General features: G+C 65.2%; 54 protein-coding genes and 1 pseudogene (2 of these 55 only partly in view). 23 read left to right on the top strand and 32 right to left on the bottom strand.

Annotated elements, in window-relative coordinates; genetic code table 11:
- The 10 genes and pseudogenes from SJY40_RS03880 to SJY40_RS03835 all read right to left on the bottom strand — a co-directional run.
- On the bottom strand, nt 1–484 hold the 5' portion of the coding sequence (locus SJY40_RS03880) for an SDR family oxidoreductase (RefSeq protein WP_378942972.1). It extends 245 nt beyond the left edge of the window; 484 of the gene's 729 nt are visible here — the first part of the coding sequence; it begins with the start codon at nt 482–484; its stop codon lies off the left edge, out of view.
- 45 nt (nt 485–529) lie between these two features.
- Nucleotides 530–1,255, bottom strand: a complete 726-nt coding sequence (locus SJY40_RS03875) for an SDR family oxidoreductase (RefSeq protein ID WP_378942967.1) — start codon at nt 1,253–1,255, stop codon at nt 530–532.
- An 8-nt stretch (nt 1,256–1,263) separates the two neighbouring features.
- The gene (locus tag SJY40_RS03870; protein ID WP_378942964.1) at nt 1,264–2,862 is read right to left on the bottom strand and encodes an FGGY-family carbohydrate kinase; all 1,599 of its coding nucleotides are present in this window, start codon (nt 2,860–2,862) and stop codon (nt 1,264–1,266) included.
- Nucleotide 2,863: 1 nt separating this feature from the next.
- Nucleotides 2,864–3,835: an ABC transporter permease gene (locus tag SJY40_RS03865; protein ID WP_378942962.1), complete on the bottom strand. Its 972-nt coding sequence runs from the start codon at nt 3,833–3,835 to the stop codon at nt 2,864–2,866.
- Entirely contained in the window at nt 3,825–5,327 is a 1,503-nt protein-coding gene (locus SJY40_RS03860; RefSeq protein WP_378942960.1) for a sugar ABC transporter ATP-binding protein, read from the bottom strand. Before SJY40_RS03860 ends, SJY40_RS03865 begins: the two co-directional genes overlap by 11 nt.
- Nucleotides 5,328–5,387: 60 nt before the next feature.
- On the bottom strand, nt 5,388–5,948 hold the full coding sequence (locus SJY40_RS03855) for a substrate-binding domain-containing protein (RefSeq protein ID WP_378942957.1): 561 nt from the start codon (nt 5,946–5,948) through the stop codon (nt 5,388–5,390).
- A 52-nt stretch (nt 5,949–6,000) separates the two neighbouring features.
- Nucleotides 6,001–6,171: pseudogene (locus tag SJY40_RS03850) on the bottom strand (substrate-binding domain-containing protein); the annotation flags it as partial.
- Nucleotides 6,172–6,399: 228 nt separating this feature from the next.
- Complete coding sequence (locus SJY40_RS03845; protein WP_378942955.1) at nt 6,400–7,284, bottom strand: helix-turn-helix domain-containing protein; 885 nt, start codon at nt 7,282–7,284, stop codon at nt 6,400–6,402.
- Between the two features lie 466 nt (nt 7,285–7,750).
- Nucleotides 7,751–8,716, bottom strand: a complete 966-nt coding sequence (locus tag SJY40_RS03840; protein ID WP_378942952.1) for an MBL fold metallo-hydrolase — start codon at nt 8,714–8,716, stop codon at nt 7,751–7,753.
- 349 nt (nt 8,717–9,065) lie between these two features.
- The gene (locus SJY40_RS03835; RefSeq protein WP_378942950.1) at nt 9,066–9,512 is read right to left on the bottom strand and encodes a MarR family winged helix-turn-helix transcriptional regulator; all 447 of its coding nucleotides are present in this window, start codon (nt 9,510–9,512) and stop codon (nt 9,066–9,068) included.
- 78 nt (nt 9,513–9,590) lie between these two features.
- Here SJY40_RS03835 and hmgA point away from each other — a divergent pair, with 78 nt between their 5' ends.
- Together hmgA and fahA are read left to right on the top strand one after the other, a co-directional pair.
- Nucleotides 9,591–10,937: a homogentisate 1,2-dioxygenase gene (hmgA, locus tag SJY40_RS03830; protein ID WP_378942948.1), complete on the top strand. Its 1,347-nt coding sequence runs from the start codon at nt 9,591–9,593 to the stop codon at nt 10,935–10,937.
- A complete protein-coding gene (fahA, locus tag SJY40_RS03825) occupies nt 10,937–12,178 on the top strand; it encodes a fumarylacetoacetase (RefSeq protein ID WP_378942946.1) in 1,242 nt (413 codons plus the stop codon). Before hmgA ends, fahA begins: the two co-directional genes overlap by 1 nt.
- A gap of 3 nt (nt 12,179–12,181) precedes the next feature.
- On the opposite strand, the gene SJY40_RS03820 is transcribed toward fahA, so the two are convergent.
- Nucleotides 12,182–12,664: an Lrp/AsnC family transcriptional regulator gene (locus SJY40_RS03820; protein WP_378942944.1), complete on the bottom strand. Its 483-nt coding sequence runs from the start codon at nt 12,662–12,664 to the stop codon at nt 12,182–12,184.
- Between the two features lie 169 nt (nt 12,665–12,833).
- Here SJY40_RS03820 and hppD point away from each other — a divergent pair, with 169 nt between their 5' ends.
- Together hppD and SJY40_RS03810 are read left to right on the top strand one after the other, a co-directional pair.
- Nucleotides 12,834–13,946 carry a 4-hydroxyphenylpyruvate dioxygenase gene (gene hppD, locus SJY40_RS03815; protein WP_378942942.1) on the top strand — a complete coding sequence of 371 codons (1,113 nt, stop codon included), beginning with the start codon at nt 12,834–12,836 and terminating at the stop codon, nt 13,944–13,946.
- The gene (locus tag SJY40_RS03810; RefSeq protein WP_378942940.1) at nt 13,943–14,302 is read left to right on the top strand and encodes a Rieske (2Fe-2S) protein; all 360 of its coding nucleotides are present in this window, start codon (nt 13,943–13,945) and stop codon (nt 14,300–14,302) included. The genes hppD and SJY40_RS03810 overlap by 4 nt, the downstream gene beginning before the upstream one ends.
- A 405-nt stretch (nt 14,303–14,707) precedes the next feature.
- On the opposite strand, the gene SJY40_RS03805 is transcribed toward SJY40_RS03810, so the two are convergent.
- Nucleotides 14,708–15,334: an outer membrane protein gene (locus tag SJY40_RS03805; protein WP_378942937.1), complete on the bottom strand. Its 627-nt coding sequence runs from the start codon at nt 15,332–15,334 to the stop codon at nt 14,708–14,710.
- A gap of 143 nt (nt 15,335–15,477) precedes the next feature.
- Here SJY40_RS03805 and SJY40_RS03800 point away from each other — a divergent pair, with 143 nt between their 5' ends.
- The 7 genes from SJY40_RS03800 to SJY40_RS03770 all read left to right on the top strand — a co-directional run bounded on the left by SJY40_RS03800 (nt 15,478) and on the right by SJY40_RS03770 (nt 22,537).
- Nucleotides 15,478–15,843, top strand: a complete 366-nt coding sequence (locus tag SJY40_RS03800; protein ID WP_378942935.1) for a hypothetical protein — start codon at nt 15,478–15,480, stop codon at nt 15,841–15,843.
- Nucleotides 15,752–16,162 (top strand): HAD-IA family hydrolase, encoded by a 411-nt coding sequence (locus SJY40_RS03795; RefSeq protein WP_378942933.1) that lies wholly within the window; start codon nt 15,752–15,754, stop codon nt 16,160–16,162. Before SJY40_RS03800 ends, SJY40_RS03795 begins: the two co-directional genes overlap by 92 nt.
- Nucleotides 16,163–16,252: 90 nt before the next feature.
- Nucleotides 16,253–18,403: an FAD-dependent oxidoreductase gene (locus SJY40_RS03790; protein WP_378942930.1), complete on the top strand. Its 2,151-nt coding sequence runs from the start codon at nt 16,253–16,255 to the stop codon at nt 18,401–18,403.
- Nucleotides 18,400–19,023 (top strand): CDP-alcohol phosphatidyltransferase family protein, encoded by a 624-nt coding sequence (locus SJY40_RS03785; protein ID WP_378942928.1) that lies wholly within the window; start codon nt 18,400–18,402, stop codon nt 19,021–19,023. Before SJY40_RS03790 ends, SJY40_RS03785 begins: the two co-directional genes overlap by 4 nt.
- Entirely contained in the window at nt 19,023–20,213 is a 1,191-nt protein-coding gene (locus SJY40_RS03780; RefSeq protein WP_378942926.1) for an ABC transporter substrate-binding protein, read from the top strand. Before SJY40_RS03785 ends, SJY40_RS03780 begins: the two co-directional genes overlap by 1 nt.
- Nucleotides 20,210–21,907: an ABC transporter permease gene (locus tag SJY40_RS03775; protein ID WP_378942923.1), complete on the top strand. Its 1,698-nt coding sequence runs from the start codon at nt 20,210–20,212 to the stop codon at nt 21,905–21,907. Before SJY40_RS03780 ends, SJY40_RS03775 begins: the two co-directional genes overlap by 4 nt.
- Nucleotides 21,908–21,910: 3 nt before the next feature.
- The gene (locus tag SJY40_RS03770) at nt 21,911–22,537 is read left to right on the top strand and encodes an ATP-binding cassette domain-containing protein (protein ID WP_378942921.1); all 627 of its coding nucleotides are present in this window, start codon (nt 21,911–21,913) and stop codon (nt 22,535–22,537) included.
- Here the strand turns inward: SJY40_RS03770 and pobA are convergent.
- On the bottom strand, nt 22,534–23,703 hold the full coding sequence (gene pobA, locus SJY40_RS03765) for a 4-hydroxybenzoate 3-monooxygenase (RefSeq protein WP_378942919.1): 1,170 nt from the start codon (nt 23,701–23,703) through the stop codon (nt 22,534–22,536). The two genes, SJY40_RS03770 and pobA, sit on opposite strands and share 4 nt — an antisense overlap.
- 95 nt (nt 23,704–23,798) lie before the next feature.
- Here pobA and SJY40_RS03760 point away from each other — a divergent pair, with 95 nt between their 5' ends.
- A complete protein-coding gene (locus SJY40_RS03760) occupies nt 23,799–24,644 on the top strand; it encodes a helix-turn-helix domain-containing protein (protein ID WP_378942916.1) in 846 nt (281 codons plus the stop codon).
- Here SJY40_RS03760 and SJY40_RS03755 read toward each other — a convergent pair.
- Genes SJY40_RS03755 through pcaD form a run of 8 tightly spaced genes read right to left on the bottom strand, consistent with a single transcriptional unit; the run spans nt 24,633 to nt 30,635 of the window.
- Nucleotides 24,633–25,958: a lyase family protein gene (locus SJY40_RS03755; RefSeq protein ID WP_378942914.1), complete on the bottom strand. Its 1,326-nt coding sequence runs from the start codon at nt 25,956–25,958 to the stop codon at nt 24,633–24,635. The two genes, SJY40_RS03760 and SJY40_RS03755, sit on opposite strands and share 12 nt — an antisense overlap.
- Nucleotides 25,955–26,596 (bottom strand): 3-oxoacid CoA-transferase subunit B, encoded by a 642-nt coding sequence (locus tag SJY40_RS03750; protein WP_378942911.1) that lies wholly within the window; start codon nt 26,594–26,596, stop codon nt 25,955–25,957. The genes SJY40_RS03755 and SJY40_RS03750 overlap by 4 nt, the downstream gene beginning before the upstream one ends.
- Nucleotides 26,596–27,300, bottom strand: coding sequence for a CoA transferase subunit A (locus SJY40_RS03745; protein WP_378942909.1), 705 nt, complete (start codon nt 27,298–27,300; stop codon nt 26,596–26,598). The genes SJY40_RS03750 and SJY40_RS03745 overlap by 1 nt, the downstream gene beginning before the upstream one ends.
- The gene (locus SJY40_RS03740) at nt 27,297–28,142 is read right to left on the bottom strand and encodes a 3-keto-5-aminohexanoate cleavage protein (protein WP_378942906.1); all 846 of its coding nucleotides are present in this window, start codon (nt 28,140–28,142) and stop codon (nt 27,297–27,299) included. Before SJY40_RS03740 ends, SJY40_RS03745 begins: the two co-directional genes overlap by 4 nt.
- Nucleotides 28,135–28,746 carry a protocatechuate 3,4-dioxygenase subunit alpha gene (gene pcaG / locus SJY40_RS03735; protein ID WP_378942904.1) on the bottom strand — a complete coding sequence of 204 codons (612 nt, stop codon included), beginning with the start codon at nt 28,744–28,746 and terminating at the stop codon, nt 28,135–28,137. The genes SJY40_RS03740 and pcaG overlap by 8 nt, the downstream gene beginning before the upstream one ends.
- Nucleotide 28,747: 1 nt before the next feature.
- Nucleotides 28,748–29,467, bottom strand: coding sequence for a protocatechuate 3,4-dioxygenase subunit beta (gene pcaH / locus SJY40_RS03730; protein ID WP_378942902.1), 720 nt, complete (start codon nt 29,465–29,467; stop codon nt 28,748–28,750).
- Nucleotides 29,464–29,856 carry a 4-carboxymuconolactone decarboxylase gene (pcaC, locus tag SJY40_RS03725; RefSeq protein WP_378942900.1) on the bottom strand — a complete coding sequence of 131 codons (393 nt, stop codon included), beginning with the start codon at nt 29,854–29,856 and terminating at the stop codon, nt 29,464–29,466. The genes pcaH and pcaC overlap by 4 nt, the downstream gene beginning before the upstream one ends.
- Complete coding sequence (gene pcaD / locus SJY40_RS03720; RefSeq protein WP_378942897.1) at nt 29,853–30,635, bottom strand: 3-oxoadipate enol-lactonase; 783 nt, start codon at nt 30,633–30,635, stop codon at nt 29,853–29,855. Before pcaD ends, pcaC begins: the two co-directional genes overlap by 4 nt.
- Before the next feature lie 77 nt (nt 30,636–30,712).
- Between pcaD and SJY40_RS03715 the strand changes: the two genes are divergently transcribed.
- The 4 genes from SJY40_RS03715 to SJY40_RS03700 all read left to right on the top strand — a co-directional run bounded on the left by SJY40_RS03715 (nt 30,713) and on the right by SJY40_RS03700 (nt 34,797).
- Nucleotides 30,713–31,624, top strand: coding sequence for a LysR substrate-binding domain-containing protein (locus SJY40_RS03715; protein ID WP_378942895.1), 912 nt, complete (start codon nt 30,713–30,715; stop codon nt 31,622–31,624).
- A 164-nt stretch (nt 31,625–31,788) separates the two neighbouring features.
- Complete coding sequence (locus SJY40_RS03710) at nt 31,789–32,946, top strand: alpha/beta hydrolase family protein (RefSeq protein ID WP_378942893.1); 1,158 nt, start codon at nt 31,789–31,791, stop codon at nt 32,944–32,946.
- A gap of 99 nt (nt 32,947–33,045) precedes the next feature.
- Nucleotides 33,046–34,026 (top strand): fumarylacetoacetate hydrolase family protein, encoded by a 981-nt coding sequence (locus SJY40_RS03705; protein WP_378942891.1) that lies wholly within the window; start codon nt 33,046–33,048, stop codon nt 34,024–34,026.
- A 3-nt stretch (nt 34,027–34,029) separates the two neighbouring features.
- Nucleotides 34,030–34,797: a cyclase family protein gene (locus SJY40_RS03700; protein WP_378942889.1), complete on the top strand. Its 768-nt coding sequence runs from the start codon at nt 34,030–34,032 to the stop codon at nt 34,795–34,797.
- A gap of 3 nt (nt 34,798–34,800) precedes the next feature.
- Here SJY40_RS03700 and SJY40_RS03695 read toward each other — a convergent pair whose 3' ends face one another.
- From SJY40_RS03695 to SJY40_RS03680, 4 genes are read right to left on the bottom strand one after another with little or no spacing between them, the layout of a single operon-like run.
- The gene (locus SJY40_RS03695; RefSeq protein WP_378942886.1) at nt 34,801–35,931 is read right to left on the bottom strand and encodes a glycosyltransferase; all 1,131 of its coding nucleotides are present in this window, start codon (nt 35,929–35,931) and stop codon (nt 34,801–34,803) included.
- Nucleotides 35,932–35,933: 2 nt separating this feature from the next.
- Nucleotides 35,934–36,902 (bottom strand): glycosyltransferase family 2 protein, encoded by a 969-nt coding sequence (locus SJY40_RS03690; RefSeq protein WP_378942884.1) that lies wholly within the window; start codon nt 36,900–36,902, stop codon nt 35,934–35,936.
- Nucleotides 36,903–36,906: 4 nt separating this feature from the next.
- Nucleotides 36,907–38,046: a glycosyltransferase gene (locus SJY40_RS03685; RefSeq protein WP_378942882.1), complete on the bottom strand. Its 1,140-nt coding sequence runs from the start codon at nt 38,044–38,046 to the stop codon at nt 36,907–36,909.
- Complete coding sequence (locus tag SJY40_RS03680; protein WP_378942880.1) at nt 38,039–40,081, bottom strand: HAD-IIB family hydrolase; 2,043 nt, start codon at nt 40,079–40,081, stop codon at nt 38,039–38,041. The genes SJY40_RS03685 and SJY40_RS03680 overlap by 8 nt, the downstream gene beginning before the upstream one ends.
- Nucleotides 40,082–40,274: 193 nt before the next feature.
- On the opposite strand from SJY40_RS03680, the gene SJY40_RS03675 reads away from it, so the two are divergent.
- A complete protein-coding gene (locus SJY40_RS03675; protein ID WP_378942877.1) occupies nt 40,275–41,066 on the top strand; it encodes a sulfotransferase family protein in 792 nt (263 codons plus the stop codon).
- On the opposite strand, the gene SJY40_RS03670 is transcribed toward SJY40_RS03675, so the two are convergent.
- Entirely contained in the window at nt 41,039–41,824 is a 786-nt protein-coding gene (locus tag SJY40_RS03670; RefSeq protein WP_378942875.1) for an IclR family transcriptional regulator, read from the bottom strand. The genes SJY40_RS03675 and SJY40_RS03670 overlap by 28 nt on opposite strands.
- 221 nt (nt 41,825–42,045) lie before the next feature.
- Between SJY40_RS03670 and SJY40_RS03665 the strand changes: the two genes are divergently transcribed.
- From SJY40_RS03665 to SJY40_RS03645, 5 genes are read left to right on the top strand one after another with little or no spacing between them, the layout of a single operon-like run.
- Nucleotides 42,046–42,963, top strand: a complete 918-nt coding sequence (locus tag SJY40_RS03665; RefSeq protein ID WP_378942873.1) for an ABC transporter permease — start codon at nt 42,046–42,048, stop codon at nt 42,961–42,963.
- Nucleotides 42,964–42,965: 2 nt separating this feature from the next.
- Nucleotides 42,966–43,871 (top strand): ABC transporter permease, encoded by a 906-nt coding sequence (locus SJY40_RS03660; protein WP_378942870.1) that lies wholly within the window; start codon nt 42,966–42,968, stop codon nt 43,869–43,871.
- A 3-nt stretch (nt 43,872–43,874) separates the two neighbouring features.
- Entirely contained in the window at nt 43,875–44,888 is a 1,014-nt protein-coding gene (locus tag SJY40_RS03655; RefSeq protein WP_378942868.1) for an ABC transporter ATP-binding protein, read from the top strand.
- Complete coding sequence (locus SJY40_RS03650) at nt 44,885–45,859, top strand: ABC transporter ATP-binding protein (protein WP_378942865.1); 975 nt, start codon at nt 44,885–44,887, stop codon at nt 45,857–45,859. The genes SJY40_RS03655 and SJY40_RS03650 overlap by 4 nt, the downstream gene beginning before the upstream one ends.
- 23 nt (nt 45,860–45,882) lie before the next feature.
- On the top strand, nt 45,883–47,274 hold the full coding sequence (locus SJY40_RS03645; RefSeq protein WP_378942863.1) for a M20 family metallopeptidase: 1,392 nt from the start codon (nt 45,883–45,885) through the stop codon (nt 47,272–47,274).
- A gap of 14 nt (nt 47,275–47,288) precedes the next feature.
- On the opposite strand, the gene SJY40_RS03640 is transcribed toward SJY40_RS03645, so the two are convergent.
- The 5 genes from SJY40_RS03640 to SJY40_RS03620 form a co-directional block, all read right to left on the bottom strand.
- Entirely contained in the window at nt 47,289–49,919 is a 2,631-nt protein-coding gene (locus tag SJY40_RS03640) for a chromosome segregation protein SMC (RefSeq protein ID WP_378942860.1), read from the bottom strand.
- Nucleotides 49,916–51,028, bottom strand: coding sequence for an exonuclease SbcCD subunit D (locus tag SJY40_RS03635; RefSeq protein WP_378942858.1), 1,113 nt, complete (start codon nt 51,026–51,028; stop codon nt 49,916–49,918). The genes SJY40_RS03640 and SJY40_RS03635 overlap by 4 nt, the downstream gene beginning before the upstream one ends.
- A gap of 145 nt (nt 51,029–51,173) precedes the next feature.
- The gene (locus tag SJY40_RS03630) at nt 51,174–52,478 is read right to left on the bottom strand and encodes a TRAP transporter large permease (RefSeq protein ID WP_378942855.1); all 1,305 of its coding nucleotides are present in this window, start codon (nt 52,476–52,478) and stop codon (nt 51,174–51,176) included.
- A gap of 57 nt (nt 52,479–52,535) precedes the next feature.
- On the bottom strand, nt 52,536–53,123 hold the full coding sequence (locus SJY40_RS03625) for a TRAP transporter small permease subunit (protein WP_378942853.1): 588 nt from the start codon (nt 53,121–53,123) through the stop codon (nt 52,536–52,538).
- Between the two features lie 4 nt (nt 53,124–53,127).
- The gene (locus tag SJY40_RS03620; RefSeq protein WP_378942851.1) at nt 53,128–54,114 is read right to left on the bottom strand and encodes a TRAP transporter substrate-binding protein; all 987 of its coding nucleotides are present in this window, start codon (nt 54,112–54,114) and stop codon (nt 53,128–53,130) included.
- A gap of 227 nt (nt 54,115–54,341) precedes the next feature.
- On the opposite strand from SJY40_RS03620, the gene SJY40_RS03615 reads away from it, so the two are divergent.
- Nucleotides 54,342–55,274 (top strand): LysR substrate-binding domain-containing protein, encoded by a 933-nt coding sequence (locus SJY40_RS03615; RefSeq protein WP_378942849.1) that lies wholly within the window; start codon nt 54,342–54,344, stop codon nt 55,272–55,274.
- A gap of 42 nt (nt 55,275–55,316) precedes the next feature.
- Here the strand turns inward: SJY40_RS03615 and SJY40_RS03610 are convergent, their stop codons facing one another.
- On the bottom strand, nt 55,317–55,352 hold the 3' end of the coding sequence (locus SJY40_RS03610) for a 4-carboxy-4-hydroxy-2-oxoadipate aldolase/oxaloacetate decarboxylase (protein WP_378942847.1). The gene runs 639 nt beyond the window's last position; the window shows 36 of its 675 coding nt (coding positions 640–675); its start codon lies off the right edge, out of view; its stop codon occupies nt 55,317–55,319.

Raw genomic sequence — 55,352 nt, 5'->3', positions numbered from 1 at the left:
AGTTGATCGCCCATTTGGAGGCCGCATAGACCGGCTCGACGTCCACCGCCGTATAGCCGGCGACCGAACATGTGACGAAGATGTCGCCGGTTCCACGCTTGATCATATGCGGTGCCACGGCCTGCACGTTCTTCATCACGGCGTTGACGTTCAGGGTCAGCATCCGGTCGATGGCCCCGGGGTTGGTATCGCCCAGATCACCACCGATATAGCTGCCGGCGTTGCACAGCATGATGTCCAGATGGCCGACCTTATCAAGGATTTCAGGCACCATCGCGTTGCAGCTGTCGCTGTCCAGCAGATCGGTCACCTGCGCAATGGCCTTGGGGCCCAGTTCGGCCACCAGTTCGGCCAGCGCGTCCCTGTTGCGGTCCACCATCACCACGCTGGCGCCCGCTTTCAGCAGCGCGCGCGTCGTGGCCAGCCCGATCCCCGAAGCCGCACCCGTGATCGCGGCGATCTTGCCGTTCAGTTCTTCCGACATCTCTATCTCCTTTTTGATAGGTCTTTGTTCGATATGTCCTGCGGATCAGACGGCCAGAAAGCCGCCGTCCACGGGCAGCATCGCGCCGGTGATCATGGACGCGTCATCCGACAGCATCAGCGCGATGGCGCGGGCGACGTCTTCGGCCTGTGCAAAGCGTCCGCTTGGGTGGCGTGCCATCATCGGGCCGCTTTTGTCGGGATCGCTCCAGGCGGCAGCGGCCAGTTCGGTCATGGTGACGGTGGGGGCCAGGGCTGCCACGCGGATGCCATGGGGACCCAACTCGCGGGCCATGACGCGGGTCGCCCCCTCCAGCCCCGCCTTCGAGGCCGCATAGCACAAGTGATCGGCAAACCCGCGATGCCCGGCGATGCTGGTGACGTTCACGATGGCCCCGCCCTTGCCCTCGGCCACGCGGCGGCGGGCGAATTCCTGCGCGCAGATCAGCGCGCTGCGTAGGTTGATGTCCATCACGGTGTCATAGCCCGCGTCGGACATCTGCAGCAGGCTTTCCAGCACATTGGTGCCGGCGCAATTGACCAGATAATCGCAGGACCCGGCCTGTGCCATGGCGTCCCGCGCGGCCTTGGGGTCCGACAGGTCGGCGGCGATGCCGCGCCCGCCGGTCAGGGCGCAAAGGCTGTCCAGATCGGCCTGCGTGCGGCTGATGGCCACGACATGCGCGCCGCGTTCGGCCATGGTCAGCGCAGTGGCGCGACCGATGCCCTTGCCCGCGCCGGTGATGATGACGGATCTGTCCTGGAATTGCATGGGGGGCCTCATGGGGTCGGGGGCGTGTCGGCGCGGATCTGCCGCGCGACCGCCTGAAGTTGCAGGAATGCGCGATAGCGGCTGTCATGCAGGCGGCGGACGTCGTCCCCTGCGGGCTGACAACTGCCCTGCACGCGGGTCATCGCAGACATGGCGGCGGGGATGTCGGCATGCGCACCGGCAGCCACCGCGCCAAGGATGGCCGAACCCAGCAACACCGGCTCCGGACAGGCGGTGACATCCACCGGCAGGCCGGTCGCATCGGCCAGCAGCTGCCGGATCAACGGATGGCGTCCCGCGCCGCCGCTGATGGCAATACGCGACACGCCCGCGCCATGTTCGGCCTGGGTGTCGATGATCTGGCGCAGGCCATAGCCCAGTCCGCAGATCCCCGCGACGTAAAGCGCCACCAGCGAGGGGACATCGACCTCCATCCCCTGCCCCATGACGACGGCGCGGGCATGGGGATCGGCAAAGGGCGCGCGGTTGCCAAGAAATTCAGGCACGACATGCAGATGGCGCGCCTGCATCACGGCATCACCCGCCGCGCCCGCCTGATCGGCCAGCCATTCGGGCAGCAATTTTCCGGCATCCTGCGCGGCGCGTGTCGCCTGCGCATGGGCCGGGTGCAGGGTCACAAGATGGTCGATGGCGGCGCCCGCGACGGATTGGCCGCCCTCGTTCAGCCAGGCACCGGGCACCATGGCCGAGAAATAGGGCCCCCAGACCCCCGGCACGAAGGCCGGTTCCCGCGTCGTCGTCATCGTGCAGGACGACGTGCCGAAGACATAGCCAAGCGATGCGGTCGGATCGCCCGCGCCGACCGTGCCGATCCCGCCCGCATGGGCATCGATCAGACCGGCCGCGACCGCGATCCCGGCGGGCAGACCCATCGCCCGCGCGGCGTCGGGCGACAGGCCGCTGCCAAGGGCGGTCCCTGCCTCGACCACCTGCGTGCCGATGCGGGCAAAGCCTTCGTCGGCCAGTTCGCCCAGGCCGATGGCGCGGAAGTAATCGCCGTCCCACCGCCCCTCATGCGCCAGATAGGTCCATTTGCAGGTCACCGTGCAGACCGACCGCGCGGTGCTGCCCGTGGCCTTCCATGTCAGGAAATCCGTCAGGTCGAAGAAATGGCGCGCGGCGGCAAAGACTTGCGGGCGGTTTTCCCGCAGCCATAGCAGCTTCGGCGTCTCCATTTCGGGCGAGATGCGGCCGCCGACATATTTCAGCACCTCATGATTGCCGGCGTTGATGCGGGCGGCCTGATCGACGGCGCGGTGATCCATCCAGACGATGATGTCGCGTTCGGGGTGTTCGGGGTCGCCGACGGGCAAGGGTTCGTCGCCCTGCACCACCAGCGAACAGGTGGCGTCAAAGCCGATCCCCGCGACGCTGGCCGGATCGATGCCCGCCCGCGCAACGGCCTGCTGGGTGGCCTGGCAGACCGCATCCCAGACCTGTGCACTGGATTGCTCCGCGATATCCCCCGATGGGCGGTGCATCTGCACCGTGCGGCTGGCGTGGGCCAGCAGGCTGCCCGCCGCGTCGAAGACCCCTGCCCGCGCCGATCCGGTGCCCACGTCGATGCCGATGAAATGCGTGGTCATGTCAGCGCCACTCCCGCCCGATATAGATGGCAAGCAGGATGATCAGGCCCTTGATGACGTCCTGCATATAGGGGTTGATCCCCATCAGGTTCAGCCCGTTGTTCAGCACGCCCAGTAGGATCGCCCCGATCAGCGTCCCAAGGATCAACCCGCGTCCGCCCGCAATGGCCGTGCCACCCAGAACGACGGCGGCGATTGCGTCCAGTTCAAAACCGACACCGGCGTTTGGCTGGCCGCTCATCAAACGGCCAGTCAGGACGATGGCGGCCAGCGAGGCCGTCAGTCCGGAAATGGCAAAGACCGCCAGCTTGACGCGGCCCGTGCGGACACCCGACAGGCGGGCCGCGGTTTCATTGCCGCCGATGGCATAGACGTGGCGACCGAAGGGCGTGCGCTGCAGCAGCACCCATGCCAACGCATAGATGACCAGCATGATGATGACCGGCACCGGAACGACGCCGATGCGCCCGATGCCGAACCATGACACCCATGAGGGCAAACCGCTGATGGGATAGCCGCCCGAATAGATCAGCCCCAGCCCACGGGCGATGCCCATCATCGCCAGCGTGACGATGATTGCGGGCATCCGCCCCCATGCGACCAGCGCGCCATTGACCAGCCCCAGCCCCAGCCCGACCAGCAGCGCCGCGATCAGCCCCACCCCTCCGGGCAGGCCCATGTTGACCATCAGACCTGCGGCAATGGTGCCCGCCAGCGCCATGACCGCGCCCACCGACAGATCGATGCCGCCGGTCAGGATGACGAAGGTCATGCCCACGGCCAGGATGCCCACGACCGAAACCTGCCGCAGCACGTTCAGGATATTGGCCAGCGTAAAGAAGTTGTCGCTGGCAAAGCCCATCAGGGTGGATACGACGATCAGGCCCACCAAGGGCAGTGCCAGCGGGGAATGCAGCAGCCATTCAAGGGCCTTGCCCCTGCGTGACGTGGCGATTTCGGCGTCATGCGACATGGTCGACCTTTCCGGTTGTGGCATGGGTCATGATCCGCTCCGAGGTGATGGCGTCCCCTTCGACGGTCGCGACAATCCCGCCCTGGCGGAAGACGCAGACGCGGTCGGACATGCCGATCACCTCGGGCAGTTCGGATGAGATCATGATGATGGCATAGCCTTGCGCGGTGAAATCGCGCATCAGTTGATAGATTTCGGCCTTGGCACCGACATCGATGCCGCGGGTGGGTTCGTCGAAGATCAGAACGCGCATGTTGTGGTTCAGCCAGCGGGCGATCACCACCTTCTGCTGGTTGCCGCCCGACAGCGTGTCAACGCGTGCATGCGGCCCCTGCGCCTTGACGCGGACCTGCTGCATCGCGGTGCGGGTGCAATCACGTTCCTTGCGGAAGTCGATGAACCAATGGCCCTGCGCGTATTTCCCGTAATTGTTCAGCGAGATGTTCTGCAGGATCGAGAATTCGGTGATCAGCCCCTGTTCCTTGCGGCTTTCGGGCAGAAGGCCGATGCCTTGCGCCAGACCGTCGGCGGCGTCGCGCAAGCGCGTCGGCACCCCGTCGATGGCCAGCCGGCAACTGGCCGCGCCATGTTCGCCCAGCATCGACAGCACGGTTTCTGTGCGCCCCGATCCGACCAGCCCGGCAAAGCCCAGAATTTCGCCCGCGCGCAGATCGAAGGTGCTGACGGGACCGCCACGGCGCAGCTGCAGGTGGCTGACCTGCAGAACGGTGGCGGCATCCGGGTCGGGGGTGGGCTTGGGCGGAAAGCTGTTTTCGATGCGGCGGCCGACCATCATCTCGACCAGACTGTCGGTATCGACCTGCGCGACATCGCAGTCACCGACGTATTCGCCATCGCGCAGGACGGTGATGCGGTCGCAGATCTCGAAGATCTCATCCAGGTGGTGCGAGATGAAGACCACGGCCACCCCCGCCGCCCGCAGTTCACGCATCACCTTGAACAGATGTGCGGTTTCCGACGGGGTCAGTGTGGCGGTGGGTTCGTCCAGCACCAGAATGCGGGCGTTCAGCGACAGCGCCTTGGCGATTTCCACGAATTGCTGTTCGGCCACCGACAGACGCGCGATGGGGATGTCCAGCGGGATGTCAACCTCCAGCCGCTTCAGGATCTGACGGGCGCGGTCGCGCATGGCGCGACGGTCCAGCAGGCCCATCCCGCCGCGGATCTCTCGTGCCAGAAACATGTTCTCGACGGCGGTCAGATAGGGGATCAGGCTGAATTCCTGAAAGACGATGCCGATGCCCGCCTGAATGGCATCGTCATAGGTGGGAAAGCTGCGTTCCTGCCCGTCGATCAGGATCGTGCCGCTGCTGGGCTGGATAATGCCGCTGACGATCTTCATCAGCGTCGATTTCCCGGCCCCGTTTTCGCCCAGCAGGGCGTGAACCTCGCCCGCGCGGACGTGCAGATCGACGCCGTGCAGGACCTCGATCCGACCAAAGCTTTTGCGTATTCCGCGCAGTTCCAGCATGACGTCTCCGGTGGTTGGGACCGCGCCCGGAATGGGGCGCGGTCGGTTGCAAGGGTTGACCTACCAGCTGAAGTCGGCGGCGTTTTCGGCATCGACCGTGCGCACGTCGATCGGCACTTCGGTGGGAACCACGCGGGCACCCCAGTGCTGCGCCAGCGCCATGCCCAGCCCCACGCGGATCTGGTCGCGGGGGAATTGCGCCGTCGTCTGGATGAAGGCGGTGCCGTCGGCGATGGCCTTGACCGCTTCGGGGGCACCATCGACCGAAGTCAGCTTGATGTCGCGCCCCGACCCCTGGATCGCGGCCAGCGCACCCATCGCGCCGCCATCGTTGACCGAAAAGATACCGGCCAGATCGGCATGCGACTGGATCATGTTTTCGACCACGCCCAAGGCGACCGATCGGTCCTGACGGCCATTCTGGGTATCGACCAGCGTGATGCCCTCATGTTCGTCCAGCGCTGCCTTGCAGCCCTCGACCCGTTCCAGGATCGGAACGACGGGAATGCCGTCCAGAATGGCGACCTCGCCCTGCCCGCCAAGCGCTTCGGCCAGATAGCTGCAGGACTGATAGCCGGCGTCGCGGTTCTTGGATCCGACAAATGTGTTGAACCGGACCATTGGCATTGGCATCGACCGCGACCACGATCACGCCCTGGTCCTTGGCCATGCGCACGGCCAATTCCACGCCCGCGCTGTCCGTCGGGTTCAGCAGCAGGATGTCGATGCCCTGCTGCAGCATGTCCTCGACGTCCGAGATCTGCTTGGCGACGTCATGACCCGCATCGGTCACCACGACCTCGGCGCCGATGTCGGCGGCAGCTTCGTTTAGCGTTTCTTGCATGCTGACGAAATAGGGGTTGTTCATTTCCTGAAAGGTCATGCCGATCTTCAACGGCGCGTCCTGCGCCGACGCCGCATGGGCGCCCGCGATGGCCAGTGCCGCGATCGAGGCGGTCTTCAGCAGATGTTTCATGTCTTCCTCCCGTTGGTTAGGTTTTTGACAGATCTTCCCCGTTCGCTGCGGACGCTAGGGCCGGCGGCGGTCGGGTGGACTGCGGATGGATTCCCGTCAGCCGGCCATGCGGACCGTCTGGTTGGCCGCGAAGGTCGCCCGAAACTCCGAGGGCGACATCTTCTTCAGCTTCAGGAAATGGCGGTTGAAGTTGGACAGGTTGGAAAACCCGACCTCGTAACAGATGTCGGCGATACGGGCCTGCGGGTCCGACAACAGCATGTGGCAGGCCAGATCGATCCGCATCTGGTTGCGGTACCGCACCAGCGTCGTGCCGGTATGGGTCTTGAACGACCGCGAAAACCCGCTGAGCGTCTGCCCCGTCAGATTGGCCAGCGTGGATTCGCTGACCTGCTCCAACAGGTTTTCCCGCAGATGGGCGATAGCGCGGTTCATGTCGGAATCCTCGGCGCGTTCGACGTCCAGAACAAAGCTGAGGCTGGCCAGCGTCTGCGTGCCCTGCGCCTGCGCCAACAGATCAAGGATCTGGAAGAACAGCCCCAGGCGACGCACACCGCGCGCCCTGATCAGGTCGTGCATCAGCGGTCCGACCGCGCGACTGGTCTGGTCGTCGAACAGGATGCCCCGGCGGCTGCGGTCCAGCAGATGGCGGACGGTCTCCATTTCCGGAAAGGCATCGCGGGCGTTTTCGACAAAGCTCTCCGGGAACTGGATGACGGCGGTGCGGCACGGAATGATATCGCCGGGCGTGATGTCGCTGATCCAGTTCTGCGGCAGGTTGGGGCCGGTCATGATCAGTTGGCCGGGGCCGAAGTTGCCAAAGTGATCGCCGATATAGAACTTCCCATGCGTGGCGACGACCAGATGGATTTCATATTCGGGATGATAGTGCCAGCGCACCGTGCGAAACGGATAGCCGTGCTTCCACGCGGCAAATGATTCACCCTTGCGGATGTGCACAAGCTCCAGATCGGGCTGCATCTTTCCTCCCCTTCCGCGCCAGCACGGCCCGCCTTGACGGTACCGCCTCCTCTGTGACGCTTGGGATATTGGTATCATGCAACGCCTGTTCGCATCCACGAGCAGGTCACATTTTTTCCGATACTTTTTTGCAGTATTGATCAGAAGATTGGGTGAGGTATGTCAGCAATTGCTGCATTGCAGCATGCAGTTGCCCTTATCTTCATCATGCCTAGACTGCGATGCCCATACTTTTCGGCGCATCCAAGCGTGTTTCGTATCAGTGGCATGGGCGTTCGATGGTCAGCCATGAAACAACAAATCACCGTCCAAAGGGCGAATGGCAGTAAGGTTCGAATAAAATTCGTCGGAGTCAGATGTTTGATCCCACAATCTGACGGTGCAGTCATTTCTTGGGAACCGAAGGATGCATCATGGGTCAGGTTTGCCCCGTCCAGATGATACGACTGGACAGGGCATCCGGATTTTACTCCTTGGTCTCTTCTTCCAGCCGGTCGGTCGCGCCATCGCGCAGACTGTCCAGCTGATCTTTCAACCCTTGCTGATCAACCAACGGGTTCGGGTCCCCCGGTTGCCGGTCCTTCAGCTTCAGGTGCTTTTCATAGAGGTTGTTCGAGAAGCCATGCGTGGACAGGTGGACCTTCACCTCTTCCCCGGCGTCCTCGACTTTCTGTTCCACCTTGTCGACGCTGTCGATATAGGCCTCGACCTGCGACGGCCCGTCGATGGCATTCAGGCCAAGCCCGCCGATGGTGATGGCGCGATAGGTCTGGTCGCCGTCCTTGACGTCATACAGATAGGAGGCCGTGCCCCAGGTATGGCCGGGGGTTTCCATGACGGTGAAGGTCTCGTCGCCCAACGTGATGTCATCGCCGTCTTCCACGACCATATCGGGTTCGATCATGTCGAAGGCGTTCGGACCCTTGTCGGTTTCGGCGGCCCCTTCGGCGGCTTCATCCCAACCGGCCTGCGTCATCACGAAACGCGCATTCGGCAACAAGGGCTTCAGTTGTGCGGCACCGCCGACGTGGTCAAAGTGGCCATGCGTCATCAGGACGTATTTGATATCGTCCAGATTGACACCCATCGCCTTGATGTTGTCGATCAGGGTGTCGGTGAACTGGCCATAAAGCGTGTCGATCAACACCACGCCATCGCTGGTATGGACCAGCCAGGCCGAGACCCAGCAGATGCCCACGTAATCGACGTTGTCAAAAGCCTTCCAAGGCTCGATCGCCTGCTGTTCGGGGTTGTTCAACCATTGGCCCAGATCCTTCGGCATCTTGCCGGTCTTGCCGAATTCCGTGAAGCGCTGCGCGATACGGGCCGAACTGCAGCCGTCCAGGGGTTGGGTCGACTGCGCCCCGGCGGCCGTTCCAGCCAAGGCCAACGCCGCAGTGGCGATCTTTCCAAACGTCGATGGTTTGATCATGCTGTTTCTCCGTTCCGTTCAATCGGGACCAGCTTGCCGGGTTCCATCAGATCGGCAGGGTCCAGCGCCGCCTTCGCGCCGCATGATCGAAAGCGGCTTGGCACCATTCAGGTTCCCCATCTTGCGCCATCCGGCCTGCGCGATCCTGTGATCGGCGCTATAACTGCCGCCATATCGGGCTTGCTCTGGCGATGACATAAGGTGATGGCAGCAGAAGTTTTTCGATGCTTTCGACAGGCCCGCCGGTGTGTCCTTTGCCGAACATCCGAGAGGTTGGCCATGGCACAGGCCGTTTGACCCGCCCACTGCGATAAGGCCATCAACACATGGCGCCATCCGGGTGATGCGATCATGGCGACGGCAGATCGCAACCCAGCTTGCGCAGGCAGGTCAGCAACACCGCGTGTTCATCCGGCGTCAGCCGCGCTGCCAGCGCCCGATCATAGTCCAGCGCGATTGCCGCCAGATCCGCGTAGGCCGCCTGCCCCGCCCGTGTCAGACATATCCGCGCACGGCGGCGGTCGTCTTGATCGGTATCGCGCGTCACGAAACGCTTGGCCTGCAGTGCCGCCACAGCACGGCTGATCTTGGTCTTGTGGACCCGCGCCATGGTCCCGATCTGCGTCGCATCCATCGGCCCGAACTGTCCCAGATGCGCCAGCACCCGCCATTCGGTGCGCAGCATCCCATAGCGGTCCTTGTAGATGCGGCCAAAGGCCTGTCCCACATCCTCGGCGGCGTGGTTCAGCAGATAGGGCAGGAAATCCTGCAGCTGGAACGGGGTGGGATCGGTCATGGCAGCCTGCAAAAAGATCATTGTTGGTTACAAATACAACCATTACCCCAATAAGGAACCCGACAACAGGAGATCGCCATGACATCGCAGGACTCCATCCGGAACGCGCTGGCCGGATCGCCCCCCGAATACATGCCGGGCTTCGGCAATGACTTCGAGACCGAGGCCCTGCCCGGCGCCCTGCCCCAAGGCATGAACAGCCCGCAGAAGGTCGCCTACGGCCTTTACGGTGAACAGCTGTCGGGCACCGCCTTCACCGCGCCGGGGCATCAGAACGAACGGACGTGGTGCTATCGCATCCGCCCCTCGGTCCGGCATCAGGGGCGGTTCTCGCGCATTGCGCTGCCTTTGTGGAAATCCGCGCCGCATGTGATCAAGGATGTCACCAGCCTTGGCCAATACCGGTGGGACCCGGTGCCCCATTCCGACGAACCGCTGACATGGCTGACGGGCATGCGCACCATGACCACGGCGGGCGATGTGAACACGCAGACCGGCATGGCGTCCCATGTCTATCTGGTGACGCAATCGATGTGGGACGCCTATTTCTATTCCGCCGATGGCGAACTGCTGGTCGTCCCGCAGGAAGGCCGCCTGCGCTTCGCCACCGAGTTGGGCGTGTTGGAGATCGGCCCGCAGGAGATCGCCATCATCCCGCGCGGCCTCGTCTATCGGGTCGAGGTTCTGGAAGGCCCCGCCCGCGGCTTCGTCTGCGAGAATTATGGCCAGAAATTCACCCTGCCCGGACGCGGCCCCATCGGCGCCAACTGCATGGCCAACCGCCGCGATTTCAAGACCCCCGTCGCGGCCTATGAGGACCGCGAGGTCCCATCCACCCTGACCGTCAAATGGTGCGGCCAGTTCCACCAATGCGACATCGCCCAAAGCCCGCTGGACGTAGTGGCGTGGCACGGGAACTATGCGCCGGTGAAATACGACCTGCGGACCTATTGCCCGGTCGGCGCGATCCTGTTCGACCACCCCGACCCCTCGATCTATACCGTTCTGACCGCCCCGAGCGGTATCGAGGGCACCGCGAACATCGACTTCGTCCTGTTCCGCGACCGCTGGAATGTGGCCGAAAACACCTTCCGCCCGCCCTGGTACCACAAGAACGTCATGTCCGAGCTGATGGGCAACATCCACGGTCAGTATGATGCCAAGCCCAAGGGCTTCGTCCCCGGCGGGATCAGCCTGCACAACTGCATGCTGCCCCACGGCCCCGACCGCGCCGCCTTCGAGGCCGCCTCGAACGCCGATCTGGCCCCCCAGAAGCTGGAGAACACCATGTCCTTCATGTTCGAAACCCGCTTCCCCCAGCACCTGACGGAATTCGCCGCCCATAGCGCCCCCCTGCAGGACGATTATGTCGAATGCTGGTACGGGCTGGACAGGAAGTTCGACGGCACCCCGGGGGTCAAGTGATGGGGCTGATGCCAAGCTGGGTCGCCAGCGCCAATCGCACGGACACGGATTTCCCGCTGAACAACCTGCCCTATGGCGTATTCTCGACAGGCGGGGCACCGCGATGCGGGGTGGCCATCGGCGACATGATCCTTGATGTCACTGCGGCGGAGACCGCCGGCCTGACGGGCACGCGGGGATTGTGTCAGAATGGCGTTTGGAACCCGCTGATGGCGGCAGGACCGACGGTCTGGGCCAACTTCCGGCAGCGCCTGATCGAACTGCTGGCCGAAGGATCGGACCATGTTGCGGCACTGACGCCGATGCTGCACCGCGCCACGGATGCGGTGATGCACCTGCCCCTGACCGTGGCCGAGTTCACGGATTTCTATGCCAGCCGCCAGCACGCCACCAATGTCGGCACGATGTTTCGCGGGGCGGAAAACGCGCTGCCGCCAAACTGGCTGCATATCCCCATTGGCTATAACGGGCGGGCCTCAACCGTGGTGGTGTCGGGGACGCCGATCCATCGCCCGAACGGGCAGACCCGTGCCAAGGATGCCGCCATGCCCGCCTTCGGCCCCAGCACGCGTCTTGATATCGAGCTGGAGATCGGCACCATCGTCGGCACCCCGTCGAAGATGGGCCAGCCCGTGACGACGGATCAGGCGCGACGGATGATCTTTGGCCATGTGCTGCTGAACGACTGGTCGGCGCGCGACATCCAGGCCTGGGAATACCAGCCGCTCGGGCCTTTTCAGGCCAAGGCCTTCGCCACCTCGATCAGCCCGTGGATCGTGACGACGGCGGCGCTGGCACCCTTTGCCACGCCCACCCCGCCGCGCGACCACGACCTGCTGCCCTATCTGGCCGAGGATGCGCCGGGCCTGTTCGACATCGACCTGTCGGTGGCGCTGTCAACAGGTGGCGCGGCGCAGACCATCAGCCGCACCAACATGCGGCACCTCTATTATTCACCGGCGCAGCAGCTGGCGCATCACGCTTCATCGGGATGCGCGATGCGGACGGGCGATCTGCTGGGGTCGGGGACGATCTCGGGCGATGGTGATGACAGCATGGGGTCACTGCTGGAGCTGACATGGGGCGGCGAACGCCCGTTGCGATTGGCCGACGGCCAGACGCGCAGCTTTTTGCAGGATCATGACGTGATCACGCTGGCCGGAAATGCGCAGGGCGATGGCTATCGCGTGGGCTTCGGCAGCTGCACGGGACAGATCCTGCCCGCGCCGGTCTTTCCCTGAAGGCTACAGATGGCCCAGATCGAAGCCGGGATCGTCCTTGACCGTGCGCAGGACGATCTCGGACCGGACCTGGGCCACATGTTCATGGGGCAGCAGATGTTCGTGGATGAAGCGTGCGAAGCGTTCCAGATCCAGCGTCCGCAGGTCCAGCACGTAATCCGCATCGCCCGAGACGGAAAAGGCCGAACGCACCTCGGGTTGCAGCGACAGGAACCGCGCGAAGCTGCGTTCGCTGTCGCCGCCATGCCGCCGCAGGTTCACCCGTACGATGGCACGCAGGCCGAACCCCAACCGGTCCCCATCCAGCCGCGCGGCATAGCCCCGGATCAGGCCGCCCTCCTCCAGCGCGGCACGCCTGCGCGAACATTGCGAGGGCGACAGATGCACCATCCCCGACAGCGCCGCATTGGTCAGGGCACCGTCCTTTTGCAGGGCGCGAAGGATCGCGATGTCGAATTCATCCAGCGTCATCATCACCTCTTTCACAAGCCGCCTCATGCGCCATGAACGGACCTGGCGCATAACATCGCGCAGATTCTGCGCTTTGACGCATGATACATGCATTCCGATCCATGCGCGATCCCCAGAACGCAAACAAAACGCAGCCGAGGGGGCGCATGATGATGCCAAGTTGAAAACATGGAAGGAGAGCCACATGGGACCGTTCCCGCATGATGCCCCCAAGGCCACCATCACCGATGAGAACCCCGCCGGCACCGACGGCTTCGAATTCGTCGAATATGCCCATCGCGATCCTGCCGTGCTGGACAAGCTGTTCCGCCAGATGGGCTTCACGCCTGTGGCCAAACACAAGACGCGCGACATCACGCTCTATCGTCAGGGCGACATCAACTATCTGCTGAACGCGGATCCGGACGGCCATGCGGCGCAATTCGTCAAGGAACACGGCCCCTGCGCCCCCGCGATGGCATGGCGCGTCGTCGATGCGCAGCATGCGCTGAAGCGCGCGGTCGAGCTGGGCGCCACCGAATACACCGGCGACGGCAAGTCCATCGATGCGCCCGCCGTCTATGGCATCGGCGGATCGCTGCTGTATTTCATTGACACTTACGGCGATCAGGGCAGCGCCTACAGCGCCGATTACGACTGGCTGGATGCGGTCGATCCACGCCCTAAGGGGTTCGGTTTCTACTACCTCGACCACCTGACCCATAACGTCATTCGCGGAAATATGGATACCTGGTATCGCTTCTATGCCGATACGTTCAACTTCAAGGAGATCCGCTTCTTCGACATCAAGGGCAAGCAGACGGGGCTGACCAGCCGCGCGCTGACCTCGCCCGATGGCAAGATCCGTATCCCGATCAACGAAAGCGCCGACGAGAACAGCCAGATCGAGGAATACCTGCGCGAATACAAGGGCGAGGGCATCCAGCACATCGCCATTGCCAGCAACGATATCTATGGAGGTACCGACAAGATCGCCGATGCCGGGATGGAGTTCATGCCCGGTCCCCCCTCCACCTACTATGAGATGAGCCGCGCCCGCGTGAAGGGCCATGAAGAACCGCTGGATCGCATGCAGAAGCGCGGTATCCTGATCGACGGCGAAGGCGTGGTCGGCGGTGGCCAGACGCGCATCCTGCTGCAGATCTTCTCGAAGACCGTGATCGGGCCGATCTTCTTCGAGTTCATCCAGCGCAAGGGCGATGACGGCTTCGGCGAGGGTAACTTCCGCGCCTTGTTCGAATCCATCGAGGAGGATCAGGTCCGCCGCGGCGTCCTGAAGGCCGAGCCCGCCGAATGATCTGGAGCAATTTATCCTCGGCCCCCGCCCCCGGCACGCCGGTGGCGGGGGTTTCGACGCTGTCGGGCGCGCAGGCGGTGACGGTCACCACCGACAGGGGTGATTTCCCCCTACTGTTGGTCGTGACGGATGATAGCATCAAGGGCTATGTCAACGCCTGCCCGCACCAGTTCCTGCCACTGGATTACCGCAGCCCGCGCCTGTTGTCGCAGGACGGAACACGGCTGATGTGCAGTGCCCATGGCGCGATGTTCGACGCCACCACCGGCCTAGGTGTCGCGGGCGAGGGGTTGGGATGCCAACTCTCCACAGTGCCGCTGCGCGAAAGCGACGGTCAGGTTTTCATCGACGGTTAGGTCATTTCGACTGCACGGCGGGTCACCATCCGGACAAATGCGATGCCGATGCGATTGAAACCGGCTTTCCAGCTGCTTGGTTACAGCGGATGGGGACCAAGCAAGTATCCATGAACTACTCAACGCACCGTTTTACGGGTTTGCATGTTTGGTAGAGCCTCCCACGCGCAATTTGCGAAAACCGCACATCTGGATGCGATAAGTTGACGTCGCGTATCTTGGTCTCGCTCAGCACTTTGCAAAGGGCATCGCGGTTGTCCTGCACCCGATACGGGACGCAGGCAACTTGCCGGTCACGAAGGCGGCCCAAAATGCATCAGACCGATTTTCTACGGACTCGCGACCGTCCCGACAGGCGATGATTAAGGCTGCAGCGCCGGACACTCATCCGACCGACCGCATTCCTCAGAACCGGAAACTTGCACCGACCCTCAGGTCTTTGCGGGACAGATCCAGCTGATCCTCGGCGCCCGGAAGCGGGTCGAACTGTGTCTGCGAATATTCGGCAAAGGTCGATATCTGCGGATTGACCCGGTGTTCCAGTCCAAGCCCCAGACTGTTGCCCCTTATGTCGCCAGATGCCTGCGCCGCCCCGCTGATATGAAGCCGCGCGACATCCTGCCCGGCCAGCGCATAGGGCATCCAGTCCCCTGCCGCATAACCGATGCGTCCGAACAGCCGGGCATTGCGCGTCAGGCTGACCTGCGGTTGCATCAGCAGTTCGGCGATGCGCGCGTCATCGGCACCCGCACTGGCCGAGCCTGCCTGATATTCCGCAGCGATCCCCAGAACCAGATTGCCGTACTGCCAGTCACGCCCGACGCGAAGTGCCGCCGCCTCGCCCGATGGCGAAAACAACTGCGCGTCGATGCCCTGTTGGTCCAGATCATCACGCAGATCGCCCTGCGCGCCTAGCTGCACCCGGTTGGTCACCAGTGCCGCGCCCAGATGGATGCCGGCCCAGTCGTCCTGCGCGGCGGCAGGCGCCGCCCCCAGCATCAGCAGAATGGCGGCCCGATAAACAGACGTCATGGCGATCCCCGTCCGATGCGTGAAAGCTGTCACCGACCAGCCTTAGGACAAAGGCGTAAACCGCGGGTTAAGACGGGGCGCGGGAAACCCGAAGGCACCGGCGCTCGTTTTCCCGTCAACAAGCGTCATGAAAGGCCCCCAAGATGTCCCAGCGACCGATCCTTGTCTTCGATGTGAACGAAACGCTGCTGGACCTGGACAGCCTTGTGCCTTTGTTCACACGGCTTTTCGACAACCCCGCCGCAATGCGCGAATGGTTCGCGCAGCTGGTGCTCTACTCTCAGACCCTGTCGCTGGCGAGGATCGAGAGCGATTTTGCCAAGCTGGCAGCCGGTGTCCTGAGGATGCAGGGCCAGATCCACAATCGCCATATCACTGACGCCGATGTCGCCCAGTTGTTCGACGGCCATCGGCAGCATGCCTGCCCACCCCGACGCGGCCCAAGCCCTGCAAACCCTTCGGAACGCGGGATTTCGGATGGTCACCCTGACGAATTCCCCCAAGGGTGACGGGCCATCCGCCTTGGAGAAGGCGGGTCTGGCATCCTTTTTCGAGGCATCCTTCAGCGTTCAGCCCAGCGGACGCTTCAAGCCCGCGCCGCAGACCTATCAGCTGGTCTGCGACGCCCTGAAGGTCGAACCGCAGGACCTGTGCCTTGTCGCCTGCCATGTCTGGGACACCATTGGCCTGCAGGCCATGGGCGGCAAGGGCGCATTGGTCACCCATGGGTCGAACGCGCCCTTGCAGGTGCCGGGGGTCCCGGTCCCTGATCTGACCGCCCCCAGTCTGACCCGCCTGTCGCAGGATATCATCGATGCCTGGGGCTAGGGTGGCATTTCACTATTTCGCATCGCGCCTGTAACGTCGGCAGGCCAAGCCGCGAAGTGCATCGAAAGCCCCCAAGGACAAGGCCCACCAATGACCCGCCCCCTGATCTTTGCACTGCTGGTGCTGATTGCCATCGCAGGCTTTCTGGCCATACCCGACAACCTGACCACGTTGGAAGGTGTCCGCGAACAATTGAATCGCGCTCAAGGGTATAGGGCAGAGAACCCGCTGCTGGTCGCGGGGGCGTTCTTCGCCATCTATGTCGCGGTGGCGGCCTTGTCGCTGCCCGTGGCGGTCTGGCTCACGCTTGGCGCGGGGGCGTTGTTCGGGTTCTGGCAGGGGCTGCTGCTGGTTTCTTTTGCCTCGACCATCGGGGCCAGCCTGTCGTTTCTGGCGGCGCGCTATCTGCTGCGGGACTGGGTCCGGGGACAGTTCCGCAACCGGCTGGACCGGATCGAGAGCGGCGTCGAACGCGACGGAGCCTTCTATCTGTTCTCGCTGCGGCTGATCCCGGTCCTGCCCTTCTTTGCGGTCAACCTGCTGATGGGTCTGACGCCGATGCCGGTGGCGACATTTGCCTGGGTCAGCCAGCTGGGAATGCTGGCGGGCACGGCTGTCTTCGTGAATGCGGGCACGCAGCTGGCGCAATTGGACAGCATCTCGGGCATCCTGTCGCCTGCGGTTCTGGCGTCATTTGCGGTGCTGGCGGCCTTTCCATGGATCGCGCGGGCTGTCATGGCCATCATCCGGCGCCGCCGCGTCTATGCCCGTTGGACGCGGCCCGCCAAGGTTGACCGCAACCTTGTGGTCATCGGCGCTGGATCGGCGGGACTGGTCACCGCCTATATCGCCGCAGCTACCAAAGCCCGCGTCACCCTGGTCGAGGCTCGTGCCATGGGCGGCGACTGTCTGAACACCGGCTGTGTGCCCTCCAAAGCGTTGATCGCCAGCGCCCATGTCGCCCACAGCATGCGGGACGCGCAGGCCTTCGGCATCGCCCCCGCACAGCCGCAGGTGGATTTCCGCGCCGTCATGGCCCGCATCCATGCCGCCATCGCCAGCATCGCCCCCCACGACAGTGTCGGACGCTATGAAGGGTTGGGCGTCGAGGTTCTGAAGGGCCGCGCCCGGATGATCGACCCGTTTACCGTCCAGATCGACCTGAACGACGGCGGCACGCAGCAGCTGACGAGCCGCGCCATCGTCATCGCCACGGGCGCCAAGCCGACCATGCCGCCCATTCCCGGGCTGGCCGATTGTGGCGCGCTGACCTCGGATACCATGTGGGACGCGCTGTCGGACCGCGATCAGATCCCTGCCCGCATTGCCATTCTGGGCGGCGGTCCGATTGGTTCGGAACTGGCGCAGGCCTTTGCGCGCCTTGGGGCCGATGTCACCCAGATCGAGGCGGGCGACCGCATCCTGCCCCGCGAAGACCCCGAAGTTTCCGAGCTGATCGCAACGGCGCTGCGCGACGACGGGGTGCAGGTCCTGACCGGACACAAGGCGACCGCCGCGGGCCGGGACGACAGCGGTCGCTGGCTGCAGGTCGAACACGACGGTCAGACCAGCCGCATCACCGTGGACGAGATCATCGTCGCCGTCGGCCGCACCCCGAACCTGACCGGTCTGGGCCTCGAGGAACTGGGCATCCCGACCGACCACACCGTTCAGACCAACGATTATCTGCAGACGCTCTATCCCAACATTCTGGCCGCAGGGGATGTGGCGGGGCCGTGGCAGTTCACCCATACCGCCAGCCATCAGGCCTATTATGCGGCAGTGAACGGGCTGTTCGGCGACATCAAGGCCAGCAAGGTCGATGCCCGCGTCATCCCTTGGGCCACCTTCACCGCCCCCGAGGTCGCCCGAGTTGGCATTTCCGAAACCGAGGCGCGCGATCAGGGGTTGGATGTCACGGTCACGCGTTTCGATCTGGACGGCTCGGATCGTGCCATTGCGGATGGCGCCACGCGCGGCTTCGTCAAGGTGCTGACCCCAAAAGGCAAGGACCGCATCCTTGGCGCGACGATCGTCGGCGCGCATGCGGGCGATCTGATGGCCGAGTTCGTGCTGGCCATGAAGCACGGGCTGGGCCTGTCGAAAATTCTGGGCACCATCCACATCTATCCCACCCTGGCCGAGGCCAATAAATCCGTCGCCGGCCAATGGCGCCGTGCCCATGTGAACCCCCGCCTGACCGCCCTTGCCGAACGCTTCCACGATTGGAGACGCGGATGATCGATGCCCTGATCCTGCCCACGCAACGCCGCGCCCTGTCGCCCCTTGCCGCTTGGCTGGACGCGCGCAACGTCCATGCCGACCAGCTGACCATCGTCGGCTTCGGCTTCGGGTTGGCCGGTTTCGCCGCCGTCGTCATGGGGTGGTGGCTGCCCGCCCTTGCGATGATCGGGCTGAACCGCCTGATGGACGGCTTGGACGGGGCCGTCGCGCGGCTGCAAGGCCCGACCGATCGCGGGGCGTTTCTGGATATCGCGCTGGACTTCATGTTCTATGCGCTGATCCCGCTTGGCTTTGCACTGAACGATCCGGCCAATGCCCTGCCTGCCGCCGTGCTGATCGCGGCCTTCGTGGGGACCGGATCGTCGTTTCTGGCCTTTGCCGCCATCGCGGCCAAACGCGGCGACAGCGCCGATGCCTTCCCCGCCAAGGGCATCTATTACCTTGGCGGCCTGACCGAGGGCTTCGAGACCATTGCCCTGTTCATCATCATCTGCCTGTGGCCCGATGCCTTTGCGCCGCTGGCCTATGTCTTTGCAACCGCCTGTGCGATCACGACCGTCCTGCGCTGGCACATGGGGTGGCAGGCATTCGCGCCCCGAACCAAGGAAACCCGCTGATGCGCCATCACCTGACCGTCACCGTTATTGCCGCCAGCGCCCTGCTGACCCTGAATACCCCCGCGCTGGCCGATTGGGACCAGACGCTGGAAAATGCACGCGGGCAGACCGTTTTCTGGAACGCATGGGGCGGGGATCAGCGCACCAATGATTTCATCGCATGGGTGGGCGAACAGACGCAGGACCGCTTTGGCGTTTCGGTGCAGCAGGTCAAGCTGACCGACACCGCCGAGGCAGTGACCCGCGTTCTGTCCGAAAAGGCCGCGGGCCGTGACACGGAGGGGTCGGTCGATCTGATCTGGATCAACGGGCCGAACTTTCTGGCGATGAAGGATCAGGGCCTGCTGGCCGATCCCTTCCTGTCCGATCTGCCCAATGCGCAATATCTGGACCTGTCACCCGACGCGCCGGCCATGGTCGATTTCACCATTCCCACCGAGGGCCGCGAAAGCCCGTGGCGTCTGGCCCGCTTTGTCTTCATCCACGACAGCGAACGCGCACCGAACCCGCCCGCGGATATGGCAGGCTTCGTCGATTGGGCGGCGGCCCATCCGGGGCGGATGACGCATCCCGCCCCCTCGAACTTCATGGGGGCGACGTTCCTGAAGCAGGCGCTGGTCGAGATGGCCCCTGACCCCGCCGCCCTGCAATCCCCCGTCATCGATGACGCATTCGCCCGCCAATCCGCACCGCTGTGGGACTGGTATGACGCGCTGCGTCCCAATATGTGGCGGCAAGGACAGGTCTTTCCCGAAAACGAATCCATCCAGCAGCAATTGCTGAACGACGCCGAGATTGACATCGCCCTGTCCTTCGACCCCGCATCTGCCGCCGCCGCCATCGAACAGGGGCTGCTGCCAGACACGGCACGGGTTTTCGTCCCCCAAGGCGGCTCGATCGGCAACGTCAGCTTCGTGGCCATCCCCTTCAACGCCGCCCATGCGGCAGGGGCGCAGGTGGTCGCGAACTTCCTGCTGGAACCGCAGTCGCAGGCCCATATGCAGGACATCACCGTCCTGGGATCGTTCTCGGTTCTGGACCCGCAGAAGCTGCCCGCCGATACATTCGCCGATCTGCCCACGGCGCCCTCCCTGCCGACACTGCAGGACCTTGGCCCCACCCTGCCCGAGCCGCACGCCAGCTGGATGACCCGACTGACCGACGAATGGGCCGCGCGATACATCAGATGACACCCCCGCGGCCCGACCGCCGGCTGGCGCGGGTCGTGCTGGCGGCGGTGCTGATGCTGATTTTGCTGCCGATCCTTGCCGGGGTCTGGCAGACCTTGCGCGCGGCTGCGGGGTGGATGCCTGCCATCGGCGCAACCGATGCCGGGCTTGACGCCTTTCGCGAACTGCTGGCCATTCCGGGGCTGGCGCGTGCCACGCTGACCAGCCTGTGGACGGGAGTGGCGACCACTGCGCTGTCGCTGGCGCTGGCGGCCGCCTGCTGCATCCGCTGGCATGACCGCGGCTGGCCGTTGCGTGTCTTGGCCCCGGTGCTGGCCGCGCCCCATGCGGCGCTGGCCATCGGTCTGGGGTTCCTGATCGCACCCTCGGGGTGGCTGGCACGTGCCGTGGCGCCCTTGGCCGGATGGGACCGCCCGCCCGATATCGCCACGGTCAACGACCCTTGGGGACTGGCGATGATCCTGGGACTGACCGCCAAAGAATTTCCCTTTCTGCTGCTGATGATGCTGGCTGCGCTGAAGCAGATCCCCCTGTCGCGCCACCTGCGCAGCGCCCGCGCCCTCGGTCTGCCTGAAACGCACATCTGGCTGACCCTGATCGCCCCGCAACTGTGGCCGCTGATCCGCCTGCCGGTGCTGGTGGTGCTGGCCTATTCGCTGTCGGTGGTGGATGTGGCGATGATCCTGGGGCCTTCGAACCCGCCGACACTGGCGGTGATGCTGACGCGCCTTTACGGCGATCCCGACCTGTCGCGCCTGTTGCCTGCCGCTGCGGGCAGCCTGCTGCAGCTGGGGCTGGTGGTGCTGGCCGGGGCTGGCTTAATGGGCCTGCAGCGCATCATCCGGCGCCACGGCCCGCATTGGGTGGCACAGGGGCATCGCCTGCCGGGGCTGGCCATCGCCACGCGGATCGCGGCCATCTGCGGCGGCGCGATTCTGGCCATCACAATGGCCGCGCTTGCGGTTCTGGCATTGTGGTCGGTGACATGGCGCTGGTCCTTTCCCGACATCCTGCCCGCCGCGCTGTCGTGGCGGTTCTGGGCACGGGCCGGACAGATCGCGGCCGGTCCCCTGACGACGACGCTGATCGTCGCGCTGATCAGCACCGCGCTGGCCCTGACCGCCGCCATCGCCTGGCTGGAGGCCGAGGATCGCCGCGCCACCCCCCGCGCCCCTTGGGCCGAGGCGCTGATCTATCTGCCGCTGCTGCTGCCGCAGATCGCTTTTCTCTATGGGCTGAACATCGCGGCACTTGGCGCAGGACTGCCGCAGGGGGTGGCGCTGGTGACATGGGGACATGCGATCTTTGTCTTCCCCTATGTGATGATCGCGCTGTCGGACCCGTGGCGGGCGCTGGACCCGCGCCTGCCCCGCGCTGCAGCGGCGCTTGGGGCTGGCCCGTGGCGCATTCTGTGGCAGGTCAAGCTGCCGGTGCTGCTGGTTCCGGTGCTGACCGCCTTTGCCATCGGCGTCGCGGTTTCGGTCGCGCAATATCTGCCGACGCTGTTTCTGGGGGCCGGTCGCGTCAGCACCCTGACGACCGAGGCGGTGACCCTGTCGTCGGGGTCGGACCGCCGGGTCACAGGCGTGGTCACCAGCCTTCAGGCGCTGCTGCCGATCCTGACCTATGGGACGGCCTTCGCACTGCCCGCCATCTTGTTCCGCAACCGCCGCGCCCTGCGCGCAGGAAGGTGACCCATGCTTGAATTGCGCCGATTGCAGATCCGCCATCGCCAGAATGAACCGCTGTTCGCGCCACTGGACCTGCGCGTGCTGCCGGGTCAGGTGGGGGTGGTCATGGGGCCGTCGGGCGTCGGAAAATCCACGCTGCTGGATGCCATCGGCGGACATCTGGCCCATGATTTCACCCTCGACGGAGAGATCCTGCTGGACGGTGCCGATCTGACGGGGTTGGGGCCACAGTCCCGCCGCATCGGCGTCATCTTTCAGGACCCGGTGCTGTTCCCGCACCTCAGCGTCGGGCAGAACCTGTCCTTCGGCATCCCGCGCGCCATCCGCAACCGCCGCGATCTGGTCGAACAGGCGCTGTCGGACGCGGGGATGGCGGGCATGGCGGACCGCGACCCCGCCACCCTGTCGGGCGGGCAGATGGCGCGCGTGGCGCTGATGCGCGGGCTGCTGGCCCAGCCCCGCGCGCTGTTGCTGGACGAGCCGTTTTCCAAACTGGATGCCGCACTGCGGTCGGACATCCGCGACTTTACCTTCGCCCATATCGCCAAGGCCGGCATCCCCGCTCTGCTGGTCACGCATGACCCGCAGGACGCCGATGCCGCCCATGGTCCGACGCTGGTTCTGCGGGCCTAAAGCCCGACGCCGGTATAGCTTTCGGCAAACAGCCGCCGCGCCGTGTCCGAATTCGCAAGGGCCTGCAATTCGACCTGCTGCATGCGGTGGTCGAAGGCGTCGTGATCGGGGAAGCGATGCATCATCGTGGTCACCGACCAGGAAAAACGCACGGCCTTCCAGACACGCTGAAGCGCCTGCGCGGAATAACCCTCCAGCCCGCTGTCGTCATTGTCGTTGTAGTGCGCGATCAATGCCGCCGACAGCAACCGCACGTCCGACAGCGCCAGGTTCAGACCCTTGGCACCGGTCGGCGGGACGATATGGGCGGCATCGCCACACAGGAACAGATGACCCCAACGCATCGGTTCGCTGACGAAGCTGCGCAGAGGGGCGATGGATTTTTCGATCGTGGGTCCGGTGACCAGATCGGCGGCGACATCATCGGGCAGACGGCGGCGGAATTCATCCCAAAAGGCATCGTCCGACCAATCCTCGACCTTATCGCTCAGCGGGACCTGAATGTAATATCGGGACAGCATCTCGTGGCGCATCGAGGCCAGTGCAAAGCCGCGCGGGTGGTTGGCATAGATCAGCTCGGGGCGCAGCGGCGGCGTTTCGGACAGGATGCCCAGCCAGCCGAAGGGATAGACGCGTTCGTATTCCCGCCGCACATCCTTGGGGATCGCATGGCGGCTGACACCGTGGAAACCGTCGCAACCGACGATCATGTCGCAATCCAGCCGGTGGCTTTGGCCGCCCCGGTCGAAGGTCACATGGGGTGCCGCGGCTTTCAGGTCATTAATGGCGACATTCTCGACCTCATGGATATGGGTCGCGCCGATCCGGTCCTGCGCCTCATAGAGGTCGCGCGTCACCTCGGTCTGGCCATAGACCATCACCTGCTGGCCGCAGCTTTCGGTGAAATCGACACGGATCATCTGTTGATCGTCGGTCAGATAGCAGCCGTGGTGGGGCTGACCTTCGGCGTGCATGCGCTGTGCGACGCCGGCCTGTTCCAGCAGATCGACGGTCCCCGCCTCCAGAATGCCGGCACGCACGCGCGCCAGCACATAGTCGCGCGTCTTGCGTTCCAGAACGACGGTCCGCACGCCCGCACGGTTCAGCAGTTGCGACAGCATCAGCCCCGAAGGCCCTCCGCCGATGATGGCCACCTGTGTTCGCATGATCCCCCCATATGCATGTCGTGTTGGCACCATGATGCGGCGGGAAGCCTGCATCCTGAATGGACGATGCGGGCAAATCATGGCACTATCGGGACATGACGACGCCCCCCATTCCCGCCTGGCAGCTGTATGGCGAAAGTTCGCCCTTTCCGGACGTCCTGCACATGGAACGCATCCGCGACCGGGCCGCAGGGCTGGACTGGCGGATCGCGCCGCATCGCCACGCGCATCTGGCGCAGATATTCCTGCTGACCAGAGGTCATGCCGTCATCGGGCTGGACGGTCATGTCAACCAACCGCCTCTGCCGCTGATGCTGTTCATTCCGCCGAACCTGATCCACGGCTTTACCTTCGCCGCCGGAACCGAGGGTTGGGTTCTGACCCTGCCCGTCGAAAGCCATCCCCAGCTGTTCGCGCAAGGCGCCGAAATCGCGCCTATGACGACGGCCCCGGTACTGGGCACCCCCGCCGCTGCCGCGCTGGACCTTGTAACGTCGCTGCACGCAGCATGGCAGGGGAACGCGCCGCTGCGCCGTACCAATCTGCAAGGGATGTTGACCCAGCTGATCTGCACGCTGCTGCAGGATCACGCCGTCAACAGCGCATCGGTCCCGCCCGCGCAGACACGGCTGCTGCGCTTCTCCGAACTGATCGCCAACCACCATGCCCAGCATTGGAGCCTTGACCGATATGCCGCGGAAATGGGGATGTCACCGCGCAATCTGGGGCGGCTATGTCGTGCGCAGGCCGGAATGTCGGCACATGGGATGATCGAGAGCCACCTGATGCGCGAGGCGACCCGCCTGCTGGCCTACACAAGGATGACGGCGCAGGCGATCGCCTATCAGCTGGGGTATCAGGACCCCAGCTATTTCAACCGCCGCTTTCGCAAGGTGATGGGCCTGTCGCCCGGCGCCTATCGCCAGCGGCTAGAGGGATGAAACCGCCTGCGCGAAATCGCGCGCCTCGGACGGGGCAAGGCCAAGGCCCCGCGCGGCCAGCAGGTGCGGCCAGTCGTGGCCCGGCCATTCGTGCTGCGCCAGATCGGTCAGCTGGATGTCGTCGCGCGTGGCGGTCTGGCACATCTGCTTGACCTTGGCCGCGGCCTCGACCCGATCAATGCCGATCACCTGCACCAGCGCAAAGCTGAGCGCCTCGGCATGGATGACGCCGTTGCCGGTTTGCAGATCGGCCTGCATGGCCTGCGCATCGGGCTGCAGGCGCGACAGCAGATCCTCCGCCAGCGACAGCATCCGCCCCGTGCTGATGCACAGCTGCGGTAGGGTCAGCCATTCGGTGAACCAAGCGGCCCCGTCGCGCTGTTGTCGGTGCAGCCCCGCGCCGGTCATGGTGGACGACAACCCCAGCACCTGCCGTGACAATGCCGCCAGCGCCGCCGCCGCCACCGGGTTCTGTTTCTGCGGCATGGTCGAGGACCCGCCGCCCCCGCTGATTGCCACCAACCCCAGACCCGATTGGGTCATTAACAGCAGGTCTTCGGCCATCTTGCCAAGACTGGCGGCCAGCGATGCCATCCAGCCCGCAAGCGTGGCCATGCCGCTGCGATCACTGTGCCACGCATGCCCCGGATCACCCAGATCCAATGCCCGCGCCAGTCCGGCCCTGATCTGTGCACCCTGATCACCCATGGCCGAGAGAGTGCCCGCAGCCCCTGCCAGCGACACCCGCAACACGGCGGTGCGCAGGCGGTCCATGTCCCTCAGGGCTTCGATCAACGGCCAGCCCCAGCCTGCGACCACCGCGCCAAAGCTGGTCGGCGTCGCCAGCTGACCATAGGTACGCGCGCCCATCTGCAAATCGGCGTGCTCGGCGGCCATCTGCCCAAGGCGGGCCAGCACCTCGGTCAGACGATCTTCCCACAGGTCCAGCATGGGGCACAGACGCAGGGCCAGCCCCGTGTCCATGATGTCCTGACTGGTCGCGCCCCAATGCAGATATTGCGCGTGATCCGCCGGAATCTGCGCGCGCATGGCCTGCACCAGCGCCGGAACCGGCACGCCGTTTCGGGCCGTGGCCGTGGCAAGCGTGGCAGGGTCGATCTGCATGTCGGTGCAGGCGGCGACAATTGCCGCCGCCGAGGCAGCGGGGATCAGCCCCGCCTGCCCCTGCACTTGCGCAAGCGCGCCTTCGGTCCGGATCATCGCCGACAGCTCGGCCTTGGCGGTGAATTGCGCGGCGGTGGCATCATCCCCGAACAGTTCGGAATAAAGCGGGCTGTCGGCGGGTCCGGTCATGCGACGATCTTCGCCTGTGTTGCAGCGCGCAGGTCGTCTTCGGAGACGCCATCGGCCAGTTCGACGATCTTCAACCCACCCGGGACCACGTCCAAGACGCCGAGGTTGGTGATGATCCGGTCGACGACGCCCTTGCCGGTCAGCGGCAGTGTGCATTCGTGCAGGATCTTGCTGTCGCCGGCCTTGTTGGTGTGGTCCATGACCACGATCACGCGACCCACGCCCGCGACCAGATCCATCGCTCCGCCCATGCCCTTGATCAGCTTGCCGGGGATCATCCAGTTGGCCAGATCGCCGTTTTCGGCAACCTCCATCGCGCCAAGGATGGCGGCGGCGATCTTGCCGCCACGGATCATGCCGAAGCTGGTCGCGCTGTCGAAATAGCTGGTGCGGTCCAGTTCGGTGATGGTCTGCTTGCCGGCGTTGATCAGATCGGGGTCCTCTTCGCCCTCGTACGGGAAGGGGCCCATGCCCAGCATGCCGTTTTCAGACTGCAGGGTGATGTCCTTGTCGCCCACGTAATTGGCCACCAGCGTCGGGATGCCGATGCCGAGGTTGACGTACCAGCCGTCCTCCAGCTCCTCGGCCGCGCGGGCGGCCATCCGGTTGCGGTCCCAGCCTTTGGGTGCCTCGGCCATTACGCGACCTCCTTCTTGCGGGTGGTGCGCTGCTCGATGCGCTTTTCATGGCTGCCCTGCACGATGCGGTGGACATAGATGCCCGGCAGGTGGATCTGGTCGGGGTCCAGGCTGCCGCGCGGGACGATCTCCTCGACCTCGGCGACGCAGATCTTGCCGCACATGGCGGCGGGCGGGTTGAAGTTGCGGGCGGTCTTGCGGAAGATCAGGTTGCCGGTGTCATCGGCCTTCCATGCCTTCACGATCGACAGGTCGGCGACGATGCCGCGTTCCAGGATGTAGTCCTGACCGTCGAAGGTCTTTACCTCCTTGCCCTCGGCAATCATCGTGCCGACGCCGGTCTTGGTATAGAAGCCTGCGATGCCGCTGCCGCCCGCGCGCATGCGTTCGGCCAGCGTGCCTTGGGGGTTGAACTCCAGTTCCAGCTCCTTCGACAGATACTGGCGCATGAATTCGGCGTTTTCACCGACATAGCTGCTGATCATCTTGCGGATCTGGCGGGTCTGCAACAGGATCCCCAGCCCGAATTCGTCGATGCCGCAGTTGTTGCTGGCGATAGTCAGATCCTTCGTCCCCGCATCGCGGATCGCCGCGATCAGCAGTTCCGGAATGCCGCAGAGCCCAAAGCCCCCCGCCGCGATGAACATCCCGTCATGCAAGACACCCTCAAGCGCCTCGGACGCCGTCCCGTAAACCTTCTTCATGCAGACACCTTCGCTTTCAGACCCAGAATGTCGCGCGCCTGCTGCCAGGTCGCGACGGGGCGTTCGTATTTCTCGCACAGTTCGACCGCGCGCCGCACCAATGCCGCATTCGACGGTGCCAGCGTGTTGCGGTCAATGCGGACGTTGTCTTCCAGACCCGTGCGGGCATGACCGCCCGATGAAATCGCCCATTCGTTCAGCACGATCTGGTTCGGGCCGATGCCTGCCGCGCACCAAGGCACGTCCTGACCGAACAGCCGCTTGACGGTATGGATGTAGTAATCGAACACATCGCGATCGACCGGCATGGCATTCTTGACGCCCATCACGAACTGCACATAGGGGCGGTTCGGCAGACGGCCGTCCTTATGCATGATCGCGGCCTGCAGGACGTGGGACAGATCGAAGGCCTCGATCTCGGGCATCACGTCATGGGCAACCATCTCGGCGGCCAGCCAATCGACCAGCTCGGGGCTGTTCTCATAGACGCGGTTGGGGAAGTTGTTCGACCCCACCGCAAGGGATGCCATGTCCGGCGACAGTCGCAGCATGCCCCCGCGGTCGCGCCCTGCCCCCGACCGGCCGCCGGTGGACAGCTGCACGATCATGCCGGGGCAATGTTTCCGCAGCCCCTCCAGCAGCTGGGCAAAGCGTTCGGGGTCGCTGGTGGGTTTGCCCGCGTCGTCGCGCACATGGCAATGGGCGATGGCGGCACCGGCCTCGAAGGCCTCATGCGTGGATTCGATCTGTTCCGCGATGGTGATCGGAACGGCGGGATTGTTGTCCTTGCCGGGCAAGGACCCGGTGATGGCCACGCAAATAATGCAAGCATTGTCAGACATCTAGAAACACCGTTTCGTTGTCGCCCTGCAGGCGAATGTCAAAGCGATAGACACCGTCGGCGGTCTTTTCCGCGATCAGCGTCCGGCGGCGATGGTCCTGTTCGATCAGGTTCAGGATCGGGTCGGCCGAGTTGTCCTCATCCCCGAAATAGAGCCGCGTGTTCAGGCCCAGGTTGATCCCCCGCGCGACCAGCCACAGGTTCAGGTGCGGCGCGGCGACACCCCTGCCCTTCATCGGCACCGGACCCGGCTTGATCGTCTCGATGGCGAAATCACCACTGTCGAAATCGGGGATCACGCGCCCGAAACCGCGAAAACCTGGCGCGGCATCGGCGTGGCGCGCATCATCGGGGTGGGGATAGATGCCATTGGCGTCGGCCTGCCAGATCTCGATCATCACATCCTTGACCACGGCACCCATACCGTCGATCACCCGACCCTCGATCCGGATGCGCGTGCCGGGGGTGTCCTCGGGGGCGATCTGCGTGCCCAATTCGCGGCGATAGATGTCGAAACCGGCGGCGGCGGGCGCCAGACCGATATGGACGTAAGGGCCAGCCGTCTGCGAGGGCGTTTCCTTCAGGTATTGCAAGGGTTGCGGCATCTCAGTTCCCCTCGGGCCGGTTTTCGAACAGGGTCGAGCGGCGTCCCCGCAGCACGATGTCGAACTTGTAGGCCAGATGATCCAAGGGCGCGGCGGCGTTCAGATCCAGGGGCGCGATCAGGTTGTCGATGGCCTTGGGATCGGGGATGGATTTCACGATGGGGCAATGCGTGATCAGCGGGTCGCCCTCGAAATACATCTGGGTGATCAGGCGCTGCGCGAAGGACGTCCCGAAGACCGAGACATGGATATGCGCGGGCCGCCAGTTGTTGACCCAGTTGCGCCACGGATAGGCGCCCGGCTTGATCGTCAGGAAGTGATAGCGCCCCTGATCGTCGGTCAGCGTGCGCCCGCAGCCGCCGAAATTCGGATCGATCGGCGCCAGATAGTGGTCCTTCTTGTGACGATAACGCCCGCCCGCATTGGCCTGCCATATCTCGACCAGGGTGTTGGGGACCGGACGCGCGTCCTCGTCCAGCACGCGGCCATGGACCAGGATGCGTTCACCGATGGCGTCGCCGGTCTGGGCGTAATTCATGATCAGATTGTTGTCGATGGCGTCGATATCGCCATGCCCGAAGGTCGGGCCGGTCAATTCGCAAACCCCGCTCTGCAACGACAGCTGCGCCAGCTTGGGCGACCGCGCGACCGAGGTTTTGTAGTCCGGCGTCAGCGCGGGGGGATGCCACCAGCGGTCGCGTTGATAAAGCTCGGTCGTCATCCGGCGTCCTCCTGTGCGGCATCATGCTGGGCGAAAATCTCTTTGGCCAGTTTGATCGCGTGATTGGCGCGCGGGACGCCCGCATAGATGGCGACATGCATCAGCGCCTCGATCACGTCGTCACGGCTGGCACCGGTGTTGGGGATCGACCGCAGGTGCAGCGCCAGTTCGCCGTCATTGCCCAGACCCGCCAGCAGCGCGATAGTCATCATCGACCGTTCGCGCAGGGTGATCGTATCGCGCGCCCAGACATGGCCCCATGCGGCATCGGCGATCAGCGATTGGAAGGGTTCGTCGAAAGCGGTCTTCTGCGCCTCGGCGCGGGCGACATGGTCGCTGCCCAACACGCGGCGGCGGATCGCCATTCCCTTGTCTCTCAGTTCGGTCATCGGGCGTGCCTTTCCAGAAAAGGTGCAATGATCGCGGCATGGGCGACGGGGGTTTCCACGCAGGGCAGATGTCCCGCGCCCGGTATGATGTCGAAGCTGGCGCCCTTGATCAGCGCGGCGGTCGCCTGCACCAGATCGGGGGGCGAGGCGCCATCCTCGGACCCGGCAATGACGGCGGTGGGCAGGTCCAGCGCGGCGGTTGCCTGCGTCTGATCGGCGCCCGCCAACGCATGGCAGGCCGCGACATAGCCCTCGGCCGAGGTGCGGGCCAGCATGTTGCGCCACAGCGCCAAATCGGACGTGGCCCGGAAGTCGGGGCCGAACCAGCGCTGCATGACGCCATCGGCCATCGCGGGCAGGCCGTCGCGGCGCACGGCGGCGATGCGATCCTGCCACCCTTGGGCAGTACCCAGCCTGGCGGCGGTGTTCGACAGCACCAGCCCGCGGATCAGATCGGGGTGCTGGCTGGCCACGGCCTGGCCGATCAGACCGCCGATGGACAGGCCCACGAAGACCACCGGCCCTTGGGCGACATGGCGGATCAGCGCCACGGCGTCATCGACATGGTCCTGCAGGCTGTCGGCCTGCCCCAGATCGGACAGCCCGTGCCCCTGCTTGTCGTACCGCAGATAGCGCAGCCCCTGCGGCAGCAGCGGCAAAAGCGCATCCCACAGCCGCAGATCGGTCCCAAGCGAATTGGCGAAGACCACCACCGGCGCGGCATCCGGGCCGTCAACACGATAGTGCAGCGCACCATGGGCACGGTTCAAGACTTGCATAAGGGCTCCTCCTGTCCATAACGTAACATGACGGAAAACCGACAGATAATGCCAAATAGACCTTGGTTCATGCCCATATGATTATGCATCCCGCCATCAAGCTGCGCCACATCCGCGCCTTTCTGGACATCGCGGCCAGCGGCACTCTGACCGCCGTCGCCCGCGCGCAGGGCATCACCCAACCCGCCCTGTCACGAACCTTGGCCGAGTTGGAGGACCTGCTGGGCGCCAGCCTGTTCCTGCGCGAAAAGCGGCGGTTGATCCTGACCGACAAGGGTGTGCTGTTCCGCCAACATGCTGCCGCAGCCCTGCAGATGCTGCAGGCGGGGGCCGAGGCGCTGCACCCCCTTGGGCATGGCGGGCAACTGCGGGTGGGCGTGCTGCCGACGGCGGCGACGCGCCTGTTCCCGCGCGTGGCGCTGCGCTTTCGGCAAGCGGCCCCCAAGGTCACACTGGCGGTCGAGACGGGGCCGCATTCCCATCTGGTCCGTCTTCTGCGCGACGGGGGCATCGATCTGATGATCGGACGCATGCCTGCGGCGAACGACATGGCGGGGCTGCGGTTCGAACATCTGTATGAAGACCAGATCGCGTTGGTATCGGCGGCCGCACATCCGATGCTGGGCCAGCCGGTGGCGCAGGCGCTGGCCGGCTGCCCGCTGATCCTGCCGCCTGCGGATGCGCTGATCCGGCGGGCGGTCGATGAATACCTGCTGGCACGCAACCTGACATCGCTGCAACCGGCCTTTGAAACGGCGGCCCTTGCTGTCGGGCGTGGCATTCTGGCGGGATCGGATGCGCTGTGGTTCATTTCCCGCGGCGTCGTCGAAGAGGAACTGGACCGGGGCGAACTGGTGCAATGGCAGACCGGCGCGGGCTTTCTGTCGGGTGCAGTGGGCATGACCCGCAGGCAGGCGGGTCCGATCCAGCCCTCGCTGGAGCTGTTGGCACGGCTGACAAATGACATCGTCGCGGGCGAAACCAGCTGACGTATCCCTTGAATGGATACATGACATTATGAAATTCAATTTCATTAATGGATCAGCCCCCGCTATCCCTTGTCCTCAATGGGGGAGGAGGGTCTTGAAATCCGGGCACATCGCTGGCCCGTTGGACCGTCATCCCTTGCAAACACCAAGGATGAGGTCCGCCAATGTTCAAATATTTCCCCACCAACTATCCTTGGAACCTGTCGGTCTGTCTTGCCATCGAGATGGGCGCCCGCATGGGCGAGATCGAAGAGATGTGCGCCCCCCTGATCGAGGCCTCGAAGGCCCCCGATGCGGAAGGCGTGGCCGCCTTCCGCAAGACCTGGGAACATGGCGCCGACAAGCTGATCGCCCTGGCCGAGGAGGACGAGGCCCGTGGCCGCATGATCTCGGCTGGCGACAAGCTGGGCCGCGCCGCGACCTATCTGCTGACCGCCGAACGCCTGCAGGGCCATGACGCACCGGGCCGGATCGAGCTGTACAAACGCTTCCTGTCGATCTTCGCGCGCGGGCTGAAGCTGGCCAACGAAAGCTGCGTGCGGGTCGAGATCCCCTATGAGGGCAAGCATCTGTCCGCCCTCTACGTCCCCGCCGAAAACGTGGACGGCCCGGCGCCGATCCTTGTGCAGGTCAACGGTTTGGACAGCACCAAGGAAATGAAATACCGCGTCGGCCTGCCCCGCTGGCTGGCGCAGCGCGGCGTGGCATCGCTGGTCGTCGACCAGCCCGGCACGGGCGAGGCGCTGCGCCTGCACGGCATGCACGCCCGCTATGACAGCGAACATTGGGCGGCCCGCATCGTCGACTATCTGGAAACCCGCGACGACATCGATGCCGCGCGCATCGGAATGGAGGGCGTGTCGCTTGGCGGCTATTACTGCCCGCGTGCCGTCGCCTTCGAACCGCGCTTTGCCTGCGGCGTCGTCTGGGGTGCCAACCATGACTGGCGCGATGTGCAGAAGCGTCGCCTGGAAAAGGAAGGCAGCTTCCCGGTCCCCCACTATTGGAACCACGTCCAGTGGGTCTGGGGCGCCAAGGACATGGATGACTTCATGGAGATCGCGGAAAACGTCCATCTGGACGGCATCCTTGATCGCATCACCGTGCCCTTCCTTGTCACCCATGGTGAAAAGGACAGCCAGATCCCGCTGAAATGGGCGCATCGCACCTATGAGCAGCTGGTCAATTCGCCGATGCGCGAACTGAAGGTCTTTGATGAAAAGACCGGTGGGGTGCAGCACTCCAGCTTCGACAACTCGGCCAATGCCGGGGCCTATATCTGCGATTGGGTCGCCGAAGTGCTGAACGGCCGCGTGTCCTGAAGGTTGCCCCGCCCCGCGCGTGGGGCGGGGATTTGAACGACCGGCGGGGGCATCAGTGCCCCCGCCGCTGACCGTCCCTGACGGAGAGGAGGACCCCCCGTGAAACTTGCAAGCATCCGCAATGGCCGCCCCGATGGTGCGCTGGCCGTCGTGTCGCGCGACCTTGGCCGCGCCGTCATGGCCACCGACATCGCCCCCGACATGATCACCGCCGTCGAGACATGGGAGCAGGTGCAGCCCGCTCTGTCGCGCCTGTCCGACGACCTGAACGCAGGTCGGGCATCGGGCAGCTTTGCCTTCGACCCGGCGCAGGCGATGGCCCCCCTGCCCCGCGCGCGCCAGTTCCTTGACGCCTCGGCCTTCCTGAACCACGGGCGGTTGATGGATACCGCCTTCGGGATGGACGGTAATCCGGATCTGGAAACCATTCCGATGGTCTATCAGGGCCTCAGCGATGATTTCCGCGGCCCGACGGAACAGATCGAATTTCCGGACACCACCCTCGGGATCGATTTCGAGGGTGAGTTCGGCGTCATTCTGGGCCGCGTCCCCATGGGTGCCACGCCCGATCAGGCCGCAGGCGCGATCCGGCTGCTGGTCCAGCTGAACGATTGGAGCCTGCGCGCCCTTGCCGCCCGCGAAATGCGCGTGGGTTTCGGGTGGGTGCAGGCCAAGCCGACCTGTTCCTTCGCGCCGGTGGCCATCACCCCCGACGAATTGGGCACGGCCTGGCAGGACAGCACCATCCATTGCGACCTGAATATCTGGCGCGGCGATGACCACCTCGGCCATGCGAACGGTCGCGAAATGCATTTTTCCTTCACCGATCTGGCCGCCTGGTGCGCCCGCACGCGCACCATCCATCCGGGTGCCATCCTCGGGTCCGGCACCGTCGCCAGCACCGATCGCAGCCGTGGCAGCAGCTGCCTGTCCGAGGTTCGCGCGCTCGAGATCATTGCCGAGGGCAAGCCCCGCACCGAGTTCCTTTCCTTCGGGGAACGCATCCGGATGGAGGCGCGTCTTCCGGACGGTCAGCCCCCCTTCGGCACCATCGATTCCATCGTCGCTCAGCAGGGATAAGACATGAAGATCACCGACCTTTCCGTCGCCATCGAAAACGACATCCCCGCCGATCCGCCGGGCCTGGGCCCCAGCATCGACTACAGCCACCATCAGACCGGCGCGTCCGAGATGGTGGATTTCTTCCCCGGCCTTTGCGTCGATGACCTGCCCGGCAAGGAGGGCTGGGCGGCCGAGCGCCTGTCCGTGACCACCCACAATGGCACCCATCTGGACGCGCCTTGGCATTTCGCCTCGACCATGGATGGCGGCAAGCCTGCATGGACCATCGACGAGGTGCCGCTGGATTGGTGCATCCGTCCCGGCGTCAAGCTGGACCTGCGTCATCTGGCTGATGGCTATGTCGCCACTGCCGCCGATCTGCAGGCCGAACTGGCACGCATCGGATACGACCTGCAGCCCTTCGATATCGTCGTGATCAATACCGCCGCTGGGGCCGCCTATGGTCAGCGCGACTATCTTGGCAAAGGTTGCGGCATCGGGCGCGAGGCGACGCATTGGCTGATGTCCAAGGGCGTGCGCATCGCCGGCACCGACGCTTGGAGCTGGGACGCCCCCTTCCCGGTGACCGCCAAGCGCTATGCCGAAAGCGGCGATGCCGGTCTGATCTGGGAGGGGCACAAGGCGGCGCGGGACGGCATCTTCATGCATATGGAAAAGCTGACCAATCTGGACCAGCTGCCCGATACCGGCTTCACCATGCACTGCCTGCCGGTCAAGGTCGCGCGTGCCTCGGCCGGATGGTGCCGCGCGGTGGCCATTCAGGACTGAACCTCAGCCTGCGCGGGCGATGGTCACCTGGGCGGGCGGCAGTTCGATGGCGGCGAAATCGGCGGGCGAGGCCGGGGCATTGCGATTGGCGATGGCCAGCCGATAGAGCGCCTCGTAGTTGTCCAGCATCGCATCCATGCCGAACAGTCGCGCTGCGCGTTCCCGTACGTCCGCGCGCGGAACCTGCGTCGCCCGCAGCAGCGCCGCGTCCAGATCATGCCCGTCCGGCGCGGCATAGCTGCCCGAGGGGCCGATGACCTCGGCCACGGCTCCCATGCGGATGGCAGCCACGGGGGTTCCGCAGGCCATCGCCTCCAGTGCGGTCAGGCCGAAGGGTTCGTTCCATTGCGGTGTGAACAGCATGACCGAGGCGCGGCCATATTCCGCCGCCAGTTCACCCCCCGACAAATGGCCACCGAAGCGGATGTCCGTGCTCAGTTCGGGCCTGATCCGCGCATCGAAATAAGCCTGATCCTCGATACTGCCGAAGATCACCAGCGGCACGTCTGCGCGACGTGCCGCCTGTATGGCCAGATGTGTGCCCTTGTTCGGCGTGATGCGCCCCGCCCAGATGGCATGCCCCTGCCCCTGCGGCACAAAGGGCCATGCCCCCATGTCGATGCCGTTCGGCACCACATGGCATGAGGCAGGCGCGCCGTCGGGCCAATATTCCGCCAGATGGGTCTGCGAACAGGCCGTCACCTGATGCCAGGGCGCGACACTGTCCCGCATGGCCCGCAGCAGCGCGTCGAAGGGTGGGACATGCAGCGAGGTCACCATCGGCATCCGGTCACGGCGCGACAAGCGCGGCGGAAAACGGTGCAGCCCGTTGTTGTGGACCACGTCGAACCCCTGCGACGCGATCCACTGCAGCGCCCTGTCGTGGCTGTCGTCCAGATAGGCGTTCAGGCGGTCGGTCCCGTGAAAGCGGTGCCACGGCAGATCGGCGTCATAATGGCGGGTCATCAGCGGATGCAGCGCCGTCCCGACGCGGCTGTCGCCCGCCGCGATCACCGTCACATCATGCCCGCGCGCCTGCAGACCATGGGCCAGATGCCAGGCATGCGCCTCCATCCCGCCCATGAAAGGGGCGGCGATGGGGTGGCGGGGATGGGCCAGCAGGGCGATCTTCATGGTCACTCGGCGGCGGGCAGCAGCATCGCGGCCTCGGCGTCGCGGACGCTGCGGGCGCGTTCGGCCGTCCAGTCGCCACAGGCCTGCAAGTGGTCGATGACCCGCCGCGTGTTGGCATAGGGCATATGCGAATGCTGCGCGCACAGATCGTAATCGGCTTGATCCGGTTGGCGCAGCACCACCAGCCCCTCAGGGTCGTTGCGGATCAGCCCCATCAGCTGGAAGGCATAGAGCCAATGCTCCATCGTGCGATGCCCCCACTTCCGGGCGAAAAGATCGGCATTGCGCATCACCGATTCCATATGGTGCACCGGTGGCATGCAATGCGGGTGATACTGGTGGAAGACGCGCCCGCCCGCGATCCACCAGATCGGGGTGCCGACCTCGGACAGGGCGCGACCGAAGTCGGTATCCTCACCGCCATAGCCGGTGAAGCCTTCGTCAAAGCGGGGGCCGTTCTGCCAGCAACCACGGTGCATAGCGAAGTTCAGCGACCAGAAGCAGCGATAGTCGGCGCAGGGCGCGATCCCCTTGGCGGGCGGCCCCTGCCGGTCCGAATGCTTGACCGAGATCTGCGCGAATTGGTCGAAATCCAGACCGCCCTCGGTCGCGCCTGCGGGCAGATATTGCACCTCTCCCATGAACAGGCCGGTGCGGCCTTCCATCCGGTTGACGTAAGTGCTGACGAAATCCGGTGCGGGTATGCAATCGACATCGACGAACAGCAGGACCGCCCCCCGCGCGGCATCGGCCACTGCATTGCGTGCCGCAGCCATGCAAAGGTCGGGGCCGGTCATCAGGATCTGGCGGATGGGGAAATCGGTCTGCGGCAGGTCGGTGTATTCGTCGTCCTGCATCACGCCGATGATCAATTCGTCGATCTTGTGATCCTGGCCTGCAAAGCCGCGGATGACATTTTTCAGATGCTGGTCGCGCCCACCGGCGATGGTTAATGCGGATACGGTCGTCATGGGTTCATCCTGTCGTTTCAAGGGTCAGGGCCGTGCCCCACAAGTCTTTGGAAAGACGCTCCAGCCAATCTGCCGTCCCCTGCGCGGGGTCGGGTGCCAGCAGGGCAGCCTGCGCTGTGCAATCATGGCCTTGCAGGGCGTTGGAGACTGCCGCGCGCCATGCATGCGCGCTGGAGGGCAGATGCGGCAGATGCAGCGCCGCGCCCGCCCCAGCCAAGGCCTGCGCCTTGCAAAGCTGTTCATCGAAATAGCGCCATTCGGGCACGACGATCCAAGGCAGCCCCGCCCCCAGCACCTGCGCGCAGGTCGTGTTGCCGGTCGATGACACGACCAGATCGGCAGCGGCGACATGGGTGGCGACATCATCGACCCAGCCCTTGTGGCGCAGATTGGCGCCTTGGGTGGCATGCCAGTCGCCCTGCAGCTTGCCGATGGTGATCCACTGCCAATCGGGGAAGGCGCGGGCCGCCACGCCAAGCGGGGCGGCACCAAAGCCGGTGCCTCCGCCGCCCGACAGGACCAGCGCCATCTTCTGGTCGGGGTGCAGGCCCAGTGCCGCGCGGGCCGTCTGCCGGTCTGGTAGATCGCCCGACACGCCCAGACCCGCCGCGAAATGCATCTTATGCCGGAAGGGCGCCCAATCCTCCTGCGCCAGACCCTCCGAGAACGGCGCCAGGATCCCCGCCGCCCCGTCATAGGCCGCGCGGTGTCCCGGATCGCTGCGATCGCCATGCTGCAGGACCGCCACATGCGGGACCGAACAGATGCGCGACAGCTGCGCGATCTCGGCGCTGACATCGCAGATCATCAGGGCGGGGTCGTGGCTGGCGAACCATCCCGCGATCTGCCCCATTGCCTGACGGATGCCCGGCCAGCCGGTCGGTGCACAATGCAGCGTATCGGGGGTCTGCAACTGGTCCATGTCGCATTCGTCGCCCCGACGCTCGAACAGCGACGGGATCTGCTGGACGGTGACATTGGCGGGCATCGGCCCCAGCACCGAGGGTTGGGCGCAGAAGACCGTCACGGGCCTGCTGGCCGGCAGCGCATTCACGATGGCGGCGCAGCGTTCGGCGTGACCCCGCCCCTGATGATGAACGAAATAGCCGAAGGGGCGGTCGGGGGTGGCGGCGATGTCACGCATGATGCACCCCCGGTTTCGCCGTGGCGATCAGGCCAAGACGCGTCAGCCCGTCCAGCACACCGGCGGCATGGCGGTCGCGGCTGCGGAAGATGTCCAGCCCGGTGATGCCCGACAGCTCGGCATAGGCATTGGCGGGCAGGATCGAGGCGCCGCTGGCGATCAGCATGTCACGGTCATTGCCGCTGTCGCCCGCCGTCACGCAATCGGCCAAGCTCAGGCCAAGACGCTCGGCCTCGAACCGCAGGGCAGCGGCCTTGCCTGCGCGCACCGGCAGCACATCGATGAACCGCCCGTGCGAGGCAACGACATGTGCAGTCAACCCGGCATCAGCTAAGGCGCGCTTGACGATGGCTGCCGCTTCCGCATCGCCGAACAGGCTCAGCTTCCAGCGGCGCTGTTCGTAATGCGGTTGCCGCGCGATGCCCGTGGCGCGCAGGACCGACATCACGGCCGCGCGGTCCCAATCACCCGCAAGGTGGTCGGCATAGGCCCGGCACAGCGTCATCCCACCCTGTCCGTCGGGCCGCCAGATCTCGCTGCCGACCGAGGTGATGAAAAGATCGGGCTGCGGCAGATGCCATTCGCGCAGCACGCGCCGCGCCTCGGGGGCGGATCGGCCGGTGGCGACCGCGAACAGCAGCCCATCAGGGCGGGCGTCATGCCACAGGCCAAACTGCCGCGCCGCCGCGGCCGAGCCCGTCAGCGTCCCGTCGATATCGCTGGCAAGGATGCGCTGCACCGATGTCGGCGTCTGGTTCGCAACGGGGCGCAGACCGGCATAGACCTGCAGCGCCGCCGCCGCCCAACGTTCCCAGTTGAACGCCGCACGCGCCTTTTGACGAGCCTTTTGCGCCAGCCAGTCGCGGCGCGGGTGGTCCAGCATCTGCAAACAGGCGTCCGCAATGTCATCGGGGTCGGTCGGATCGATCAGCTTGCCTGCATCCAGTTGTTGCAGGATGTCGACCGGACCACCGTCGCGGGTGGCCACGACCGGCACGCCCGCCTGTGCGGCTTCGATCAGGGTCAGACCGAAGGGCTCGTGCAGCGCGGGGTTCACGAAGACACCACCCCGTTCGGCCAGCGCATAGAGCGAGCGTATCTGCGCCCCGTCGTGGCGGGCGGGCATGGCGACCTTGCCCCACAATCCGTGACGGTCCACGCAGTCGAACAGATCGCGGATGACGCCCGCCTGTTCCTCGGGGCCAGAGCTGATGCCATGGCGCAGACCGGCGATGATCACTAGGTTGGCACGGTCCTGCAGGGCGGGGCTGGCGGCATAGGCATCGACCAGCGCCCCAAGGTTCTTCTTGCGGACAGGCCGCGCGATGGCCAGCAGGATCGGCTTGTCGGCATCGCGCAGGAAGGGCGCGATCAGATCGCGTGCCGCAGCCGTGCCAAGGTCGCGGTCCAAGGACACGCCGGGGTTGATGCGATGGGTGCGCCCTTCGCTGTCGGCACCATAGGGCAGCAGCTGACGCTCGGCCTCGTCGCGCGACGATACGATGATCGCCCCTGCCCCGGCGACGGCCGCACGTTCCGCCGAGACACGGTCGCGCAGTTGCGGACAATCGGCGGCGCCGCTTTTCTGCAACGCCAACGAATGGGGGGTATAGGTCCAGGGAATGCCGAATTCGTCATGCGCCGCGCGGGCCAGAACGGCGGCATCGGCGAAATGGGCATGGATGACATCCGGCTTGTCGGTCATCTCGCGCAGCATGTCGCAAAACGCGCGCGACAGTTCGGGCAGATGGGCCTGCAATGCCTCTTTGCTGAGGTATCGCATGTCGCCGGTAACAAGCCGCCGGATGGTGCAGCGCGGCGCGACCGTCTGGACGGGCTGGGCGTGGATCGGGTCCAGCGCCGGGTCCTGAAAAGCGCGGGTGACGATCTGGACATCCCGGACGCCCAGATTGCGCGCCTGCGCCATGGCCGCGCCAAGGACATAGGCGATATGACCCCCGGTATCTTCGGTGATGCCATATTCGACTGGCGGAGCCTTCAGGCATCCACCCAAGGCGACATGAAGAATCCGCATGCGAGGCCCTCTCTGGCAGAACAACTGATGATTGAAAATGGGTCGTTGCGACCCTCTGCTGCCTGAACCCCCCCGGGGGGTGCATGGTTCACCGCGGTCTTGATGATAAAAGTTAACTGCTGCCCGCAGCCTTCGATCTTGCGCGCATCCGGGTCGTGGCTATCCATATGGCAGGAATGGCAAAGGACGCGGAATGGGACTGGATCACCGATATGTCTTCGTGGGCGGATTGCATCGGTCCGGCACATCGCTGCTGGCGCGGATGATCGCCGCGCACCCGCAGGTCGCCGCCATCCGGAACGCCCCCGTTCCCGAAAACGAGGGTTGTTACCTGCAAGGCGCCATCCCCCATACCGCCCGCCACGGCGCGCCGATGCATTTCGCCACCGACCCCGCCCAGCATCTGATCGAAGGCGGCCCCTTCGACCGACTGGAAACCCGCATCAGGCTGCAGGCCGATTGGGACCCGTGGTTCGACAGGGGGCGGCCTTGGCGGGTCGAAAAATCACCGGTGAACCTGACGCGGATGCGGCTTTACCAACAGCTGTTCCCGCTGTCGCAATTCGTGGTCCTCATCCGCCACCCGCAGGCCGTCGCGGCGGCGGTGGCGAAATGGCTGCCCGATCCGCCGCAAACGCTGATCGACCACTGGCTGGCGGCGCATGACCAGCTGCGCCGCGATCTGGCGTGGCTGCATGCCGCCGCCGTCATCCGCTACGAGGATCTGGTCGCCCGCCCCGCGCAGATGACCGAAGGCATCTTCCGCTTTCTGGACCTGCCGCCCGTGCCCCCCGATGGTGCGCTGCGAAACGGCAATGACGACTATCCAGACGCCCCGCCCATGACCGATGGTCAGGCGGCGCGGGCGGCGGAATGGGGCTATGGTCCGGACCTGCAGGTCATGCCCGCAACGCCGCATCTGACCCATCCCCTGCGCGCCGTGGCCGAGGCCGCCCGTCAGCCCTGGTCCGTACCGCGCAGCTGAGGTGCGATGCCCTCGGCGGCCTCGATCAGATGGGGCAGGATCTCGTTCTGCAGACGGTCTTCGCTGCAATTGCGGGTGGCGACGGAACATTGGATGGCGGCCACCGCGCGCCCGTTCGGGCCCTTGATCGGCGCGCTGATGCCCGTCTGGTTCAGGATCGACTGATCGCGGGTCATGGCATAACCGCGCGCGGCTGACAGGGCGATATCCTCGGCGATCAGGGCGCGGTCCATGCAGGTGCGCGGCGACATCTGCACCAAGCTCCAGCTGTCGATCAGGGGCGCGCGTTCGTCTTCGGGCATGGTCAACAGGATCGCCCGCCCGGCCGCCGAAGACAGTGCTGGCAGCCGCCGCCCCACCAGAGTCGAGGAAAACTGCCCCCGCCGCCCCGGCACCCGCCCGACATAAAGCACATGATCGCCTGAAATTTCAGCAAGGTTGGTCGTGGCGTCCAACTGGTGCGACAGCTCGATCAGTTTGGGCATGGCCAGCCGCACCAGCGGGTCGGACCAGAAATAGGCATAGGCCATCTCGAGCCAGGCATGCGACGGACGGAAACGCCGCGTATGCGGGTCCTTGTCCAGCATCCCTTCCAGATGCAGCGTATTGGTCAGCCGCTGGACGGCGCTTTTCTCCAGCCCCGTGCGCTGGACCAATTCGCCAAGCGACAGTTCGGTCGCGGTTTCATCGAAGCTGCGCAGGATCTTCAGCCCCTTGGCCAGCGACCCGACATAGAGCGTGTTCTGTTTCTCAGTCATCCCCGACCGTCCCTTCCGTGATCCCGTGCGGCAGAATTTTCTTGACGTTGCGGCATCGCATGACGAACCTGCAAGTCATAAAAAGATACTTAGTATCATATAATAATATAAATATCAGCTCACCTCAGGGAGATCGTGATGACCCAGGCAGGATCGGCACGGCCACATCAAGCACCCGCGTTCCAGATTAGCGGCGAAACCGCACGCCACAAGGCGGTCTCATGCTGAGGTTCATCGCCAAACGCGTGGGGCTGGCGTTGCTGGTGGCGCTGACCGTGTCATTCATCAGTTTCATCCTGCTGTACCTGTCGGGCGATCCGGCGACGGCATTGGCTGGCGAAGGAGCATCCGCCACCGATATTGAATCGATCCGCGCCCTTTACGGTTTCGACCGTCCGATGATGACGCAATATCTGTCGTGGTTGCTGAATGCGCTGTCGGGTGATTTCGGCGAAAGCTATTACTTCAAGCTGCCGGTCGCGACCTTGCTGGCGGACCGGCTGTCGGTGACGATGCTGCTGGGCGTTTGCGGGATCAGCTTTGCGCTGCTGACGGCGGTGCCGCTTGGAGTGATGGCGGCGATCCGGCCCAATTCGATCATCGACCGCGTGGCGCTGTTCCTGTCGGTGGCGGGACAGGCGATGCCGTCCTTCTGGTTCGGTCTGATCCTGATCGTGCTGTTTTCCATCAAGCTGCAATGGCTGCCCGCATCGGGCGCGGCGACATGGCGGCACTTCATCATGCCGACCGTGGTGCTGGGATACTATGCGATGCCCGCGATCATGCGCCTGACACGGGCCGGCATGCTGGACGTGCTGTCATCGGATTACATCCGCACCGCCCGCGCCAAGGGCGCATCCGAGGGGCGGGTCCTGTTCAAGCACGCCCTGCGCAATGCCATCATCCCGGTCGTCAGTCTGGCGGCCGTGCAGATGGGCTTCATGCTGGGCGGGTCGATCGTGGTGGAATCCATCTTCGCGCTGCATGGGGCGGGCTATCTGGCCTATGAAAGCATCGCCCGCAACGACCTGCCGACGGTGCAGGCGCTAATCCTGATCTTCTCGATGTTCTACATCTGCTTCACCTTTCTGGCGGACGTGCTGAACGCATGGCTTGACCCCCGCATGAGGAGCGCGTGACCATGACCGACACATTCCAGTCACCCGATCCCCTGCTGGCCGAGATCACCGGCCCCACCCCCGGCCAGCGCCTGCGCCGCCGCGTCTTTGGCCATCAGGGCCTGATCTTCGGCGCATCGGTTCTGGGCCTGCTGGTGCTGGTCGCAATCTTCGCGCCGCTGCTGGCCCCGCATGACCCCTATGCGCAGGATCTAATGAACCGCATGAAGCCGCCGGTCTTTCTGGACGGCACATGGGACCACCCGCTTGGCACCGACCATCTGGGCCGCGATTACCTGTCGCGTCTGATCTATGGCGCGCGGGTCTCGCTGCTGATCGGCACGGTGGCGGCGCTGATTTCGGGCACCATCGGCACCATCATCGGCGTCAGCGCGGGTTACTTCGGCGGGCGCGTCGATGCGGTGGCGACCTTCCTGATCAACGTCCGGCTGGCCCTGCCGGTGGTGCTGGTCGCGCTGGCGGTCGTCGCGCTGCTGGGCGGGTCGCTGCAGGTGGTGATCTGCGTGCTGGGCCTGCTGCTGTGGGACCGTTTCGCGGTGGTGATGCGCACCTCGACCTTGCAGGTGCGCAAGCGGGACTATGTCACGGCGGCGCGGGCCATCGGGGCATCCACCACCCGCGTGATCCTGTCCGAGATCATGCCCAACATCGTCAACAACCTGATCGTCGTCATCACGCTGGAAATGGCCCATGCCATCCTGCTGGAGGCGGTGCTGTCCTTCCTTGGCCTTGGTGTCCAGCCGCCCACCCCGTCCTGGGGGCTGATGGTCTCCGAGGGCAAGAACATGATGCTGTTCGAACCCTGGCTGGTGCTGATCCCCGGCGCGATCCTGTTTGTTCTGGTGCTGGCGATCAACCTGCTGGGTGACGGCCTGCGCGACGTGACCGCCCCCGAAAGCCGAGGCTGACCCATGTCCCACACACCCCAAGACGCCATCCTGTCGGTGCGCAACCTGACCATCGACATCCCCACCGACACCGGCACCCTGCACGCCGTGCGCGGAATCGATTTCGACCTGAAACCCGGCCAGACGCTGTGCATCGTCGGCGAAAGCGGGTCGGGGAAATCGCTGACCTCACTGGCGGTAATGGGCCTGCTGGGACGCGGCATCAAGCCCCGCGCCGACGTCATGCGCTTTGACGGCATTGATCTGACCACCGCCCGCAAGCGCCAGCTGCGGTCGCTGCGCGGCGCGCGGATGTCGATGATCTTCCAAGAGCCGATGACCTCGCTGAACCCGGCCTATACCATTGGCGATCAACTGACCGAGGCGATGCTGATCCATGGCAACACCACCCGCGACGCCGCCCGTGCCCGCGCGATCGAGCTGTTGCAGAAGGTCGGCATCACCGCCGCCGAAAGCCGGCTGACGCAATACCCCCACCAGCTGTCGGGCGGCCTGCGTCAGCGGGTGATGATCGCCATGGCGCTGATGTGTTCGCCCGATCTGATCATCGCCGATGAACCCACCACGGCGCTGGACGTGACCATTCAGGCCCAGATCCTGCGCCTGCTGAAAGATCTGCAGCGTGAAATGGGCATGGCGATGATCCTGATCACCCATGATCTGGGCGTGGTTGCCCGCATCGCGGACAAGGTCGCCGTCATGTATGGCGGCGAATTGGTCGAGACCGGCGACACCGCACAAATCTTCGCCAAGCCGTCGCATCCCTATACGCGCGGGCTGCTGAACTGCATCCCCCTGCCGGGGCGGGCCGAGCGGGGCGCCAAGCTGGGGACCATTCCGGGCATCGTGCCGTCGCTGGTGGGCGATGTGCAGGGCTGCGCCTTCCGCACGCGTTGCCCCCACGCCCGCCCTGCCTGCCGCGGCGACATTCCGCGCCATGCCGATGGCGACCACGCCTTCCGGTGCATCGACCCGCAGGGCTTTGCGCATACGGACCAACCAGAGGTGCAGCCATGACCCAGCCCGTCCTTGAACTGCGCGACGTCACCAAGACCTATGCCATCAGGAACGGGCTGTGGGGCAAGCCCAAGTCGCTGACCGCCCTTCGGGGGATATCGCTGTCGTTGCAGCGTGGCGACGTGCTGGGGCTGGTGGGCGAAAGCGGTTGCGGGAAATCCACGCTGGCCAAGATCTTGCTGGGGCTGGAACAGCCGACCGGCGGCCAGGTGCTGGTCGATGGCCAGCCGGTCATGGGCACCGACCGCCTGTCGCTGGCCCGCCGCATCCAGCCGATCTTTCAGGATCCCTATTCGTCGCTGAACCCGCGCAAGACCATTCAGGACATCATCGCCCTGCCCCTGCGCGTGCATGGCATCGGCGACGAGGCCTCGCGCATGAAAGCCGTGGTCAACATCCTTGACGTGGTCGGTCTGCCGCGCCGCGTGCTGACCAGCTATCCCAGCCAGATGTCGGGCGGGCAGCGCCAGCGCGTGGCCATCGCCCGCGCGCTGATCATGCGCCCCGAGATCGTCATCTGCGACGAACCGACCTCGGCGCTGGATGTCTCGGTGCAAAGCCAGATCCTGAACCTGCTGGGCGAATTGCGCGACGAATTCAACCTGACCTATCTGTTCATCAGCCATGATCTGGCGGTCGTCGAGCATCTGGCGACCCGCGTGGCCGTCATGTATCTGGGCCAGATCGTCGAGGAGGACACCACAGAGGCGCTGTTCCGCGACACCCGCCACCCCTATTCCCGCGCCTTGCTGGAATTGGTGCTGACGCCGGACCCGGCCCTGTCGGTCCCCGATACGCAACTGGGCATGGCCTATCCCAACCCCATCGACCCGCCATCGGGCTGTGCCTTCCACCCGCGCTGCGTGGCGGCGACGGATCTTTGCAAGGCCCGCGAACCGCGCATGCTGCCAACGCACGGTGGTCGCATCAAATGCCACCTGCACGATCCCGAAATCCCGATGCCCGCATGAACTTCAAGGACAGGAACCCCCTCATGACCCGCAACGCCGCCATCGAACAGGCCACCGATTATTTCGCCAGCGGGCGGCTGCAGTCCGATCTGGCCGCGCTGGTCGGTTATCGCAGTGAAAGCCAGAACCCTCGGCAGGACGCGGTGCTGCAGGATTATCTGACGCAGGCGATCCTGCCGCGTCTGACCGCCCTGGGCTTTGACTGCACCATCCATGACAACCCCGGCACCCAGGTCGAGGGCGGTCCCATCCTGCTGGGCAGCCGGATCGAGGACCCTGCCCTGCCGACCGTCCTGACCTATGGCCACGGCGATGTCATCTGGGGACAAGAGGGACAATGGCAGGACGGACTGGACCCTTTCACCCTGACCGAACGGGGCGACCGGCTCTATGGTCGCGGTTCTGCCGACAACAAGGTGCAGCATCTGGTCAATATCGCGGCGCTGGAAGCCGTGCTGGCCGTGCGCGGCAAGCTGGGTTTCAACGTCAAGATCGTCATGGAGATGAGCGAGGAGATCGGCTCGCCGGGGCTGGCGCAGATGATGCAGATGCACCGCGATGCGCTGCGGGCTGACGTGCTGATCGCGTCGGACGGGCCGCGCCTCAGTGCGGAACGGCCCACGATGTTTATGGGGTCGCGGGGCGGGTTGTCCTTTGATCTGGTCGTGGACCTGCGCAAGGGTGCGCAGCATTCGGGCAATTGGGGCGGTCTGCTGGCGGATCCAGCGATCATTCTGGCGCATGCGCTGGCGACCATCACCGACGCGCGCGGCCAGTTGCAGATCCCCGAATGGCGCCCCGACAGTCTGACCCCCGATATCCGCGAGGCCCTGCGCGACCTGCCCATCGGCAGCGACGAGGAAACCCCCATCGACGCCGACTGGGGCGAGGAAAGCCTGACCCCTGCCGAACGTGCCTATGGCTGGAACAGCTTTACCGTGCTTGCGATGAAGGCAGGCATCCCCGAGGCCCCCGTCAACGCCATCGCCGCCAGTGCCAGCGCCCGCTGCCAGCTGCGCTATGTCGTGGGGACCGATGCCGACCGCATCCTGCCCGCGCTGCGGCAACATCTGGACGACCGCGGGTTCGGCAACGTCCAGATCCGGCCCACGGACAAGGGCATCTTCGGCGCGACCCGGCTGAACCCGAACCACCCCTGGGTCGCCTATGTCCGCGCGTCGCTGAAGCAGACCACCGGCAAGGACCCGCATGTGCTGCCCAACCTTGCGGGATCGCTGCCGAACGACTGCTTTGCCGACGTGCTGGGCATGCCGACAGTCTGGATCCCCCACAGCTATCTTGGCTGCAACCAGCATGCGCCCGACGAACATGTCCTGAAGCCGGTCTGCCGGGAAGCCATGCAGGTCATGGCCGGCCTGTTCTGGGACATCGGCACGGTCAGCCCGGCGTCGTGATCCCGTGACGGCGCTCAGGTCGCGGTGATCGTCACCTGCGCCCTGTCGCCGCCCAGGACCGCGAAGGCCCGCTGCCGGCAGGTCAGCACGATGATCTGCTGATCGCGGGCGACATGGTGCAGGGCGTTGAACATCGCCTCGATCCGGTCATCATCGCTGTGGACCAGCGCGTCGTCCAGGATCACCGGCACCGCCGTCCCTGCCCGCGCGAACAGCCGTGCAAAGGCCAGCCGCGTCAGGATCGCGATCTGTTCGCGGGTGCCGCCGGACAGGATGTCCAGGGCCTCGGACTGGCCATCACGTGTCAGGGCCACGGGCAGCAGCGTCTGGTCGTCGATCTGGACCGACGCCCCCGTGTGCAGCACTGCCAGCAGCGGCTCCAGTTCCTTCATCACGGGACCGAAATAGGTTTCGCGGGCGCTGCGACGGGCATCCTCCAAGGCGCTGCGCAGGCGGAACAGGGCCTTGACCTCGGTGTCATAGCGGGCGGCGCGGGACTGGGCGGCGGCCAGCCTGCCGCGCACCTCGTCCAGCTGTTCCTCGATGCCCTGTTCGGCCATCGTCCCGATCGAGCCGTTCAGCGTGGCCAGTTCCTCACGCAGGGCGGCGCGGCGGTCCTGCGCCTGCGCCACGACGGATTCCATCCGCTTCAGCTGCGCCGCAGCCATCCCCTGATCGGGCGCGGAACGTTCCAGCGTCTGGCAATGCGCCTGCGCCTCGGCCTGTCGCGCCTGATGGGTGACCAGATCATTGCGCAGCTGATGCAGGCTGGCGGAAAGCGCCGCCAGATCGCCGGCCTCGGCCAAGGCGGTTTCGGCGGTGCGATTGGCCGAGGCAAGCGTGGATCGTGCAGCGGCCCGCGCCTCGGAGGCTGCAAGGAAGGCGGCATGGGCCTGCGTCGCGGCATCGCGGGCATCGGCTTCGGCCTGGGTCGCGGCGGCCATCGCGGCATCCAGCGTGGCGTGGTCTTCAGGGGGCTGGTCGCCGCCCGTCCCCGCATCGGCCTGTGCCTTGGCATGCGCCTGTCGCAGCGCATCCAGCCCGTCGGGCGCCAGCTCCGCCAACATCCGTCCGGCGCTTTCGACGGATTGGTCCAGACGCTGCGCCTCGGTCAGCTTGCGTCGTGCGTCGGTCAGGGTTTCGGCACCGCAGGCGGCCAGTCGATCGGCCAGATCGCGGGCCGCAGCGGCCACCGCCTGCCGGTCGCCGCCCGCGCCATGCCCCGGCTGGATACGCATGCGGCCGATGCCGGGCAGGTCGAAATCACGGGCTTCGGTCAGGCTGTGCAGCCCTTCGGCCAGTTCGTCCGCCCCATCGCACACCCGCAGCGCACCGTCATAGCGCAGATCGAGGCTGACGTTCGCCGCCGCCATCTGTGCGGTCAGCTGTTCATGTCTGTCCCGCGCATCTTCGGTCGCGGACAGCAGCTTGGGCGTCACGACCAGCAGACCCCGCGCGGCGCGGTCGGTCTCCAGCGTCCGGCGCAATTCCTCGGCCCGCTCAAGGCTGCGGCCCAGCTGTTCGGCCTGCCTGCGGGCGGCCTGCGCCAGTTGCGCCCGCTGCGCCTGCGCCATGCGTTCGGCTGCCGCGCGGCTGTCGGCCTGTGCCTGCGCCAACAGCGCGGCGGCTGCGGTGTCGGCCTGCGCCAGTTCCCCGGCGCGGGTTTCGTGGCGGGCGGCGGCCTCACTGGCCTGCGCCAGATCCGCCTGAGCGCGCGTCACCCGTTCCGACAGATCCTGCAGCCGCTGGATTTGGGCGGCGGTGTTGTCGGTCGTCATCGCGGCCAGTTTCAGCCCCCGCTGCGCCTCGGCCAGCTTTTCGGCGTGGGCGGCGGCCTGCGCCTGCGCCTGTCGCGCCTGTTCCAGGGCCTGCCTGCGCTGGTCGTCGGCCTGCGGGTCCTCCAGTTCGCGCAGGTCGGGCTGAACCTCGGCGCGGCGGGCCAGATCGCCCGACAGGCGCGCGGCCTTGGCAGCCAGATCGCCTTCCTGCTGACGCAAGGCCTCGGCATCGGTCTCGGCGCGGTGCCATTCGCCCCCCGTCCGGGGCTTGCCGGTCGCCGTGGCCAGACGCGACAGCGCCTCGGACAAGCGGGCCACGACCGCATCCAGCCGCCGCCCCCCGGTCATCATGTCAATTTCCCCCGCGACCGAGGACAGCAGATCCCGCCGCGCCCCCAGCCCGCGTTCGCGTTCATTCTTGTCGCTGGCCGAGCTGCCCTCGGGCTCCAACCCCAAGAGACCCTGCCGTACCCACAAAAGCCCCGAGGGACCGGCAAGCCCGCCGCCCAGCATCGCCTCGATCCAGGCTTCGGCCTCATCGTCTTGGGCAATCAGGCGACCGTCGCGCAGGACGCGGGCGGTGGCGCGGGACAGCCAGCGTTTTTCGATGCGGAAGCGGCCATCGGGCAGGTCGATCTCGACCGCGACCTCGGGGGCGCCGCCAGAATGCGGCTGCAACGCCTTGACCGCGGCCTTGGCACCGCGATGGCGTTCGAAGAACAGCGCGTGCATGGCGTCGAAGAACGTTGATTTGCCGAATTCATTGGGCTCGGACAGAACGGTGACGCCGTCGCCGATATCGTCGATCCGGGCGGTCTGACCGGCAAAGCGGCGGATGTTGGTCAGTTCGATTGCGCGGATCTTCATGCTTGCACCTTCAACGCCAAGGCATAGAGCCGCGACAGGGCATTGCCCGAAACCTCGCGCTCGGACAGGGACAGGGTGGGGTCATGGGCCTCGGCCAGCAGGGCTTCGGCGGCCTGCCGCAGGGCGCCTGCGTGGTCGATCTGGTCCAGATCGTCGGGGCGGGTGTCGGTCGCCAGCTGGCCGAAGTCGTGATCGAACCAGCCGAAATCGGGGCCGATCGCCTCGGCCTTGGCCTCGAGCGTGCTGCGATCAGCCAGGGGCAGCCGACCCGTCGCCTGCAGGCGCAGCAGCAGATCGCGGCGCAGATGCGCGGCGGGCAGCTCGGCATCCAGCCGCGCCGCCGGGTCGTCGCCGGGCAGCAGGTCCAGCATCAGCGTGCGCCATTGCAGCGTGCCGGTTTCGACGACATCGACCCGCGCACCGCCATCCAGCGTGACCAGCAACGCACCGGCGGTCATGTCATGCTTGAAGCCGTCAGCCTCGGGCGATCCGCAGTACCAGGTTTCCGTGCCGACCTGCATCCGCCCGTGCCAGTCGCCAAGGGCCAGATAGTCCAGGCCGGACATGCGCGCGCGATCCGGCGGGATGATGCCCGGCACCCCCTCCTCGCCCGAGAAATCGGTGATGGCGCCGTGGCCCAGCCCAATGCGCAGGCAGCCTTCGGGCGTCGGGGCGGACATGGCGGCGGTCAGATCGCGACCGGGGCGGCGCTGCGTGCATGGCGCTGGCAGCAGCATGGCGTGATCGTTCAGCGCAAGAGGCGTGTCATCGGTGACGACCTGCAGGTTCGGCAGATCCTGGGACAGGATGCGCCGCCACAACTCGGTCGCGGCAAGGCTGTCGTGGTTGCCGGGCAGCATGATCCAGCGGATGTCGGTCTGGGCGGCCATGGCGCGCACCGCGTGGCGCAGAGTGTCAGGCGCGGGGGTTTCCGCATCGAAGGTGTCGCCCGCCAGCAGCACCGTATCGGCACCGCCGTCGCGGGCGGCCTGCGCCAGCCGGGCGATGGCACCGTGGCGCGCTTCGCGCAGGCGGTTGCGGATGGCTTCGGGGAAGCCGCCGAAGGCCTTGCCCAGATGCAGGTCCGACGAATGTAGAAAACGAAGCATCATGAACCCCTTGTACGCGCCTGCCATGGATCGCGTGGCAGGGCGGGCTTGGCAAGGGCATGACCGCTAAAATTGTCCCGGGCTGATATGCGAAACCCGCGCCGGTGGATCACCGGCGCGGGTCGATGTCGGGACGCGCGGGGCCTCAGCCCAGTAGCAGATCCGGCAGGAAGGTGACGATGCCCGGGAAGGCCGCCAGCGTCAGCGCGAACAGGATCATGATCAGCAGGAACGGGAAGGTCACCTTGGCGATATAGGCGGTGCTGCGCCCGGTGATGTTCTGGATGACCGCGAAGTTGAAGGCGACCGGCGGGGTGATCTGCGCCATCTCGACGACCAGCACCATGAAGATGCCGAACCAGACCTTGTCGAAGCCCGCGGCCTCGACCAGCGGCAGCACGACCGGCAGGGTCGTGGCGATCATCGAGAACCCTTCCAGCGCCGTGCCCAGTACCAGATAAAGCGCAATCAGCGCCATGATCAGCACGATGGGCGACAGCTGCATCTCGGTCACGATGGCCGTCACCGCGGCGGGGATGCCCAGGGTCGAGGTGATGTTGCCCAGAACCGATGCCGCAAGGATGATGATGCCCATGACCGAACAGGTCTGCACCGCCCCCAGCACGATGTCGCGCAGGATGCGGGGCGACAGCGCGCCCTGCCACCAGGACACGCAGAAGGCACCCAGGACGCCAAGAGCCGCGGCCTCGGACGGGGTGGCGATACCACCGTACATCGAGCCCAGCACGCAGAGGATCAGGAACATCACCGGCGCCAGATCGCGCAGGGCCGCAAGGCGGTCGCGCAGCGGCATGTGGCGCATGGCGCGTTCGCTTTCGGGCACCATGTCCGGGCGCATCGCGCTGCGGATCATGATATAGGCCGCAAAGGTCGCCGCCAGCAGCATGCCGGGGATGAAGCCCGCCGTGAACAGACGCAGCACCAATTCATTGGCCAGGACGCCATACATGATCATCACCGTCGAGGGCGGGATCAGGAAGCCCAGGGTCCCTGCCCCGGCCAGACTGCCGATGGCCAGTTCCGGCGAATAGCCGCGCGCCAGCAGTTCCTTCAGCGTCATGCGGCCCACGACCTGCGTGGTCGCAGCCGACGACCCCGAAATGGCGGCGAAGATGGAACAGCCGACCACGTTCACATGCAGCAGACGGCCCGGCAGCAGACCCGCCCAGGGGGCAAGGCCGGAAAACAGCGTCTCGGACAGCTTGGTGCGGAACAGGAACTCGCCCATCAGGATGAACAGGGGCAGCGCCACCAGATCGGGGGTGGTCAGGATGTTGAAGACATATTGCGGAAACAGCCGATCGACCGGCAGCCCGGTGAAGATCAGGGCCAGCCCGATGGCCGTGCTGAGCAGCGCGATGCCGATCCATGCCCCTGCGGCAAGTGTGCCGAACAGCAGGCCGAACAGGCTGAAGACGATGGCGCCCATGAAAATTCCCTCGTGTGGTTCTTATGTGTGGGACGGATCTGCGCCGCCCCTTTCAGATCATTCGATGGCGCTGGCCGCGCCAAGCGCCGGGTTGTTAACGGGATGCCCGATCAGGGCCGTGAAAAGCCGCGCGACCATTTGGAAGGCCAGGATGCCCGCGCCCACGGCCAATACGACCTGCGGGATCCACAGGGGCGTGAAGCTGTCCTGGGACACCTCGCCATAGGTCCAGGTGCGATGGGCGAATTGCGCCAGCCAGACCGTCAGCGGCACCGTCACGATACAGCCCAGCAGCGCGGACATGCATTCGATCAGGCGCGCGAAGCGGCCCTTGCCAGCGGCCAGCAACAGCTCGACCCGCAACTGCAGGCCGGCGCGCAGCGTCATGCCGGACCCCAGCAGGAAGGCCGCCCCCATCAGATAGGCGCTGTATTCCCACCCCACGCCGGTGCCCGACGGAAAGGCCGGGATCATGCGGCTGACAAAAGCCATCAGCGTGTCGATCAGCACCAGCAGCGTCAGCGCGACGATGCACAGCCCTGCGATCCACGCCCCGGCAAGCGATGCCAGATCCGCCGCCCTCTGCAGGGCGGCGATCGGACCGCGCGGACCGGCCTTCGGCAGGTAATCCGTGCCGTCACACATCATCTTACTGCCCGTTCCGTGCAGCCAGATAGGCATCGGCCACGGGCTTGGCATCAGGCACGCGTTCGAAGAATTCGTCCTGAACGCCCTGGGCCTTTTCCTTGATCTGGGCCATCAGATCGTCCGAGATCTCGACCAGTTCCATGCCGTTCTCGGTCATGGTGGCGACGCTGTTGACGTCGCTCTGGCGCGAGATGTCCCAGAAGCCGGGCTGCAGGTCGGTGGCGACCTTCTGGATGGCGGTCCGATCTTCCTCGGACAGGCTGTTCCACTTGTCCAGATTGATGGTGACCGCGTTCGAACCCCAGGTGTGGTTGGTGGGATAGATGTAATCCAGGAATTCCCAGAACTTGCCGTCCACCCCCGAGGTGGCCGAGGTCGCAACGCCCTGCACGCGGCCCGATGCCAGCGCGGGCAGCAATTCGCCCCAAGGCATCGCGATGCCGTCCATGCCAAGGCTGGAGACGATGTCCACGGTGTTCTTGTCGGCGCCACGCACGGTGATGCCGTGGAAGTCGTCGATATCCTCGACCTTGGTCTTCAGATAAACGTATTGTGCCGGCGAGGGCACCATATACAGGATCTTCTGGTTGTAGCGTTCGGCCAGCTTCTCGAACTCGGGGCGCAGAACCTCGTGATAGGCGGCAAGATCCTCCATGTCCTCGACCAGGAAGGGCACGCCCTCGGCGCCGAACAAGGGGTTCAGACCGACCTGCTGGCTGATGTTGACATCGCCCATGTCGGCCAGACCGTCGCGCACCGCACCCAGCTGGTCGGGGCCCTTGAAACCAAGCGAACCGGCGGGATGGACGGTGATGACCACCTCGCCGTCGGTGGCCTCTTTGACGGCCTCGGCGAAGGTCTTGGCGTTTTCGGTCATGAAGTTGCCGTCGGGCAGAACCTCGGACAGGCTCAGCCGGGTTTCGGCACCGGCGGTCTGGGCCATCAGCACGACGGTCGCGGCCCCCATAAGAAGTGATTTAAGCGTCATTCCCAAACTCCCTGCTATCTGCCCCGTCTCATTCGATGCGGTACGGGGTGCGCGTCTAGCGTCTGTTGTATGTCTGCACCCCGGACCTTAGCGGCCACCGGTCGAGGGCGGAAAGACGCGATACATCTGACATGATCGCGAATGCTTATGCATCCGTGCACCCCGTCCAAGCATGCGGTATAGGCGGTCCGCAAGACAGCCACCCCACGGAGGATCGACCAAGCGACATGGACATCAAACGACTGAACGCCTTCGTCAAAATCGTGGATATCGGCAGCATCACCCGCGCCTCGGCCATCCTGCACATCGCCCAGCCCGCGCTGAGCCAGCAGATCGCCGCGCTGGAGACGCATTTCGGCAAGCCATTGCTTTTGCGGTCGAAACGGGGCGTCGTTCCGACCGAAGCGGGAAAATACCTGTACAGACATTGCCAGACCATCATCCGGCAGATGGAGCAGGCCGAGCGCGATATCGCAACCTCCTCCGAAGAGATCACGGGCACCGTCAGCGTGGGTCTGGCGCCTTTGGGCCTTGGATCGCTGGTCGCGGCGCAGTTGATGCAGGTGATGCGCGAAAAACATCCCGGCATCCTGTTGCACATAAATGAGGCAGTTGGCGGCGGTGTCATCAGTGAACAGATCATGACGGGCAAGATGGACGTCGCGCTGATCTTCGATCCGGGCAAGATCCCCAGCCTGTCCTTCGAACCCGTCTGCACCGAAGAACTGTTCTTCGTCGGCACTCGCATCGACGCCCCCGAAGACGGCATCGAGGACGGCATCGAGGACGGAGAGATATCCTTTGCCGATGCGCTGTCGCATCCGCTGATCCTACCCAGCCCGATCCATACCGTGCGGCAGGTGATCGACATGACGCTGGCGCGCGCGGGGCTGAACGCGCAGGTCATCGCGCAGACCGAGACGATCTCGATCCTGTCGAATGCGCTGGCCGAAGGGCTGGGCAGCACGATCCTGCCCGAATCCGCGACCCGCGCCCTGCAGCGCCGCTTTCCCGATGCCCGCAGCTATCGCATCCGGCGTCCCAACATGAAGGTCAGCATGTCGATCTGCGTTTCAGCGCAGCTGCCTCTGTCCGAGGCGGCGGGCGTGGTGCGCGACGAACTCAAGCGCCTGACAACCGAAGCATCGGCCGCGCGCTGACAGGACACGCGCGCCCCGTCCGGGGGCGCGCGCATCGGGTGGTCACAGGTCCGTTGTCAGACCCTTGTGCGTCAGCAC

Source organism: Paracoccus sp. R86501 (genome assembly GCF_042466435.1).
Classification (GTDB): Bacteria; Pseudomonadota; Alphaproteobacteria; order Rhodobacterales; family Rhodobacteraceae; genus Paracoccus.
This window is presented reverse-complemented; position numbering and strand designations above follow the sequence as displayed.

What these genes read in the sequence shown, in the direction of transcription:
- SJY40_RS03745 (WP_378942909.1), bottom strand. Translation starts at nt 27,300, where the DNA reads ATGAAGAAGGTTTACGGGACGGCGTCCGAGGCGCTTGAGGGTGTCTTG.
- SJY40_RS03655 (WP_378942868.1), top strand. Translation starts at nt 43,875, where the DNA reads ATGTCCCACACACCCCAAGACGCCATCCTGTCGGTGCGCAACCTGACC.
- SJY40_RS03750 (WP_378942911.1), bottom strand. Translation starts at nt 26,596, where the DNA reads ATGGCCGAGGCACCCAAAGGCTGGGACCGCAACCGGATGGCCGCCCGC.
- SJY40_RS03840 (WP_378942952.1), bottom strand. Translation starts at nt 8,716, where the DNA reads ATGATCAAACCATCGACGTTTGGAAAGATCGCCACTGCGGCGTTGGCC.
- SJY40_RS03835 (WP_378942950.1), bottom strand. Translation starts at nt 9,512, where the DNA reads ATGACCGATCCCACCCCGTTCCAGCTGCAGGATTTCCTGCCCTATCTG.
- SJY40_RS03760 (WP_378942916.1), top strand. Translation starts at nt 23,799, where the DNA reads ATGACGACGCCCCCCATTCCCGCCTGGCAGCTGTATGGCGAAAGTTCG.
- hmgA (WP_378942948.1), top strand. Translation starts at nt 9,591, where the DNA reads ATGACATCGCAGGACTCCATCCGGAACGCGCTGGCCGGATCGCCCCCC.
- SJY40_RS03615 (WP_378942849.1), top strand. Translation starts at nt 54,342, where the DNA reads ATGGACATCAAACGACTGAACGCCTTCGTCAAAATCGTGGATATCGGC.
- SJY40_RS03810 (WP_378942940.1), top strand. Translation starts at nt 13,943, where the DNA reads ATGATCTGGAGCAATTTATCCTCGGCCCCCGCCCCCGGCACGCCGGTG.
- SJY40_RS03665 (WP_378942873.1), top strand. Translation starts at nt 42,046, where the DNA reads ATGCTGAGGTTCATCGCCAAACGCGTGGGGCTGGCGTTGCTGGTGGCG.
- SJY40_RS03865 (WP_378942962.1), bottom strand. Translation starts at nt 3,835, where the DNA reads ATGTCGCATGACGCCGAAATCGCCACGTCACGCAGGGGCAAGGCCCTT.
- SJY40_RS03845 (WP_378942955.1), bottom strand. Translation starts at nt 7,284, where the DNA reads ATGCAGCCCGATCTGGAGCTTGTGCACATCCGCAAGGGTGAATCATTT.
- SJY40_RS03860 (WP_378942960.1), bottom strand. Translation starts at nt 5,327, where the DNA reads ATGCTGGAACTGCGCGGAATACGCAAAAGCTTTGGTCGGATCGAGGTC.
- SJY40_RS03680 (WP_378942880.1), bottom strand. Translation starts at nt 40,081, where the DNA reads ATGCGGATTCTTCATGTCGCCTTGGGTGGATGCCTGAAGGCTCCGCCA.
- SJY40_RS03800 (WP_378942935.1), top strand. Translation starts at nt 15,478, where the DNA reads ATGTCCCAGCGACCGATCCTTGTCTTCGATGTGAACGAAACGCTGCTG.
- SJY40_RS03805 (WP_378942937.1), bottom strand. Translation starts at nt 15,334, where the DNA reads ATGACGTCTGTTTATCGGGCCGCCATTCTGCTGATGCTGGGGGCGGCG.
- SJY40_RS03690 (WP_378942884.1), bottom strand. Translation starts at nt 36,902, where the DNA reads ATGACGACCGTATCCGCATTAACCATCGCCGGTGGGCGCGACCAGCAT.
- SJY40_RS03685 (WP_378942882.1), bottom strand. Translation starts at nt 38,046, where the DNA reads ATGCGTGACATCGCCGCCACCCCCGACCGCCCCTTCGGCTATTTCGTT.
- SJY40_RS03635 (WP_378942858.1), bottom strand. Translation starts at nt 51,028, where the DNA reads ATGCTTCGTTTTCTACATTCGTCGGACCTGCATCTGGGCAAGGCCTTC.
- pcaG (WP_378942904.1), bottom strand. Translation starts at nt 28,746, where the DNA reads ATGCCGCAACCCTTGCAATACCTGAAGGAAACGCCCTCGCAGACGGCT.
- SJY40_RS03875 (WP_378942967.1), bottom strand. Translation starts at nt 1,255, where the DNA reads ATGCAATTCCAGGACAGATCCGTCATCATCACCGGCGCGGGCAAGGGC.
- SJY40_RS03620 (WP_378942851.1), bottom strand. Translation starts at nt 54,114, where the DNA reads ATGACGCTTAAATCACTTCTTATGGGGGCCGCGACCGTCGTGCTGATG.
- SJY40_RS03770 (WP_378942921.1), top strand. Translation starts at nt 21,911, where the DNA reads ATGCTTGAATTGCGCCGATTGCAGATCCGCCATCGCCAGAATGAACCG.
- SJY40_RS03855 (WP_378942957.1), bottom strand. Translation starts at nt 5,948, where the DNA reads ATGGTCCGGTTCAACACATTTGTCGGATCCAAGAACCGCGACGCCGGC.
- SJY40_RS03675 (WP_378942877.1), top strand. Translation starts at nt 40,275, where the DNA reads ATGGGACTGGATCACCGATATGTCTTCGTGGGCGGATTGCATCGGTCC.
- SJY40_RS03795 (WP_378942933.1), top strand. Translation starts at nt 15,752, where the DNA reads ATGCCTGCCCACCCCGACGCGGCCCAAGCCCTGCAAACCCTTCGGAAC.
- SJY40_RS03640 (WP_378942860.1), bottom strand. Translation starts at nt 49,919, where the DNA reads ATGAAGATCCGCGCAATCGAACTGACCAACATCCGCCGCTTTGCCGGT.
- pcaD (WP_378942897.1), bottom strand. Translation starts at nt 30,635, where the DNA reads ATGCAAGTCTTGAACCGTGCCCATGGTGCGCTGCACTATCGTGTTGAC.
- hppD (WP_378942942.1), top strand. Translation starts at nt 12,834, where the DNA reads ATGGGACCGTTCCCGCATGATGCCCCCAAGGCCACCATCACCGATGAG.
- SJY40_RS03630 (WP_378942855.1), bottom strand. Translation starts at nt 52,478, where the DNA reads ATGGGCGCCATCGTCTTCAGCCTGTTCGGCCTGCTGTTCGGCACACTT.
- SJY40_RS03775 (WP_378942923.1), top strand. Translation starts at nt 20,210, where the DNA reads ATGACACCCCCGCGGCCCGACCGCCGGCTGGCGCGGGTCGTGCTGGCG.
- SJY40_RS03870 (WP_378942964.1), bottom strand. Translation starts at nt 2,862, where the DNA reads ATGACCACGCATTTCATCGGCATCGACGTGGGCACCGGATCGGCGCGG.
- SJY40_RS03790 (WP_378942930.1), top strand. Translation starts at nt 16,253, where the DNA reads ATGACCCGCCCCCTGATCTTTGCACTGCTGGTGCTGATTGCCATCGCA.
- SJY40_RS03625 (WP_378942853.1), bottom strand. Translation starts at nt 53,123, where the DNA reads ATGTGTGACGGCACGGATTACCTGCCGAAGGCCGGTCCGCGCGGTCCG.
- SJY40_RS03785 (WP_378942928.1), top strand. Translation starts at nt 18,400, where the DNA reads ATGATCGATGCCCTGATCCTGCCCACGCAACGCCGCGCCCTGTCGCCC.
- SJY40_RS03780 (WP_378942926.1), top strand. Translation starts at nt 19,023, where the DNA reads ATGCGCCATCACCTGACCGTCACCGTTATTGCCGCCAGCGCCCTGCTG.
- SJY40_RS03710 (WP_378942893.1), top strand. Translation starts at nt 31,789, where the DNA reads ATGTTCAAATATTTCCCCACCAACTATCCTTGGAACCTGTCGGTCTGT.
- SJY40_RS03700 (WP_378942889.1), top strand. Translation starts at nt 34,030, where the DNA reads ATGAAGATCACCGACCTTTCCGTCGCCATCGAAAACGACATCCCCGCC.
- SJY40_RS03755 (WP_378942914.1), bottom strand. Translation starts at nt 25,958, where the DNA reads ATGACCGGACCCGCCGACAGCCCGCTTTATTCCGAACTGTTCGGGGAT.
- fahA (WP_378942946.1), top strand. Translation starts at nt 10,937, where the DNA reads ATGGGGCTGATGCCAAGCTGGGTCGCCAGCGCCAATCGCACGGACACG.
- SJY40_RS03645 (WP_378942863.1), top strand. Translation starts at nt 45,883, where the DNA reads ATGACCCGCAACGCCGCCATCGAACAGGCCACCGATTATTTCGCCAGC.
- SJY40_RS03740 (WP_378942906.1), bottom strand. Translation starts at nt 28,142, where the DNA reads ATGTCTGACAATGCTTGCATTATTTGCGTGGCCATCACCGGGTCCTTG.
- pcaC (WP_378942900.1), bottom strand. Translation starts at nt 29,856, where the DNA reads ATGACCGAACTGAGAGACAAGGGAATGGCGATCCGCCGCCGCGTGTTG.
- SJY40_RS03670 (WP_378942875.1), bottom strand. Translation starts at nt 41,824, where the DNA reads ATGACTGAGAAACAGAACACGCTCTATGTCGGGTCGCTGGCCAAGGGG.
- SJY40_RS03715 (WP_378942895.1), top strand. Translation starts at nt 30,713, where the DNA reads ATGATTATGCATCCCGCCATCAAGCTGCGCCACATCCGCGCCTTTCTG.
- SJY40_RS03695 (WP_378942886.1), bottom strand. Translation starts at nt 35,931, where the DNA reads ATGAAGATCGCCCTGCTGGCCCATCCCCGCCACCCCATCGCCGCCCCT.
- pcaH (WP_378942902.1), bottom strand. Translation starts at nt 29,467, where the DNA reads ATGACGACCGAGCTTTATCAACGCGACCGCTGGTGGCATCCCCCCGCG.
- SJY40_RS03650 (WP_378942865.1), top strand. Translation starts at nt 44,885, where the DNA reads ATGACCCAGCCCGTCCTTGAACTGCGCGACGTCACCAAGACCTATGCC.
- SJY40_RS03660 (WP_378942870.1), top strand. Translation starts at nt 42,966, where the DNA reads ATGACCGACACATTCCAGTCACCCGATCCCCTGCTGGCCGAGATCACC.
- pobA (WP_378942919.1), bottom strand. Translation starts at nt 23,703, where the DNA reads ATGCGAACACAGGTGGCCATCATCGGCGGAGGGCCTTCGGGGCTGATG.